We start from the raw sequence: 57671 nt of genomic DNA, 5'->3' as shown, positions 1-57671 counted from the left end.
ATTACTCCACAGTTTCATTTTAAATATTACGGTTTCGAGTTTGTACAGGCATTTGGCTACTATACCTATATTATTTATGCTATTACTTTGCTTGCAGCTATTGGTATAGTAATTGGCTACCGCTATCGTTTAAGTGCTACACTATTTTTTTTAAGCTTTACCTACTGCGAACTTATTGATAAAACCTACTACCTAAATCACTATTACTTTTTAAGCTTAATAGGTTTTTTGCTCATTTTTTTACCTGCAAATTGTTACTTCTCCATTGATGCGCTTAAGAACAGAAAAATAGGGTTTAGCAAAATACCACGTTTCAATATTTTTGCCATCCAACTTATACTTGCTATAGTATATTTTTATGCGGGTTTAGCAAAAATAAATTCCGACTGGCTATTAAAGGCCACACCTTTAAACATTTGGTTACCTTCAAGAGATTATATACCGTTGCTCGGAGACTTGTTTCAAACAAAATGGATGCCTTACCTAATGAGTTGGAGTGGTATGTTATATGACTTAACCATTCCATTTTTATTGTTCTACAAGCGCACTAGGGTCTTCGCGTTTATTGCAGTTGTAGTTTTCCACATTTTAACGCGCGTTTTATTCCCGATAGGTATTTTTCCGTACGTAATGATATTTTCTACTTTAATTTTTTTCGATGCTGCTGTGCACGAAAAAATAATTGGCGTAATTTCGCGGCTATTTAAAATTAGAAAAACGCAACCCGATGCAACATTAAATTGGAGACCGAACTTAAAAAATAAAGCAGTTTTGTTTTTGCTATCTGCCTTTTTTATAATTCAATTATTATTTCCTTTTAGATATGCATTGTATCCTGATGAATTATTTTGGACAGAAGAAGGTTATCGCTATTCATGGCGGGTAATGTTAATAGAAAAAGGTGGGTATTTACAATACAAGGTGGTGAATCCAAAAACGAAGCGTTGGTTTTACGTAGAACATGAAAAATTTTTAACCGACTATCAAAAAAAACAAATAAGGACACAGGCGGACTTTATTTTAGAGTTTGCCCATTTCTTAGAAGCACATTATAAAGCAGAAGGAATAGAAGATCCTGAGATTTATGTGGAGAGTTTTATAGCGCTTAATGGTAGGTTAAGTAAGCGTTTTATTGATCCTACAGTAGATCTTACAAAAGTAAAGGACTCATGGCAACACAAGGATTGGATACTTCCTTTTAACGATAATATTTATGGATTTTAAAACAATAATAACACTGTTTATTAGTTGTTTTGCCCTTGCATTGCAAGCACAATTCAATTTAAAAGGAACGGTTTTAGACGAAAAAACCAAGAGTCCTGTTAGTTATATTCAAGTTTTTAATACGACCACTGGAGATGAAGTAATCACCGATAGCCAAGGTAAATTTCAATTTTTAAATCTAAAAGCAGGGATTTATACTTTAGTGTTTTATAATGATGATTACGCATGGTTTGAAAAAACATTTGCTGTAACGGCGAACGAAGAAATTTTTATTGAAATAAAAAAATCCACAAACCTATCAGAGGTGGTCATAAATGCAAAGCGGAGAAGAGCCTTCGATTTAAAACGCGTAAAGGATGTTGAAGGTACTACCATTTATGCGGGTAAAAAAAATGAGTTTGTGTTGGTAGACCAAATTGTAGGTAACAAATCCAATAGCAATGCGCGACAAATTTTTGCTCAGGTGGTTGGTCTAAATATTTACGAGAGTACAAATTGCGGATTACAATTATCCATTGGCGGTAGAGGATTGGATCCTAATAGAACATCAAATTTTAATACGCGCCAAAATGGTTATGACATAAGTGCTGATGTTTTAGGGTACCCAGAAAGTTATTATACACCGCCAGCAGAAACCTTAGAGGAAATACAAATAATTCGCGGTGCGGCATCTTTGCAGTATGGCACCCAATTTGGTGGATTAATTAACTTTAAGTTAAGGTCGCCCTCTAAAAAACCTTTGGAGGTGGTTACGCGGCAAACCTATGATACTAATTGTGGTTATGGTACTTTTAATAGTTTTAGTGGCACGAATAATAAGTTTAGTCATTATACGTATGTATCATATAAAAATAATTTAAACGAGGCACCACGACCAAATATGGGATTAGAGGCTTTTAATGCCTTTACTAGCTTAAATTATCAACTGTCTCAACACACTAATTTCGGTTTAGAGTTTACACACCTTAATTACACGGCACAACAGCCTGGGGGCTTGACGGATGTGGAGTTTAACCGAAATCCAAACTCTAGTAACCGAACAAGAAATTGGTTTCAGGTAAATTGGAATTTAATTACTGCAAAATTCAATCATGAGTTTTCTAACAATGCCAAATTTAATGCTGTTTTGTGGGGTATGAATTCTTCTAGAAAAGCTATTGGCTTTAGAACGAATAGAGTCTCGCAATTGGATAACTTAGAAGAACCAAGAGACTTACAAGTAGGAGAATTTAGAAATTGGGGCGCAGAGTTACGCTATTTAAAAACTTATACGATTAACAATCAAAAATCAACGTTATTGTTAGGAGGTAAGTATTATCAAGCTTTTAATGAGGAAAGACAAGGCCCAGGAACTAACGGAGCCGATGCTAATTTCAATTTTGTAGATTACGAAATAGAGGATTTGCCAGTAGAGTTAAGACAAAGTGATTTTAATTTTCCAAACTTTAACAGTGCTGTTTTTGCTGAAAACATTTTTTATTTGAATGACAAACTTTCATTAACGCCCGGTATTCGTCTAGAATATATAAAAACTGAAAGTGAGGGTTCCTTTCGCTCCTTAAATAGAGATTTGGCGGGCAATGCATTACGCGACTCGACATTTGTTGATAACCGGACGAGGGAACGTTATATTGTGCTTTTAGGATTGGGGGCGAGCTATAAACCGACTAAAAATATAGAGTTTTATGGTAATTTTAGTCAAAACTATAGGTCGGTTACGTTTAACGATATTCGTATTATCAATCCTTCTTTTCAAGTGGATGAAAATATTGATGACGAAAGTGGTTTTACAGCAGATTTAGGCCTGCGTGGGCGCTACAAAAAAATACTTTCTTATGATACCAATGTTTTTGGGCTTTTATATAATGATAGAATTGATGAGGTTATTAGAACAGCAACGCGTATAAACGCCTTTGGTGAAACGGTTGAAAACGGACGCGTAGTTAGGTTTAGGGGAAATATAGGAACTGCGATTACTTATGGGTTTGAAGGTTTAGTAGACTGGAATTTAAGAGAAACTTTTTTTTCTAAAAACAACGAATATAAGTTTAACTATTACGTGAACTTAGCGTTAACAAATTCAGAATTCTTAAAATCTGAAGAGGCTGGTGTGGAAGGCAAGGCTTTGCCATTTGTACCTAATGTAAATTTAAGAACGGGTGTAAAGTTGGGTTACAAAAATTTACTGGTAGATCTGCAGTACTCATACCTCTCAGAGCAATTTACCGATGCTTCAAATGCGCCACAGGATCCAAACGATAATGTAAGCGGTATTATTGGTACAATTCCAGCCTATGACATTTGGGATGTATCATTATCCTATCGGTATAGAAAATGGACGCTTGAAACTGGTGTAAATAATCTGTTTAATAAGCAATATTTCACCCAACGTGCAACAGGATATCCAGGTCCTGGAATTATTCCAGCATTACCAAGGAGTTGTTATGCAACCCTTCAAATTAAGTTTTAACTACCTTGTAGAAATGACAAAAGCAGGTATTACATAGTGTCTTGGGTATAAAAGACGCTTGCGGATAGTTGCGTGAGGGATCGCAGCCCCTCGACTGTGCTCAGGATAAACTCCATCCTTTTTGCGGAGATTTTAATGGCTAGAATCTTATTGATGATATACTGAAACGCGTTAAAGGCTGCTGCGCAGAAAGATATAGCCCTTCGATTCCACTCAGGATAAACTTCAAGCGCGACCCGAGCACGGAGGTTTCACGAAACAGAGATGTTGTACACCGAGGGTAACGCCCAAAAAACACGCCTGTGACATCACGATTTAAGCTAAGATAAATTTAACGTTTCCTTGTGTTATTTTATGTATATTTGCACGCAATTATAATCGTAATTGCATCATGACTGCACATCAAAACAAGATTCTTGGAGAAGGTTTAACCTACGATGACGTTCTTCTAGTTCCAGCCTTTTCAGAAGTTTTACCTAGAGAAGTTAATATCCAAACAAAGTTTACGCGTAATATTACCATTAACGTACCTATTATTTCTGCTGCAATGGATACGGTTACAGAAAGTAAAATGGCAATTGCCATGGCGCAAGAAGGCGGTATAGGTGTACTTCATAAAAATATGACTATCGAGGCGCAAGCTATGAAAGTGCGTCGCGTTAAACGTGCAGAGAGTGGTATGATTATAGATCCTGTAACACTCCCATTAACGGCTACGGTTGCAGACGCGAAACAGAACATGGCAGAACACAGTATAGGCGGTATTCCGATTATTGCTGAAGACGGTACACTTAAGGGTATTGTTACCAATCGTGATCTACGTTTTGAGCATGAGAATAAAAAACCCATTACGGAAGTTATGACGAGTGAAAAACTTGTAACTGCCTCGGTGGGAACTTCGTTAAAAGACGCCGAAATAATTCTACAAGAAAATAAAATTGAAAAGTTGTTAATCGTTGATGACAATTATAAACTATCAGGATTAATAACATTTCGGGATATTACAAAGCTAAGTCAGAAACCAAATGCTAACAAGGATCAGTTTGGGCGCTTACGAGTTGCTGCCGCCATTGGAGTTACGGGCGATGCAGTGGATAGAGCAGAAGCGTTAGTAAATGCTGGTGTGGATGCTGTGGTTATAGATACTGCCCACGGCCATACTAAGGGCGTAGTTTCTGTGTTAAAGGATATAAAGAAAAAATTCCCAGAGCTAGATGTTATAGTAGGTAATATTGCTACAGGTACCGCAGCTAAATATTTAGTTGAAGCTGGTGCTGATGCTGTTAAAGTAGGTATTGGTCCAGGTTCTATTTGTACTACTAGAGTTGTAGCAGGAGTTGGATTTCCTCAATTCTCAGCAGTTTTAGAAGTTGCCGCGGCTATAAAAGGCACTGGAGTTCCCGTAATTGCTGATGGTGGGATACGTTACACAGGAGACATACCAAAAGCCATTGCTGCTGGTGCAGATACGGTAATGTTAGGGTCGCTTCTAGCGGGAACTAAAGAATCACCTGGAGAAACTATTATTTATGAAGGCAGAAAGTTTAAGTCTTACCGAGGCATGGGTTCTGTAGAAGCTATGAAAGAAGGGAGTAAAGATAGGTACTTTCAAGATGTTGAAGATGATATTAAGAAATTAGTACCTGAGGGCATTGTAGGTCGTGTGCCCTATAAAGGCGACTTATATGAAAGTATTCATCAATTTATTGGAGGGCTTCGAGCTGGCATGGGCTATTGCGGTGCAAAGGATATTGAGACTTTAAAAGAAACTGGTCAATTTGTAAAAATTACGGCTAGTGGCATTAATGAGAGTCATCCGCATGATGTCACCATTACTAAAGAATCTCCTAATTATTCTAGGTAGTTATTCTGTAAATTACTTCATGGTTGTATAGGTTTTAGTAATGGCACTATTGATAAATATGTGTTAAAACTTTACAAAAACCATCGGCTTGAAAGGATATTACTTAATAACTTCGCTCATTATAATTATGCGTTTGTCTATCGCATAAGTATTAATTCATATATTTTACAGTATAATGAGACTAAAACAAGTATTCCTTCTAATTATTATTGTATCAGTTTTTTGTAGTAGGTATAAGCTTTCAGCTCAAAATATTGAAATTAAAGGGAAAGTTATAGAAGCATCTACAAGCCAACCGTTGGCCTACGCTACCATAGCCCTTCTCGAAAATACAACTAACGAAACAATTGCTGGGGTAATTACCAAAGACGATGGTACATTCAATATAGAAACTAAAGCACAACAATTTTATATCCAAGTTAGTTTTATCGGCTTTGTTTCAAAAACCATAACCGATTTTGATGTATCCCGTCGAAAAATCAATTTAGGAGTTATTACTTTAAAAGAAGATGCCGAACAACTAGGCGAGGTTATAGTTGAGGCAGAAGTGTCCTCATCTCAGTTTAAATTAGACAAGCGTGTATTTAATATTGGAAAGGATTTGAGCAGCACTGGGGCAAGCGCTTTAGAAGTATTAAACAATGTGCCCTCGGTAAATGTAGATATTGAAGGTGCAATAAGCTTGAGAGGTAGCTCTGGTGTACAAGTGTTAATCAATGGAAAGCCTTCGATATTAACGGATGATGGCGGTGCTTTGGGTAGCATTACGGCTGATATGATTGATAGAATAGAGGTGATTACCAACCCATCTGCCAAATATGATGCCGAGGGTACGTCTGGCATAATAAATATCGTAATTAAAAAGGATGAACGTAAGGGGCTTAATGGAGCCTTTAGCTTAAACACCGGTATACCTGACAACAATAGTTTTGGGCTAAGTTTGAATCGACGTTCGGAGAAGTTTAATTTGTTTACACAGCTTGGTTTAGGAAGAAGAGTATATCCTCGAGATTCTGAAAACAGAAATGAAAATTTTGAAAGTGGAAATTCTGTTTTTAGTGAAGGTAGAGACCTAAGGGTTGAAAAGTTTTATAACATCACCCTAGGTACGGATTATTACATAGATGCAAATAATGTAATTACCCTATCAGGAAATTTTGCTTATGAAATAGAAGACCAACCATCAACTATAAATTTTAGTGCTTTCGATGGTGCTGACAATTTAACATCGGAGTGGATTCGTACCGAAAATACAGAAGCCACCAACCCTAAATGGCAGTATGAGTTGGTATATAAACGCGATTTTGAAGATCATGAAGATCATGATTTACTAATAAGTGCAACAGGTAATTCTTTTGGAAAAGACTTGACGTCACTGTTTCAAGATGCTACAGTTTCTGGTGAAGACAGAGATAACACCCAAAATACCAGAACCGATTATTCTGATAATACCTATACGTTTAAACTCGATTACACCAAGCCATTTTCAGAAGTTTGGACCATGGAAACGGGTGCGCAGTACGTTATCAATGATATTGGTAACGATTTTGAAGTACAGGATTTGGTTAACGGTGAATTTGAAACAGATTTAGGCTTAACCAATAATTTTCAGTTCGATCAAAAAGTATTAGGTGCTTATTTAATTGGAGGCTATGAATTTGAGAACTGGGGAGTTAAAGCGGGGCTAAGGTTGGAACAAACAGATTTAACCACGGTGCTTGTTACCACAAATGTATCCAATAATCAAAACTATACTAATGTATTTCCAAGTATCCATACGTCTTACAAAATATCAGATGCGGTGTCCTTACAAGCTGGTTATTCGGCAAGAATTAATAGACCCGGAATGCGAGAACTTAACCCGTTTTTCAACATTCGAAACAATTTTAACATCCGCCAAGGTAATCCCGAACTTATGCCAGAGTTCACAGATTCTTATGAGTTAACTAGTATTTTTGATATAGGTAAAACCTCTTTGAATTTTGGAGTTTTCCATCGTTTTACTACCGATGTGGTAGAGCGTATTTCGTTGTTAGAAGATAATGTTAATATTAGTATGCCGGAAAATATTGGGACGAACAGTACGTTTGGAGCAGAGTTTAATACAAAGTACAATCCTGCCAAATGGTTAACCTTTAATTTTGATTTTAATTACAATCAATTTAATAGAAAAGGAACTTTTGAGAGTACCGTTTTTGATTTTAATGGCAACCAATGGAGCTCAAAACTTATGGCAAAATTTAAGTTACCTGCAGATGTGGATTTAGAGGCAGTGGGCAATTATAGATCTAAAGTTAAAACCGTTCAAGGTGTAAGAAGTGCAAATACCTTTTTAGATATTGGCGTTCGTAAAAAAATATTAAAGAATAAAGGTGTCATTAATTTGAGTATCCGTGATGTGTTTAAATCTCGATTCTTCGAAAACTTTATTACACAAGGTAACTCTGAAGCCTATAGTTGGAGCAGACGAGGAAGATTTATAGCCATAGGTTTTAGCTACGGATTTGGTAAAGGTGAAGCTATGGAGTATTCAGGAGGCAAAAGGCGTTAACATCTTTTTATTTGCGGTTGAATACGACAGAATCTGCCACTTCAAGATGCCATTCATCAACCAAGCCAGCATTAACTTCAAGGACATATTTTGCAGGCCCTCCTGATGGAAGTGAAGTTTCATCAAAAGGTTTGGCATTTTTTTGAAAACTTAGGATGGCTTTATTCGCATTGATGTAAATTATATCTAGCGGAATTCTGGTATTCTTCATATAGAAAAAGCGCTCGCGTTCATCTTCAAAAACAAACAACATGCCTTGTGTGTTTTTCATACTATCGCGGTACATTAATCCCGTTTGGATATCAAAATCAGTATCAGCAATTTCAATATCTAATGTTGCTTTTAAAGAATCATTTTCAGTCTTAAATATAGAAAGTTCACCTTCTTTTGTAAAAGTTACTTCAGTTTGTTTTACAGCCTTAGTTTCTTTCTTGCATGACGTAAAGCTGATGCTTAAGAAAGCGAAAATTAGAAAGTAAATTAAACCACTCTGTTTCATTTTATGAAACGGGTTTTTTAGGTTTATAAAGAAACATAAAATAAAACCCAATTAGTATAAATGGTATGCTTAACCATTGGCCTGTGTTTAAATTGAACCAGTTGATGTATTCGTCCCCTTGAGGTTCTTTGAAGCGTTCCACAAAAAAGCGGATAGACCAAAGGCACACTAAAAATAACCCAAAAAGAAATCCTGTTTGGTCTTTTTTAGAAGTCTTGGAATAAAAATACCATAATGCAAGAAATACGAAAATATATAAAAACGATTCGTAGAGTTGTGCTGGATGTCTGTAAGGAACGGCTGCTAACCATTCTTCATTATTGGCAATGGCATTGTATGCTTCTTGTACATCTTTAACGCCTGTTTTTCTGGTAACTTCGTATTTATTGTAATGATCTTGAACAAAACGAACACCTAATGGAAAATCTCCTGATACTTTTCCAATAATTTCAGAATTTATAAAATTACCTATTCTAACGAAAACAGCACCCGATGCTACTGGTATCACCAATCTATCTAAAATCCAAAGTAAAGATTTGTACTTGTATTTTCTTCTATACAGGTACATCCCAATTATTACACCAATTGCAGCACCATGGCTTGCCAATCCTTGAAACCCAGTAAATTCTATCCCATCTTTAAAACTAAAAGGAAGGAATATGCTAAAAAAATCCTGTTGAATTAAGTCACGTTGATAAAACAATACATGTCCTAATCGTGCACCAAGCATTGTAGACAATACCACATAAATAAACATGGGGTCTAGGTATTCCAGTTTCACTTTTTCTTTGGTATAAATACGTTTCATGATATACCAACCTAAAATAAAAGCGATAACCCACATTAGGCTATAAAAATGTAGCTTGAAATTACCAACTATATCAATTCCTGTAACAGGGTTCCAGTCGAACTTTAATGCGTGCATGAAAATTGTTTTACTGCGTAAATATAAAGGTTTAACAACACTTATCTGTTAAAATTTTGTTTAGCTATTTTGCCAAACTTAAAATTTCAACTTCAAAAATAAGATTTGTTTTTGGAGGGATGCCACGGTTACCAGCTTCTCCGTAAGCTAAATGGTATGGTATGAATAAAGTAGCCTTATCTCCAATATTAAGTTTTTGTAAGCCTTCCTTAAATCCAGCAATCATAGGAGAGTCTGGACTCAAATCTGCAGTAATGGGTATATATCTATTCGCTGCTTTTTTTCTTTGACTAACTGCTCCAAGTGTTTCGGCCAAGGTTAAATTACTTGTGTCAAGCAACCTGCCATCTTCAAAAAAAAGTGCATAATGTGTTTTCGCTTTGGAAAACACCTTTAAAGGTTCACCATTCCCTTTTTCAGTGATAAAATATTTTAAACCAGACTCTAACGTTATAGCTTCTTCTTTTTGCTTTGAATGTTTTCTAACAGTCTCTTTTAAAATCTTTTCTCTTCGCACTTTTTCAGCTTTTTCTCTTTTTTCTCTCTCAGCGAAATGATTTTTAAATACCTCTGGAGCATCAAACTGTTTTGCTGCTGTGCCTTTTCGTATAATATTTAGTTGATTGATAACCACGCTATCTAGAGGTTTGTCTTTTGCGTCAGTAGCAACATTTGAGATGGAATCTTGTATATCCAAGCCAATAACCAATTCACCAAAAATACTGTAACGGTTATCTAAATCTGGTCTTGGTACTTCGGTAATGTAAAACTGACTACCATTAGAGTTAGGTCCAGGGTTTGCCATTGCAAGAATTCCAGGTTTATTATGTTTTAAATCTGGATGAAATTCGTCCATGAATCGGTAACCTGGTCCTCCCAGGCCCGTACCCAACGGGTCTCCTCCTTGAATCATGAATTTATCTTTCACTCTGTGGAAAATGAGTCCGTTATAGAATTGTTTTTCTTTGAGAGAATCTGTTACCAATGTGTTCGTACCCTCGGCAAGTGAAATGAAATTCGCGGAAGTTACGGGTGCCTTCTTGTAATGCAATTTCGCAACCATTTTTCCTTTTGTAGTATTGAATTCAGCATAAATACCATCTTCTAATTCTGGATATTGCGATTTACAACTTGATAGACTTACAATGAAAACTACAATACATAAAGTGCAGGCAATATTAAACTTAAACATACTAGTTATCTTGTACTTTGGTAATAGAGTTTAAAGTAACTTCAGCAATTAGAGGCACATTTGTGCCAATTTTGTTTTCGTCCCCATAGTAACCATATGCCTTTTGTGAAGGAAAAAGAAATGTTACAGTTTCTCCAGGTTTCATCAATTTTAAACCTTCGCGAAGCCCTGTGAACAATTCTTGTTTATCCATGGTATAATTCAGGTTTTTGAAATAATCAACGGGATAAATCAAATCGCCTTTCAAGTTTTTAAGATGATATGAATAGTTAACGATATCACCAAAACCGGGTGTTAGTGCAGTCTCCTCGATGGTTTTTGTGTTGTAGTAATACCAAAACCCGTTTTCTGAAGCAATGTATTCATTACTATCGTTAGCCTCCATTATATCTTTAATCAAGGCCTGTTCCTTGGCATTCAGTTTTTTATTGCGTTCTACAGATTCGTCAATAAAAGAACCTGATTTTACGGAGACAGGTTTACGAGCTTCAGGAGTTTTGCAACCGAAGCCAAAAATCACTAAAAGTACTAAGGCATAAAATTTATTCATGATTTAGGGCATCTTTATATTGAGGCAATATACTAAGAAATTTTTCAACCGTTGATTTTAGTGGTGCTTCACTACGTCCACCTGCTGCATTGTTATGTCCACCACCGTTAAAATGTGCTCTGGAGAATTCATTCACTGAAAAACTACCTTTTGAGCGCAGTGAGATTTTAATAATGCCTTCTTGTTTATCTTCAATGAAGATGGCCGCAAAAATGATGTTGTTTAAGGAAAGTGCATAATTTACTACACCTTCTGTATCTCCTTTTTTGTAGTCAAATTTGCGTAATTCATCTTGAGACAATGTGATATATGCAGTTTTTAGTTTAGGCAGCACTTTCAAATTGGTTAAAGCACAGCCAAGTAATTGCAAGCGGTTGTAGCTGTTGGTGTCGTAAACATTGTTGTGTATGTCGGCGTTTTTTGCCCCTTTATCAATAAGTTCTGCAACAATACGATGTGTTGTACTTGTTGTAGATGGAAACCTAAATGATCCCGTATCTGTCATAATGCCTAAATACAAGCACGTAGCAATATCTACATCAATTTTATCCGTGCTGCCCAGCATATCAACAAAATGATAAATCATTTCGCAAGTAGAGCTCATAGATACATCACTATACATGTAAGTTGCATAGTCATCAGGTGCTTGGTGATGGTCTATTAAAATTTTAATGGCCTCTGAAGCCTCAAGCGCGGGTGCCATTACTCCAGTTCTGTGGAATGCATTAAAATCCAAAGTAAAAATAATATCAGCTTTTTCGATAACTTTATTACACTCTTCAGATTGAGAATCATACTTCATAATAGAGTTTTCCCCAGGAGCCCATTTTAAAAATCCGGGATAATCATTTGGTGTTATAACCTGAGTATTATGATTGTATTTATTTAGAAAATGATATAACCCCAGAGTAGAGCCAATAGCATCTCCATCTGGGTTTTTATGTGGTACTATTACTATGTGTTTCGGCGTGCTTAACAGCTGTTTTATCGCCGTAATATCGTTTATATCCATAAGGGACGAAGATACAATTTTTTAAACTTGCTTTTTATTGAAAATACGTTACTTTTGCGCCAAATAAAAAATGAAATGGCAACAAACAGAACATTTACAATGCTTAAACCAGATGCAGTTGAAAAAGGGCATATTGGTGCAATATTAGAAAAAATTACAGCCTCAGGGTTTAGAATTGTGGCGATGAAATTAACACAAATGACAAAATCAGACGCCCAAGAGTTTTATGCGATACATAAAGAGCGTCCATTTTTTCCTGAGTTAGTAGAATATATGACACGTGGTCCTATTGTGGCGGCAATTTTGGAGAAAGATAACGCAGTTGAAGATTTTAGAACGTTAATTGGAGCTACAAATCCAGCTGATGCTGCTGAAGGTACTATTAGAAAAATGTACGCAGATTCAATTAGCGAAAATGCAGTACACGGAAGTGATAGTGACGATAACTCTGCCATTGAAGGTGCTTTCCATTTTTCTGGGAGAGAGCAATTTTAAGATACAAAGCATTTTAAAAAATGAAAAAGCCCGAGACTTGGTCTCGGGCTTTCTTGTAAGAAAAAAAGTGAAATAATATATATTAGATTACTTTTACGTTTACTGCGTTTAAACCTTTTCTTCCTTCCTGTAAATCGAATTCTACATTGTCACCCTCGCGAATTTCATCGATTAAACCAGAAATGTGAACAAAATGTTCCTTTTCTGAACCTTCTTCTGTTATAAATCCGAATCCTTTTGAATCGTTGAAGAATTTTACTGTTCCTGTACTCATTGTGTTAAATATTAAATTAATGTAATTGTGTATTCAAATTTAGTGCCACAAAAAAAGTCTATTACAAAAAGCAATAGACTTTTCATTGTAATTGTTAAAGTATATACGTTAAATAACTTTTACGTTTACTGCGTTTAAACCTTTTTTACCTTCCTGTAAATCAAATTCAACGTTATCGCCTTCACGAACTTCGTCAATTAATCCAGAAATGTGAACAAAGTGTTCTTTGTTTGAACCTTCTTCAGTAATGAATCCATATCCTTTTGAATCATTAAAGAATTTTACTGTTCCTGTACTCATGTTAAAAAAATTAAATTATTAAAGCACAAAGGTAATATTTAAAATAATTGTAAATCAATTATTTACGTTTTTTTTTTTCTTTTAAAGAAGGCTTAAATGTCTTGTAAACAGTGCTCTAAGTTTTAAAAACCCTTCTTAAAAATAATAAATAGATTATCGCAGTACAATTTTTTTGACAATTTCTTTGCCCAATTCTTCATTTAGCATAATAATTATCTTTTGTTTGCCATAGTTTAACTCTTCTCTAAGAACGCTAGAGCTCAACTGGATATAAAGGGTATGGCGTTCTAGTTTTACAGAAGTTGTATAATTGTTAACGCCATTGCCCATAAGTTTCGCCCATGCCTCGGCAGCATTTACTTTGTCTAAACCTTTTTCCAGTTTATTGGTTTCAACAAATTCTTTTAATGCATCTTTTATACTGATATGTTCGTTATGGCGTTTTGGCATATTTTAGTATTAAGTATTAAGTATTAAGTATTCAGTATTCAGTGTTTGGTCAACTGTCTTCCGTCAAATTACAACTTAAAAATCTCACAGCTCTGATGCACCTGTTTTACGGCTATTTCGGTTCTTTCGGCATGGGTATCACTTATAAATAGCTGTCCGAAATTCTCATCATCCACTAATTTAATAATTTGTGTAACACGTTGTTCGTCTAATTTATCAAAAATATCATCCAGTAATAAAATAGGATTAACACCACTTTGCGTTTTAATAAAGTCAAACTGCGCTAATTTCAGTGCAATTAGAAATGATTTTTGTTGTCCCTGACTTCCAAATTTTTTAACAGGATGTCCTCCAATATGAAATACTAAGTCATCTTTATGAATCCCAACATTTGTGTACTGTAACGCCTTATCTTTTGCGAGGCTATCGCTTAACAGGATGTTTAAATTATCTTTAGATAAATGACTTTCATATACCAAATTGACTACTTCATTTCCATTGCTAATCGCTTCATAACGCATTTTAAAAATAGGAATAAATTCTTTTAAAAAAGCATCTCTTTTTTCAAAAATAAAGGTGCCATATTCAGTTAACTGCTCGTTATAAACTTCTAGAGTATCCGCATGAAACGTATGATTTAGAGCAAAATATTTCAAAAGCGCATTGCGTTGCGCCAAAACCTTGTTGTAATTAATAAGTTGTAATAAATAGGTCTTATCACTTTGCGAGATAACACTATCCACAAATTTTCGGCGCGTACTACTCCCTTCAATAATCAAATCTCTGTCGGCAGGCGAAATAATTACAAGAGGCAAAAAACCAATATGATCGCTAAACTTTTCATAAGCTTTACCATTTCGCTTTATCACTTTTTTTTGTCCACGTTTTAAGCTAACACTTACCTTTTCATGCTTTTCTTCCTTTTCATAATCGCCGTTAATTACAAAAAAATCTTCAGTGTGCTTTATATTTTGAAGTGCGATGGGGTTGAAATAACTTTTTCCGAAGGACAGATGGTAAATGGCATCCAAAATATTTGTTTTTCCAACACCATTATTCCCAACGAAACAGTTTATTTTTTCATTGAAATTAAAGGATTGACTTTCAAAATTTTTATAGTTTACTAATGAAAGTGATTTTAAAATCATTAAATAATTTAGCGTATTACGTGTTAAACTTTTCAACCTTATTTTTGGGCGTTACCCCACCCTTCGACAAGCTCAGGGCAATCGGGGTCGGGCTTTCCGTTAAAAGTTTTGGTTCGATGCACGCCTCACCAAAAGCTACCACTGCAATCCCTAACGCGGGCATATCTGCCAGCATAGTATTGTATACCTGTAGTTGTTTTTTTTATCAAGGTCTTTCAGCAATAATTAAACTCAACTCACAGATATAACAAAAAGAAGTGCAAATTATCGAAAAATAACAAATAAATAGCCTTTTAGTTATGAAGAAAAATTATATTTTTGCGCGACGATAATTTTCAAGATATGGCAACTTATAAGAAACGAGGATATAAACCAAAAACCCAAGCGGAGAAGGAGCAAAATATAGAGGAAGGATCAACAACTGCTGAGGTTTTTAATACGCTAGATGAGACAGCTTCGAAAACGGAGGCATTTGTAGCCAAAAATCAAAAATATATTTTCATTATTGTTGGTGTTGTGGCAGCAGCTGTTTTAGGCTCGCTAGCTTATAAAGAATACGTTGCTAAACCCAAGCAACTTAATGCCATGAACGATATGTTTCAGGCACAAAAGTTTTTTAACGACGCGGTAAATGGGGTTGCAAAAGATTCTTTATTTAATATGGCACTAAATGGTGGTGAAGGAAAATATGGGATGTTGGACATAATTAATGAATACAGTGGCACACCGGCTGCAAATCTTGCTAATTATTATGCTGGTACGGCATATTTAAGACTAAAAGATTATAAAAATGCGGTGGCATATTTAAGTGAGTTTGAAAGTGATGATGAGGTTTTAGCACCTTTGGCTAAAGGGAATATTGGAGATGCCTTTGTGCAGTTAAACCAACCTGAGGATGCCTTAGGATATTATGAAAAAGCCATCGCGCTTAGAGATAACAGTTACACAACGCCAATGTATTTATACAAAGCAGGAGCGTTGGCCTTAAAGTTAGGGCAAGCAGATAAAGCCCTAGGATACTTTAAACGTATAAAAGAAGATTATCCGGATTCTAGCGAGGCGTCTACCATAGACGTTTTTGTAGGAAAAGCGGAGGTTTTAGCGAGTAAGTAATTCCATAAACATATATGGCAACTACAAACTTATCAGATTACGATAAAAATACGGTCCCAGACGCGAATAAATTTCGGTTTGGTATTGTTGTTTCAGAATGGAACAGTAGTATAACTGAGGGTTTGTACAAGGGAGCTTACAATACCTTAATCGAGCATGGTGTGTTACCAGCTAATATTGTACGTTGGAATGTTCCAGGAAGTTTCGAGTTGATTTATGGTTGCAAAAAAATGCAGGAACAAATGGTAAATGCCGTTATCGCCATTGGTAGTGTAATTCAAGGAGAAACCAAGCACTTCGATTTTGTTTGCGAAGGTGTCGCACAGGGTATAAAAGACCTTAACGTAATGCGTGAAACTCCAGTCATTTTTTGTGTTCTTACAGATAATACTATGCAACAGGCCGTTGAGCGTTCTGGAGGAAAGTATGGTAATAAGGGCACCGAGGCTGCTATTGCTGCTATAAAAATGGCAGAACTTCGTAGAAATAGCTAGCCGTCTCTATGTGAATTCTTAAAACTAAAATGAAACGTCTACTCTAATAAAGGGGTGTAAATAATTGGAATTTAGCTTTTGTTTTTTGGAATTTGGTTATGCGTTTTGTTAACAATTTTTAGCAGTAAACACCGTTTTTTCTGTGGTTTTTTAAGTATTTTTGAGAGATAACAGCAGACCGTGTTTAAGCAGCGCAAACATAAAACCTTTAATTACAAACCCCGTTTTTCAAAAGATAATGCTGAGCATGAGATAGAAGAAGAAAAAAGGGAATTCGCATCAAAATGGCGAAAAGAAAGCGGTAAGAAAGTTAGGGGAGGTATGTCGATACGCTTTTTAATCTTGGCTTTGGTATTATTATTGATTTGCATGTATTTATTAGAAAAAAAATACATGTAATCATAAAAAACTAGAACCCATGGGAATATTAAAAGTTAGAAAAAATAAGAAGTTTAGTTACACACCCCGTTACTATAAGGGTGAAGGAAATCCCTATGAAATTAGACATAAGTTTGATGAGCATCGCACAACTGTAGGTAATAATAATGGTTTAAAATCTAAATTTGTAAATGCTATAAACGACTACAAAACCAATGAGAACAGAGAAGCGAATCGTCGCGTATTGATAATTGTTGCAGTATTAGTGTTGCTTTTCTTATTTATTATTGGTTTCGATTTATCTATTTTCTTTTCATCGTAATGAAACCTTTCTAAGTTGGTATATTCAAAATGTTATTACTTTAAATTAAAACAGTATTAGTTTGTTAAATGCCCATTAAGGGCTTTCATAATTTTATATGTCAGATATCATTCAACTTTTACCAGACCATGTTGCTAATCAAATAGCCGCTGGAGAAGTTGTGCAACGGCCTTCTTCAGTAGTTAAGGAATTGTTGGAAAATGCTATTGATGCTGGGGCAGATGTTATTAAGCTCATTGTTAAAGACGCAGGAAAAACGCTTATTCAAGTTTTAGACAATGGCAAAGGCATGAGTGTTACCGATGCCCGTTTAAGTTTTGAGCGTCATGCTACTTCAAAGATTAGAAATGCTGATGATTTATTTCAATTAGATACCAAAGGATTTAGAGGAGAAGCTTTGGCGAGTATAGCTGCCATTGCCCATGTGGAATTGAAAACAAAACAGGAAGGTGATGATGTTGGTACTAGTATTGTAATTGAAGGAAGCGAAGTAACGTCTCAAGACGTTGTAGTGACGCCAAAAGGCACTTCAATTTCAGTAAAAAATCTGTTTTTTAATATTCCAGCGCGTCGTAATTTCTTAAAATCCAATACGGTAGAATTACGTCATATTATTGATGAATTTTATCGGGTAGCGCTTGCACATCCTAATATCAGTTTCTCATTATTCAATAATGGAAGCGAAACCTTTAATTTACCAGTTAGTAATTATCGACAGCGCATTGTAAACATTTTTGGCAATAAAACCAATGAGAAATTAGTGCCTGTTGAAGAGGATACGGAGGTTTTGAAGGTTTCAGGCTTTGTGGGAAAGCCAGAATTTGCTAAGAAAACAAGGGGAGAGCAATACTTTTTCGTCAACAATCGATTTATCAAAAGTGCCTATCTCAATCATGCCATTTTATCTGCTTTTGATGGGCTTTTGAAAACGGGTACGCACCCAAGTTACTTTTTAAATCTAAAAGTAAATCCACAAACTATTGATATTAACATTCATCCAACTAAAACAGAAATTAAGTTTGATGATGAGCATACGCTATACGCCATTTTACGTGCGGCGGTAAAACATAGTTTGGGCCAGTTTAATATTGCGCCGGTTCTAGATTTTGAACGTGATGCTACTTTAGATACACCTTACAATAAAAACGATGTCGGGACCAGTCCCCCAAAAATAGAAGTGGATAGTAATTTTAATCCGTTTCAGGAAGCTAAACCTAAACAAGGCAGGCAAACTACCACATTTAAGCAAACTCCAAATAATTGGGATAGTCTATATGTAGGATTAGAGTCTAAAAGTAACGGTGCGCCTTCCGAGTTTAGTGAACTTACTTTTGAACGTGAAGAAAAAACAAGTGCATTATTTGAAGAAAAAGAAACTTCTGATACCGCAAGTTCTACCTTTCAATTGCATAATAAATACATTATTAGCGCCATTAAATCGGGAATGCTGGTTATAGATCAGTATAGGGCACATCAGCGTATTTTGTATGAAGATTTTCTAAAGGACATAACGGTTAAGGAAGGTGTAAGCCAGCAATTATTGTTTCCGTTGGAATTACATTTTTCATCACAGGAAATGGAAATAGTAAGGCAATTACAACAAGATTTAGAGCACACAGGTTTTGTGTTTTCCAATGTAACTGAAGAGTCCATAGAGATAAAAGGCGTACCCGTAACGGTGCCAGAAAGCGAAATTTCCATCATTTTAGAGCAGTTGATAAGCGATGTTCAAAATGAAGTACCTGATGCTAATTTTAGCGCTACCGATTTGCTAGCAAAGTCTATGGCAAAAAGTTTAGCCATTAAGACTGGGCAATCACTGCAAAAAGATGAGCAAGAACATATTGTAAACAAGTTGTTTGCTTGTAAAGAACCTAATGTCTCGCCTACTAATAGGGTTACCTTTATTACAGTGGGTACGGATGAATTAGATAAAAAGTTTATTTAGATTATGATGAGGATTACAGATACCGTAAAGCACTTAATTATCATTAATGTGATAATGTTTGTGGGGACAATGGCAATAGGGAATGACCTATTTTCTAATTGGTTTACAATGTATTTTCCAAAAAACCCAGCATTTCAGCCGTGGCAAATTGTGACACACATGTTTATGCATGGTGGGTTAATGCACTTAGCGCTTAATATGTTTGGATTGTGGATGTTTGGCTCTCCTGTGGAGCAAGCTTTAGGTTCCAAACGTTTTTTATTCATTTACTTTTCAGCTGGATTAGGGGCTTTAGCTTTACAGTTAGGGGAATATTATTTTAGGTTTTTACCAACGTTTAATGATCTAGTGGCGTCCGGTTATACTGAAGGAGAGCTTATCAAATCACTGTCATCAGGGGTTCCTCCATCAGGTGTTTCTAGAGTTCAATTTGAGCAGTTGGAAGATATTTTTCAAATTTTTAATACTGGTATGGTAGGGGCATCTGGATGTTTAATGGGAATCATAGCAGCCTTCGGTATTATGAATCCCAATGCGGAATTAATGTTGATTTTTTTACCAATACCTGTAAAAGCAAAATATTTTATTCCAGGGATACTTATTCTTGAAACGTTTCTGGGTCTTTCAGGACAATCTATTTTTGGAGGTGTAAACATCGCACACTTCGCTCACGTTGGAGGAGCTATAACGGGGGCAATCATCATGTGGTACTGGAAAAAAACACAGTTTAACCAAAATCGCTGGTATTAATGACAACTTTAAATCAGGACATAAAAGATAAACTGTCACGATTAAATGTACTAGAGAAAATAATCGTGATTAACGTTGCTGTTTTCCTTTTGAGTTTAGTGTTTTCTCGCGTAATATCTTGGTTGCAATTACCTGTTGAATTTAGTAGGCTAATCCTAAAACCATGGAGTATTATTACTTATGCTTTTGTGCATAGTGGTTGGTCGCACATAATTTTCAATATGTTGCTATTGTACTTTGTAGGACGAATGTTTTTAAACCTTTTTTCGTCTAAAATTGCATTGAATATTTACTTTTTAGGAGGTATTTGTGGAGCAATTATATATTTACTGTTTTACGACTTTTTACCAAAGAGTAATCCAAGAGATGCTTTGGTTGGTGCATCGGCTTCGGTAATAGCAGTATTAATTTTCTTATGCGCTTATATGCCGCAACAAGAAGTGCGCATTTTCACCTTCAATATTAAATTATGGTATATAGGTGCTTTTTTTGTTACTATCGATGCACTAAGGCTTTTTGGAGATAATGGTGGTGGTTATTTAGCTCATTTGGGAGGTGCCTTATTGGGGTTCATTTATGCAAAACAGCTTACCAAAGGACATGATATTGGAAAAGGATTTGAAAAATTCATGGATACTACTATCGGTTTTTTTAAGTTTAAAAAGAAAAGTCCTCTTAAAACCGTACACAAAAATAAAAGTAAGGTTGGTGGATATACTAAAGCCGATTTTAAAGAGTTTAACAACCAGAAGAAAGTAGATGTTATCTTAGACAAAATCAGTAAAAGTGGTTATGATAGTCTAACCGCTGAGGAAAAAGATTTTCTCTTTAGGGCAGGAAAATAATTACTATGAAAAAAGCAAGTTTTATTGATAAAGTACTCTGGTTCATCAATAGAATATTAGCTATTGTTTTACTGCTATCATTTATTTTACCCTTCTTGCCTCCAAAAACATTTTCTGTACTTTCAGTTTTAAGTTTAGGTGTAGCATTTTTAATTTTAATAAATGTCCTGTTCTTTTTGTATTGGCTGGTAAAGCTGAAAAAAAAGTTCATGTTATCCCTTGTGGTTTTGGCTATTGGTTACTTTTCATTTGGGTCGCTTTACAAATTTTCATCCTCAAAACAGGTGGATTCGCAGGACAATTTTAAAGTGATGAATTTTAACGTGCGCTTGTTTAATTTGTACAAATGGATTCCTAAAGATAGTATTGAAACTAAAATTGTTGATCTGATAAAAACAGAAGCTCCAGACATTTTAAGCTTACAGGAATATCATCCCCATAAAAATGTAGATTTGTCTTTTTACAAGTATAAATATGAAAAACTATCAGGAAAAAAGACAAAATACGGACAAGCCATTTTCTCAAATTTCCCAATAGTGAATTCTGGTTCGGTAGAGTTTCCTGAAACATCCAATAATGCTATATATGCCGATATTCAAATACAATCAGATACGGTTCGAGTGTATAACGTGCACTTGGAGTCTATGCGAATAGATACAAAAGCAGAAAGTTTAAAAAAAGAAAATTCAGAGCGATTGTTTAAGCGTGTGGGAAACGCATTTAAGATGCAGCAATTTCAAACGGAACTATTCTTATTGCACAAAGAGCAATGCCCTTACAGAATGATTATTTGCGGCGATTTTAATAATACTGCTTTTTCATATGTATACAGGAAAATTAAAGGCAATCTAAATGATACCTTCAAGGAGGCTGGCAATGGATTTGGACGAACCTACGATTTTAAATTTTTTCCTATTAGAATTGATTTTATTCTGGCAGATGACGACTTTGATGTAAACGGATTTAAGGCGTATAATACACATTATTCAGACCATTATCCTATTATGACGACTTTAGATTTGAAGAATTAGACCTTATTGGATAAAAGTGCAATCTACCACATCAGCAATAATGTGAATTACCAATGCTAAGCCTACTATTCGAGATTTCTTGGGGAAGCATAAAAAAATATAAAACAAAATAGCGAAAGAGGAGTGCAACGGATGGAAACCTATACTGCATCTGTTGGGATCGAAAATTGGGTTAGCCAGTAAATGATCTATATCAATCAAAAATCCAGTAAGCATAATGAGATATGCTTTTTTCCAATTTGCTTTAAAAAAGAGTACCGCTACCAAAAGAGGTAGCAGAATATGACAACCGTAGTGTGCTATGGGCTGAATCATATTACACAGCTATGGTTTGAGACTCCAAATAATTTATGGCATTAGGGCCTTCATTAAACAACAAATCTAGAATACTAAGATTTGGTATAAAACCATGCTTATTGTGAAATACTTGAGTGTAATTTTCATACTCAAAATCAGGTTCATTTTTTGCATCAACCAAAAACCTAAAATCGGTTTGGTCGATCAATGTTTTTTCAAAAGATTTGGTTCTTGTAGTTTCTATTTCCAATTGTAGACAATCACAGATGGTTTGAAAACATTTCAAATTAAAGTTTATTAAAAGTGTTTCCTCTTCAAAAAATAAAGGCCTTAATTCATCTTCATAAAATTCAAAAAAAGGAGAAGTGCGATATGCAGACTCTAAAGATTTCCAATGTTGCAATTGCCATTTTTCGGTATTAAAAATTTTTACGTCCTTGTAAAGTTGTCTGTTTTTTTGGGTATAAATTACGGGTATAGTCAAAGATAATTTACCATTGGCACCATAAACATTGCATCTGTTACGATAGGTTTGCTTTACAAAACTGTCTGCAAATTCAAAATAGACTTGTTTAGATTGCACGATAGCCGAAAAGTGAGCAATATTTGGAAAATATGTGGGATGGATTAGTATGTCCATTAAACTACAATTATCCAGTTATGCCTTTTATGACTTTCCTTTTTTACGCTTACGCCACTTGTTAAACCCAATCCAACCAAATAACAACACTAAAAATGGAACGAAGTAAGAAGTTGGTTTCCCTTTTCCATGAACTGTAGTAAAGAAACGTTCCCATCTTGCATTTGGGAAGCCGTCCCAACTCATCCAAACGAACACAGCTTTTCCAAACACATGGTCAAATGGCACAAAACCCCAACGTCTAGCGTCTATGGAATTATGACGGTTATCACCCATCATCCAGTAGTAATCTTGTTTGAATGTATAGGTGTCAGCCACTTCGTTATTAATTAGAATTTGATTTCCTTGAACTTTTAAGGTGTTGCCTTCATATTCAGTAATAACACGTTTGTATAATGGTAAAACCTCTAAATTAATATCAATTGTAGCTCCTTTTTTAGGGATATATAATGGGCCGAAAAAATCTATATTCCAATTGTAGTCAGGGTGGTTAGGAAAAATATCTGTTCCTTTAACATCTTTTTCTTTTTTGTTTATAGTAATGTTTCCAACGTTTGGATGATTTTTGAATTGCGCCGCGGCTTCATCAGAAATTGCAGAGAAGTAATAGGTATTTTGCTGATTTATGATCCCAAAACCATCTGTAATATCGTAGCGTTCTTTTAAGTATTTTGGGTTAAATTGATTTGTTTTTGGCTGAACCAGATAACTAAATTGAAGTCTAGCTCTGTCCGGTAGTTCGTTCTGTTTACCATTGATGAAGACAAAACCATTTCTTACTTCTAAAGAATCTCCAGGCAGGCCAACACAGCGTTTTACTAAGTTTGTTTTTTTATCAATGGGTTTATAATAGTTTCTATCTGGTGTGAAATCATTCATATCCAGTAACGTATCTGCTGGTTGATTAAATACCACTATATCGTTGCGCTTTATCTTTTGAAACCCGGGTAAACGCATGCAAGGCAATTGCAGTTTGTTTATCCATGAGGTTTTACGTTTTTCATAATTGTCATTAAACGCATAAGATTTTACTTTGGCTAATGGTATAGTATCATGTACCATAGGTGCAGCAATGGTAGTCATTGGTACTCGGGCGCCATAATGAAATTTACTTACAAACAGAAAATCCCCAACCAATAATGATTTTTCTAAAGATGATGATGGAATAGTGAATGGTTGCATAAAATAGGTATGTACTATAGTTGCGGCCACTATTGCGAATAATATAGAGCTTGTCCACTCTCCAGAGCTGGATTTTGGCATTAAGCTTCTGTCTTCAACGTACGTTACATCAGCTATGTAATTCAAATAGTAATTGTAAAATCCTAAAGTAACAACGGCTAAAAAGGTATCTAGATATGTGCTCTTACCAAAGCTTCTGGCGGTTTCTACCCAAACTACCATGAGCATAATGAGATTTACAATAGGTAAGAAGAGCAAAATAATCCACCACCAAGGGCGATTGATAATTTTCATTAATACTACGCCGTTGTATACGGGAACAAATGCTTCCCAAGCTTGTCGTCCAGCTTTAATATAAAGTTTCCATGTACCTAATCCATGGATGATTTGAACGATTAATAAAAATACAAGCCATTGAGTAAGAGTCATCTTTTAATTTTTTTTAAAACGCTTAGTAGAGCGAAAAACGTAATTCTTGTTACAATAATCAATGCTGTTAACCAATATTTAACACATCGTTCATAGTGAAAACCCCTGTTTTTCCAATCAGCCATTCGGCTGCTACAACCGCACCAAGCGCGAAGCCTTGACGGTTATGGGCAATGTGTTCTATGGATATAGTGTCAACTTCACTTTCATAATTAACGGTGTGTGTTCCAGGAACATCAGCAATGCGTTTCGCAGTAACTGGAATAGTTTTTTCAGCACCATCATCCAGTTTCCAAGCCTCATAATTTTCATTATTTTGAATAACGCCTTCTGCTAAAGTAATAGCAGTTCCGCTTGGAGCATCCAATTTTTTGGTGTGATGGATTTCCTCCATGGTTACATTATACTGAGACAGATTGCTCATCATTTTAGCTAGATTTTTGTTCAACTCAAAAAAGATATTGACACCTAAACTAAAATTTGAAGCATAGATAAATGCGCCGTTTTTCTCTTTGCATAACGCCACTGCGTTATCGTAATCTGCTAGCCAGCCCGTAGTTCCAGAAACTACAGGAACACCGTGTTCTAAACAATTTGAAATATTACCGAAAGCTACTGATGGTATACTAAAATCAATAGCTACATCGGCTTTTTTGATGTCGTAATCGGTATCGTCCTTATCTATTTTTAAAACAATATTATGACCTCTGCTAATCGCAATTTTTTCAATGGTTTGGCCCATTCTACCATATCCTAGTAAAGCTATATTCATATGTTTTACTTAATGTTCATTATGGATTAAAATTTCCAGTTTAAGCTTAGCCCTACGGTACTGCTCATATCAATGTCGTTCAGCTCGTAATGCGGCGCTAAGGTAAGATTTTCATCAACATTATATTGTAATAAATGTGCATCTACGTTGGCGTCAATAATATTTAAGGCGTATAGCCCAATAGTTACCAATAGCGAAACCTCTTTATTGCGCCTAAATAGTTCTTGTGCTCTAATCAGGCCATCATCGGTAACTCTTGGAGATGATAGCTGAGTACCGTCTGAACTGAAATAAAATTCGTCATCTTGGAAACCCGCCAATCGCCTTCTAAAGGCATCGCGGTAACGTCTGTATTCTTTGTCATTAGTCAAATAGAAATACATTCCGGTTCCTAATGCACCATAAACAATGGGGATTTTCCAATATTTTTTATTGTAGGCTTGCCCTAAACCGGGTAAAACTGCAGATAAAAATGCCGCTTTTGCAGGTCTTAAAGGGTCAATTGGTTTGGTTTTTACTATGGTATCTTTAATTACTACAGCTTCTGGAATGCTATCTTGTATTGGTTTATCTTTTTCTTGGGAAAAGGAAATAAAGCAACAAAATAGAGTTATAAAACCTGCTAAGAAGAGTTTATTTGGCACGCTGCACTAATTTTTTAATTCGGTTGAAATCTTCTTCGGAATGAAAAGGAATAATGATTTTACCTTTTCCATTTTTAGAGACTTTAACGTCAATTTTATGTCCAAAGTATTCCGAAAATTCTTTTATACCTTTTTTAACATGTTTTGGAATATCTTCTGAATCGCTTAGTTTTGAATTAGATTGAATACTTTCGGCGTCTGGATTATTATGCTGTCTTATCAGTTCCTCAGTCTCTCTAACCGAAAGTTTTTCTGATAAGATATTTTCGTAAATATCAAGCTGTTCACTTTGGTCTTCAACAGAAATTAATGCACGACCATGCCCCATTGAAATGAACCCATCTCGCATACCCGTTTGGATAATAGGATCTAGCTTTAGTAGTCGCAAATAATTGGCAATAGTAGAACGCTTTTTCCCTACACGCTCACTCATTTGTTCTTGTGTAAGGTTTATTTCATCTATTAACCGTTGGTAGGATAGCGCGATTTCAATCGGGTCTAAATCTTGGCGTTGAATATTTTCAACTAGAGCCATTTCCAATGATTCTTGATCGTTAGCGATTCTGATATAAGCAGGAATAGTTTGTAAGCCTACTAGTTTAGACGCCCGATAGCGACGCTCACCAGACACCAATTGATATTTGTTAAACTCTATCTTTCTAACGGTGATAGGTTGGATGATTCCCAGTTCGCGTATAGATGATGCTAATTCCTGTAAAGATTCTTCACTAAAATTTGTACGAGGCTGAAACGGATTTACTTCAATGTAGGCGATATCTAATTCAACAATATTACCAATAACCTTATCAGCACCTTTATCTTGAACAGACTGGATATCATTACTTGGGTCTTTTAGAAGTGCAGATAAGCCTCTACCTAAAGCCTGTTTCTTTGTTGCCTTCGCCATAATTTAGGAGTTTTTAGTAATAATTTCTTCGGCTAAACTTAAGTAATTACTTGCACCTTTACTACCAGCATCATAATTAATGATACTTTCACCGTAACTAGGTGCTTCACTTAAACGCACATTTCGTTGAATTATGGTGTTAAATACCATATCATTAAAATGTTTTTGTACTTCTTCCACCACTTGGTTTGATAATCTTAATCGGGAATCATACATTGTAAGCAACAGCCCTTCATAATTTAACGTAGGGTTATGCACTTTTTGTACACTTTTGATGGTATTCAATAATTTACCTAAGCCTTCCAAAGCAAAATATTCACATTGAATAGGAATTAAAACTGAATCTGCAGCCGTTAGTGCATTCAAAGTTAATAAACCCAGAGAGGGCGCACAATCAATCAAAATATAATCGTAATCATCTTTTATATCACTTAGTGCTTTTTTAAGCATATACTCGCGCTCATCTTTATCAACCAATTCTATTTCAATAGCCACCAAATCAATATGTGCAGGTATAATATCCAAATTGGGTGTTTCAGTGGGAATTATAGATTCTTTAGCAGAATTTGTATGCTCTAAAAGCTGGTATGTACCTACTTCAACACTTTCAACATCTATACCCAATCCAGAAGTAGCATTAGCTTGAGGATCGGCATCTATCAATAGTACTTTTTTCTCTAAAACACCTAATGAAGCCGCTAGATTCACAGAAGTTGTGGTTTTACCTACACCTCCTTTTTGATTAGCAATTGCAATAATTTTGCCCATGGATTGATTTGGTTTTTTAATGCGTAAAAATACAATTATTTGCGAGTAATAAAAACGGAACTTGTTAACAGTTATTCAAATGAACAAAGGCACTTATATAAGTGCCTTTGTTCATTTATAGTATGCACATATTCCTTACATTTCAGGATTATGTATTCCGATAATTGCGCCTTTTGTTAAATACTTTTTGGCTACGTTTTGCAAGTCTGCCTTTGTCAGCGCATTTACGTTTGCTTCATATTTAAACACCTCTTTTGCATTTTTATCTTGATAATCGGCATTTTTAAGTAAGCCCAACCAATATTTGTTCTTCTTCATATTCTCTTTGTATTCTAATATTTGAGCTTCTTTAATTTTCGCCAAGTCTTCATCAGTTGGACCATAGTTTATAAGTTTTTCAACTTCAGCTAAAGCCGCAGATTTTAATTTTTCAACGTTTTCCGGTCCGCAAGGAAAACTGATACTAAAACTATACCACCCGTAAGGTATTTTACTAATATTTCCTCTCGCTCCGGCACCATAAACACCACCTTCCTCTTCTCTTAATTTTTCAATTAGTTTTATGCTTAAAACTTCACCAAGGCTTTTTAAAGCATGTGCCTCTTTTGCATCATAATCTGTTTCGCCTTGATATCTTATTTGTACCGAGCTTTTAGGGTCTTTTCCTTTTTCAATAATCTTTTCGTATGAACCGCTCAAGGGTCTAAAATCATGAACCTTATACATCTCTTTAGATCCAGTAGAAGGAAGGCTTGCTAGGTACATTTCACTGTACTCCACAAGTTTTTTCTCATCAATATTTCCTACGAAGTAAAAATTAAAGTCTCCGGCATTGGCAAATCGTTCTTTATATTTAGCGTAAGCAAGATTGTAGTCTGCTTCATCTAATTTTTCAGGTGTGGGGAAACCGCTATATCTCGGATTCTCACCATTCATAAATTTACCCATTTCAATTTGGAAATAAAACTGCGGATTCGACAATATGTTACCCAGAAATGCCTTTTGTTTATTTATATAGGAGCTAAATGCTTTTTCGTCTTTGTTTAATGACGTAAAGTATAGGTGTGTCATTTGAAAAAGGGTTTCTAAGTCTTTAGGAGTTACTGACCCTTCAAATCCTTCGCTTAAACCTCCAATTCTTGGGTTAACGTTTACAATTTTACCAGACATCATTTTACCCATGTCAACTTTACTAAAACCGTTAATACCAGTCTCTGTTAGTCCCCCATTAGCAAAGGTTGTAGCTTTAAATTCTTCATCTGAATAAAGGGAAGTGCCACCGAAACTAAATGCATCAAAAAGGATTTCATCATTTTTAAAATCGGTAACCTTATAGGTAACGGTTGCTCCATTGCTTAGAGTTAATGTTGTAGTGCCTAATTCTTCGTCTTTTTCATAATTACTAATACTACCTTTTGTGGGTAAATTAGTGATCAAAGAACTTTCTACAGCCTCATCTTCGTAAGGTTTTAGTTCTGCTGTTTTAACGCTATCCAATAAATTCTTTACTTCTGCTTCGGTCACCTTTTTTAGCTCTTCTTTTTCAGTGCCAGTCAGTACTATAACTCTATTATCATCTCTGATATAGTCTTTAATTAAGGCATTTACCTCTTCAAGAGTAATGTTTGGTAATTCATTTTTATGATAATTATATTCCCAAGCAATACCGGGCATTGGTTCATCACTTAAAAAATTTCTTACATATTCACCAATAATTCTTTTAGACTCTGTTTTGTCCTTATCTTTAAATGACTTCTCTAAGCGAGATAGCATTTTTTTCTTTGCTCTATCAAACTCCCCAGTGTTAAAGCCAAAACGCTTTACTCTCTCATTTTCCTCTAGAAGTGTTTTTAGTGCTTGAAGCTGACCTGTTTCGCTAGACATGGCAAAGGATTGATAAGCATCTTTAGTATTTGCCCAAGTACCACCATGGAATGAGTAGCCGTAGACAAATGGCGGATTTTCAGAGTTTCTTAGTTCATCTAAACGCGCATTAATCATTTCGGAGAAAAGGTTCTCTACCATAGAATGTCTGTATTCATCTATAGTTTTATCGGCAGTACTGTTATCTTTATCCTTAAATAATACCTGCACCTGAGAGAAGGTAGCCTCTTTATCAGTTTCAATGGCTATAAACGTTTCTTCATGGTTTGGCAGGTTGTAAATTTCTCGCTCTCTTGGATTTTCAGCTTTAGGAATAGTGCCAAAATGTGATTTTATTTTTTCTTCTAACGCAGCAACATCAATATCGCCTACTGCCATAACTGCCATTAAATCTGGTCTGTACCAGTCTTTATAAAAACGTCTTAGGCTTTCATGATCAAAGTTTTCCAGGTTTTCTTTTGTTCCAATAGGAAGTCGCTCTGCATATTTTGAGCCGTAGAGCACTTTTGGTAAATAGTTTTGCATCATACGCTCACTGGCGCCTTTACCAAGTCGGTATTCTTCCAAAACAACACCTCTTTCTTTATCAATTTCCTCGCTAGTAAGTAATGCGTTGTGTGCCCAGTCTTCAAGTATCTGAAAGCCTTTTTCCAGTTTTTCAGGATCTTCACTAGGTATAGGTAAAATATATACAGTTTCATCAAAGCTTGTGTAAGCGTTTAAATGGGCACCAAACTTAACACCTATACTTTGGAGATAATCTACTAAATCATTTTTCTTAAAATTTTTAGTACCATTAAAATTCATGTGCTCCATAAAATGTGCAAGACCTAGCTGATCTTCATCCTCTAGTATGGAGCCTGCTTTTACTACTAGCCTTAATTCTACTTTATTCTCAGGCTTTCCGTTGTTCCTTATATAGTATTTCAAACCATTATTTAATGTGCCAATTTTAACATCGCTAGCAACTGGGATGTCTTTAGAAATTGATTGTTTTAAATCAGATACAGCCGGTTGGTTTTCTTCCTTTATAACCTTGCTCTGAGGGTTACAAGCTGTGAATAGAATAGATAATCCTAAATAGAAGAGGAGTTTTTTCATGAATAGTAGTTTATTAATTATAAGTAGTAAATATACTACTAAAACATATATCCTTATCGCGTTTTGTTGAAATTTAACAAGTTTTTATATAGTTGTTCTGCGTAGTGTTGTAATGTAAATTGAATATATTTTATGATTTATATACCACTATATACTTGCCCTCGATGCGGTTTTAAAGCATCTCTTACAGGTTTCATTTCATCTTCAGCTACAACCATAAAAGCTATGGCGTGTAATGCATTAATTGCTTCAAAACCAGTAATATTTAATGAAATGCGTTGAGCCTTAATGTATTCCTTTAAATGTATTTCATGATGTTCAGCAATTTTCAAGGCATCTGGCCCACGAAAATCCCAAATTAGTTTTAGTTGTCGCATAGGGTATCTATTGGTGTTCAAAGGTCTGAAATTTAGAGTGAAATGACATCAAAAACTTAAAATAAAATCCCTTTATTTACGTTTGTTAACACAACTTGTTTTAAAGCTATATATTAGTATTTTTGTATCCGTTGAATAATAATATCCTACTATGAAATTTAAGTCTCTTGTCTTAATCTTTACATTGCTTTATATAAGCTTTGGGTTTGCCCAAAAACAGAATAAAGAAGTATTGTTTACTGTAGCAGAAGAACCTACTTATGTTTCAGAGTTTTTAAGGGTTTATAATAAAAACCTAAGTTTGGTTCAAGACGAATCTCAAAAAGATATTGACGAATACCTTAAGCTCTTTGTAAGCTATAAATTGAAGCTAAAAGAAGCTAAGGCACAAGGTTTACACGAAAAGTCTGCATACCAAAGAGAGCTAGGAAACTACAAGAAGGAATTGGCAAAAAACTACATGACAGATGCTGAGGTAAATGATGCATTGATTAAAGAAGCCTATGAGCATCTAACTGCCGACATAAAAGCAAATCATATCTTGGTTAGGTTAGGGGAAGACGCAAATCCTGAAGATACTTTAGTAGCTTACAACAAAATTAAAGCATTAAGGGAGCGTGCGCTAAATGAAGATTTTGAAACGGTTAGAAAACAGGTGCATAATGGAAAAACTGTTTTTGGTGAAGAATTGGGGTGGTTTTCTGCCTTTAAAATGGTGTACAAATTTGAAAAGGTAGCATACGAAACACCAGTAGGAGAGATTTCTCAACCATTTAGAACCCGTTTTGGCTACCACATTGTAAAGGTTTTGGATAAGAGAAAAGCAAGAGGGGAGCGCACGGTTAAGCATATTATGATAAGGCCAAAAGAGGATTATACTATTGCTGATGCTGAAAAGCGTATTCGTGAAATTTATAAAAAGATTCAACAAGGAGAAGAGTTTGAAGGTTTAGCAAAACAGTTTTCAGATGATAAGAACTCCGCACCTCTAGGTGGCTTGCTTAAGGCTTTTTCGAGCGGACAATTAAGCGTGCCAGAATTTGAAGAAACCGCATTTGCTTTGCAGAATGAAGGAGACATATCTGAACCCATTAAAACCGAATTTGGTTGGCATATTATTAAATTAGTAAATGCAAAACCTATTGGGACTTTTGAAGAAATAAGGCAAGAGTTGGAGCAAAAGGTAAAAAGAGATTCACGTTCAAAATTAATTGAAGAAGCATTAATTTCGAAGTTAAAACAGAAGTATCGTATTACTGACGATTCTCCAGATTTAAGTTATTTCACTTCAATACTAAATGATGATTTTTATCAACGTACATGGAAATTGCCTGAAGATTTTAAAGGAGACCTAGCTTTTTTAAAGATTGGTGATAAGCAATTAACTAATTTAGATTTTGCAGATATGTTGTTGTCTCAACAAAAGCGTATTAGAGGAAAATTAAGCTTCGATAAAATTGTTAATGATGCTTATACGTCGTTTTTAAACTCAAATCTAAAACAGTATCAAGAAGAAAATCTTGAAAATGAAAATGAGGATTTTGCACATATTTTGGGTGAGTATAGAGACGGATTATTATTGTTTGATTTGATGGAGAGCACTATTTGGGAAGCAGCTAAAAAAGACTCTGTAGAGGTTAAAAAGTTCTATGAAAAGAATAAAGAGAACTATTTTTTACCTGTTAGAGCTCATACCGAGGTTGCATTTTCTACCAATAAAAAAGTAATAAAGAAAGTAGCTAAACTCATGGAAAAAAATATGGCTGTTGAAGACATTAAGGCATTGGTAAACACTAATGGAGCAATTAATGTGATTTTCACTATCGACACCATGGATGTAAGTCATCAGGCATTACCAAAAACGTTTGCATTGAAGAAAGGTGTTTCAAAAGTATATAAACACAACAACGGTTTTATAGTGGCAAATGTTTCAAAGGTATTACCTAAGAAGCAAAAACCCTACGAAGACGTCAAGGGGCTGGTGATGAGTGATTACCAAACGTACAAAGAAAATATTTGGTTGGAAGAGCTTAAAAACAAGTACAAAGTGGTCATTAATAATGACGCTTTAAAGAGAGTTAAAGCTGATGTTAAATAAGAACTGTGAGCAAAAAATCCCTCAACATAATCCTTATTGTAGTTCTAATAGTATCTTGCGATATTTTTAGAACCACCGATGATAGAAAACCTGTTGCCAGAGTAAATGATAGTTATCTTTATGAAGATGATCTACAGGGTTTAGTATCCGAAAACACTAATGAACAAGATAGCGTATTAATTATCCAGAATTTTATAAAAGAATGGGCAACCGAACAACTTTTGGTCGGTGGGGCTCAAATAAATCTTAGTGAGGAAAAGCAGAATAATTTCAACAAGTTAGTTGCGCAATACAAAAACGATTTATTTAGTAAAGCCTATTTAGAAGCGCTAGTTAAAAAGAATTTAGATACCGCGGTTAGTGATGAAGCAGCTAAAACTTATTATGAAGCAAATAAAGATGTGTTTAAGCTCAACGAAGAACTCATAAAGTTTAGATACATCCATGTGGATGAAAATATTATAGATTTCGGCAACATTAAAGACCGATTTAAGCGCTTTGATGAAGAAGATAAAACAGCACTAGATTCTATTGCCATCCAATTTAAATCTTACTCACTCAATGATTCTATTTGGGTTAAAATGAGTCAGGTTATCTCAAAGATTCCAGGGGTGAATTCGGAAAACAAAATTCAACTGTTAAAAAAATCTAATTTTGTGCAACTCAAAGACTCATTAGGAGTATATTTGATGCAAGTAAATGATGTATTGCTGCGTAATGACACTGCACCTTTAGAGTATGTAAAACCAACAATTAATCAAATTGTTATCAACAAACGTAAGCTGGAACTTATAAAAAAATTAGAAAAAGATATTACAAAAGATGCCATTAAAAACAATGAATTTGAAATATATAATTAACCTTTTATCACTTTTGATGTTTGTTGGAATAATGCAGGCTCAAGAGATTATTGAAGACAAGCCAATTGAAGCAGAAAAGGAAATACAAGAGAAAACTAACGATTCTACTTCGGCGTTTAAACCGGTAAAAGTTGATGGTGTTGCTGGAGTAGTGGGAGATTATATTGTACTAAATTCTGATATTGATAAAGAATTTTTACAATTGCAGGCTTCTGGCGTTGATACTAAAAATATTACCAGATGTCAACTTTTTGGTAAGCTTTTAGAGAACAAATTGTATGCACATCATGCCATTCAAGACAGTATTTTAGTTTCTGATGCAGAAGTTAGAAATAATGTGGAGTATCAAATTCAGCAATTTTTATCTCAGGTAAATGGAGATATGGATAGGTTATTATCAATTTATAATAAAGAAAGTGAAGAAAATCTTAGGGATGAAATGTTTAAAACCAACAAGGACATGATGTTATCCCAACGCATGCAAGCCAAGGTAATTGAGGAAGTTGAAATAACACCTGAAGAAGTAAGACAGTTTTTTAATAAAATACCTAAGGAAGAGCGTCCAAGTTTTGGTACAGAATTAAAAGTAGCGCAAATCGTCGTAGAACCAAAAGTGTCTGACAAAGAAAAACAACGAATTATAAATCAGCTAAAACAATTTAAGGCCGATGTTGAAGAGAATGGTGCTAGCTTTAGATCAAAAGTTATCCTCTACGGTCAAGACCCTGGTATCAAGCAATCGGGCTATAAATATACGCTGAATAGAAAAAAACCAAGAATGGTAAAGGAGTTTAGGGAAGCTGCGTTTTCCTTACAAGAGGGCGAGGTGTCAGAACCTTTTGAGACTGATTTCGGATTCCATATTGTGTATTGTGAAAAAATTAGAGGTCAAGAATATGATGTGAGTCATGTACTTTTAATTCCCGAAGTATCAACTGAAGCTAAAATTGAAGCTAAAGAAAAACTCGAAAAAATAAGACAGCAAATCGTTGATGGTGAAATTACCTTTGCCGAAGCCGCCAAGGAAATAAGCGACGATTCTGTAACCAAATTAGATGGAGGGCAATTGATAAATCCTGAAACCCAAGATTATAATTTTGAATTAACAAGAATGGATCCTGAATTATATTCTCAAATTCAAGATTTAAAAGACGGAGAAGTGAGTCAAGTAGTGGGTGAGACAGATAGATCAAATAAACTTAAATTTAAGATTCTTACGGTCTCTGATAGAGTGGAAGATCACGAGGCTGATTATGCAAGAGACTTTTTAAAGATTAAAGAGTTAGCCTTAAACGAAAAGAAAATTAAAGCAATAGAAGATTGGCAAGCAGAAAAAATTGATGATACCTACATTAAAATAACAGGGAATATGAGGGCTTGTGAGTTTTCGAGTAACTGGTTAAAAAAATAGAAGTTTATGTCCGACGTAGCTGCAGTAGAACAGTTTGTAAAAAAATATAAAGACTTAAAACAAGAAATAGCTAAGGTTATTGTTGGACAGGATGATGTTGTAAACCAAATTTTAATATCTGTTTTTTCTGGTGGGCACTCTTTGCTTATTGGTGTTCCTGGATTAGCCAAAACACTGATGGTAAATACAATAGCCCAAGCGTTGGGATTGGATTTTAAGCGCATTCAATTTACACCAGATTTAATGCCAAGTGATATTTTGGGCAGTGAGATTCTTGACGAAGACCGTCACTTTAAATTTGTAAAGGGCCCTATTTTCGCAAACATTATTTTAGCAGATGAAATAAACAGAACCCCTCCAAAAACGCAAGCAGCATTGTTAGAGGCGATGCAAGAACGCGCCGTTACGGTTGCAGGTCATCATTATAAATTGGACTTACCATACTTCGTTTTAGCTACACAAAACCCGATTGAGCAAGAAGGAACGTATCCTTTACCTGAGGCACAACTAGACCGTTTTATGTTTGCTATTAATTTAGAATATCCTTCGTTTCAAGAAGAGGTACAAGTGGTGAAAGCAACAACAAATGATGTAAAGGTTACGGTAAATGCATTGTTTACAGCGGAGGAAATTTTAGAGTTTCAACATGTTATTAGAAGAATTCCTGTAGCTGATAATGTGATAGAATATGCCGTTACCATGGTAGGAAAAACAAGACCTAATGGTACAACAGCTCCAGACTTGGTGAAACAATATATCGATTGGGGTGCGGGACCAAGAGCATCTCAAAACTTAATTTTAGCGGCAAAAACACATGCAGCTATCAATGGAAAGTTTTCTCCAGATAATGAAGACGTGCAAGCGGTTGCCTCAAGTGTATTAAGGCATAGAATCATCAAAAATTACAAGGCTGAGGCTGAAGGTATTTCAGAATATCAGGTGATAAAGAGCTTGTTTTAGTGAAGTTAAAACCATTTATATTTCCAATAATTTGCTATTTATTGGGAATTGCATTTGCTACTACTGGTGCACTATTTAAGATTACCCATTTTGAAATTGGACTAATTACTGGGAATGTTTTGATATCAATAAGCGTAGGCTTTAAATTATTAGCCATTATCTGGGCTATTGCAAAATTATTAGTGATATATAAAAAGACATAGCATAAGTTTTTAATTGTTAACCTTTCTTGACACAAATCCATCTTTCAAATTTTCACTTCTTAATTGAGGGAGATACTTGTAGTAAGTTTTTATATACTCCACCTGTTGTTGGTTAACACAGGGTAAATCGCCATCTCCAGTACCCCAAAAGAAAACTTCTTCACCAGGAGAGTTAAAATGGAAACCGTCAATATTTACTTCAGAAAATGTAGTTGCTGTTTTTGTGTTTTTTTCTGGTATTATAATGTTTTTAGATTTGAAATTACTAAAAGACATTGCAAACTGATTGGAGGTAAAGACGTTGAGATTCAAAGGAATGAATATAGGAATAAGGCTTAAACCTATAGAGATATAAGCTAAACATAATCCTAGTTTTCGTGATTTAAAAAGACCAATGAATATCTGAAGTGAGAAAATCAATATAAATACAAAAAAGAAACGGTATTGTGGTGAGTTTAACCAAACTATTATAAATTGAAGAATACCAAGAGCATAAATAATGAAAAGAGCTTTTTTGTTATTACGTTTCAAAATAAAAACTGGGAAGATTGCCAATAGTATTAAAAATAATTTGTTAAAAAATCCGTGCAGCTTTGGAATTTGTAGCCAATATTTCAGTTTTTCAAAAAAGCTAAAAGAGGATGTATTAATGTTATTAAAACCAGATTGGTAAGTGCCGGTTTTATAAAGTTGCAATAACTCTTTAGGTAGTTTCCAATCCGCTTCAAAAATATCAAATACCGATGTTGGGTATAGCAAATATCCAGAAATTGTATAGTTCTTAAATAGAAACAATCCAAGTACCACAGCACATAAAGCCACAAACTTTGAACTCTGTGCTTTCAAGGTTTTAAAGTGTTTCAAGTATAGTATCAATATCAAAAGGGCTATAATAAGCATAGTCACTTTTATAAAACACAAAAAGAGTACTACGCATAGTAATATTTTAAACTTGCTAGCTGTTATGTTATTATAGCTTGCAATAAACTCATAAACTACATAGGGTGTCAATAAAAAGATAGCCAAATCAGGAGAAGGCGCATTTACAAATTGCATAAAAAACAAACTGAAAACCAGTGTAAGCCCTACGAAATAATCCTGAACATTAGAACCTCTATTCAGTTTTTCAATAAAAAGAAACCCCAATACGATAAAAAGAAACCCATTAATATCATTGAAACAATTCGAAATAAAAGGAAAGCTAAACCCAGCTTGTAACGTATGCCAAGAGGAGTTTTGCCCTAGGAAGAGGTGCAAATTGGCAAGACCTTCAACGTAGCCAAATTCATTTATCCACTTAATGGTTTGTATGTAATAAGATTCATTGTCAATTAAATAGGGCCTAGTAGCACTTTGTGCAAGCACTACGAAAAACAATAATAGATATAAGGCTTTATAAGATATTTTTAAACTACTTAAAGTTTGTAAAACAAGCTTTAAGTAGTGCTTTATGTCATTTCTAAACCAAAATAGCAATACACAATTCAGCAAAAAAACACCCATGTAATATTCAATATTGATTCTAAAAAAAAATGCAACAAAGCTGGTTAAAATAGTATAAAGAAATAATCCTAAAACCTGATGCATCGTAAAATGGCAGTCAGTAATTTTAAAAATTCTTCGAAAAATAAACCCAAAATTAAGGCAGGTTACCGCAATATAAATCCAAGTTAAGAGAATAAGAAGCATTCTAAAGTTAGGTTTTTACCAAAGGTATTGATTAAACACAAATCATAAATTATTAATTCATTAGAAATACTATAATACTGGTAAAGAAAATACAATCATACCTTCAAATAATAGTGAGATAGTAAATAAGTATCAATACTGGTTGTTACTCGCTGTTTCTTTTTAAAACTTTGTAATAATTTCGTAATTTGCGAGACTGAATAAAATAACAAACCTTAAAAAATTTTATATGGCATTTGACATTGAAATGATACGAGGAGTTTACTCCACAATGGCTGAGCGAGTTGATAAAGCACGTGAAGTTGTTGGAAAGCCACTAACGCTTTCTGAAAAAATATTATATAATCATTTATGGGATGGTACGCCAACCAAGGCATTTGTAAGAGGAAAGGATTATGTTGATTTTGCTCCTGATAGAATTGCATGTCAAGATGCTACTGCGCAAATGGCGTTATTGCAGTTTATGCAAGCTGGTAAAGATAAGGTCGCTGTGCCTACAACAGTTCATTGTGATCACTTAATTCAAGCTAAAGAAGGCGCTGCTAAAGATTTAAAACATGCCAATACTGTTAGTAGTGAGGTGTTTGATTTCTTAGAGTCTGTATCCAACAAGTATGGTATCGGATTTTGGAAACCAGGTGCCGGTATTATTCACCAAGTAGTTTTAGAAAACTATGCGTTTCCTGGTGGAATGATGATTGGTACTGATTCTCACACCGTTAATGCTGGTGGATTAGGTATGGTAGCCATTGGTGTAGGAGGAGCAGATGCTGTAGATGTAATGGCAGGTATGGCTTGGGAGTTGAAGTTTCCAAAATTAATAGGTGTTAGGTTAACAGGTAAACTATCAGGTTGGACAGCTCCTAAAGATGTTATACTAAAAGTTGCGGAAATTCTTACGGTAAAAGGTGGAACTGGCGCCATTGTAGAATATTTTGGCCCTGGTGCTTTGTCCATGTCTTGTACAGGAAAAGGAACCATTTGTAACATGGGGGCCGAAATAGGGGCAACCACATCTACATTTGGTTATGATGATTCTATGGAACGTTATCTTAGAGCTACCGACAGGGAAGATGTAGCCGATGCTGCTAATCAAGTTAAACCTCATTTAACAGCAGACCCAGAGGTATATGAAAACCCAGAACTATATTTCGACCAAGTTATTGATATAAATCTATCAGAACTAGGGCCATTATTAAACGGACCTTTTACACCAGATTTATCTACAACAGTAGGTTCTGAAATGACTAAAAAGGCTACCGATAATGAATGGCCAATAAAAGTAGAGTGGGGATTAATTGGGTCTTGTACCAATTCTTCTTATGAAGATTTATCAAGAGCGTCATCCATAGCACAACAAGCTTTAGATAAAGGCTTAAAAACAAAAGCAGAATTTGGTATTAACCCAGGTTCTGAACAAGTACGTTACACTGCAGAGCGTGACGGTATTCTTCAAGTTTTTGAAAAATTAGATGCTAAGATATTTACCAATGCATGTGGTCCATGTATTGGGCAATGGGCGAGATATTCAGATCCTAAAAACGCGCCAAAAAATAGTATTGTACATTCTTTTAACCGAAACTTTGCAAAACGTGCCGATGGCAACCCAAACACACACGCTTTTGTAGCATCACCAGAAATTACCGCAGCTATTGCAATAGCTGGTCGTTTAGATTTTAATCCGATGACGGATAAATTAATCAACGAAAATGGAGAAGAAGTAATGCTTGATGAACCAACAGGATGGGAATTACCACCAAAAGGTTTTGATGTAAAGGAAAATGGGTATTTAGCACCTGAGGAAGATGGAAGTCACGTAAATGTTGTGGTAAAAGATGATTCAGAACGTTTACAGCTTTTAACACCTTTTGAGCCGCTTGGAGACTCCATTACAGGAGCTAAACTATTGATAAAAGCCTTTGGAAAATGTACCACAGACCATATTTCTATGGCAGGTCCATGGTTACGTTTTAGAGGGCATCTAGATAATATTGCCAATAATACCTTAATTGGTGCGGTAAATGCCTTCAATAAAAAGACAAACTTTGTTAAAAATCAATTGACAGGAGATTATGGTGGTGTGCCAGATGTTCAGCGTGTTTACAAAGCCAAAGGCATCAAAACTGTGGTTGTAGGAGATCATAATTATGGTGAAGGATCATCAAGAGAGCATGCTGCAATGCAACCGCGTCATTTAGGTGTTGCAGCGGTAATCGTAAAGTCGTTTGCGCGTATTCACGAGACAAATTTAAAGAAGCAAGGTATGCTTGGTTTAACCTTTGCTAACGAGAATGATTACGATTTAATTCAAGAAGATGATACGTTCAACTTTTTAGACTTAAACGAATTTGCTCCAGATAAGCAATTAACTCTTGAAATAGTTCATGCTGATGGCAGTAAAGATACTATTAAGTTGAACCATACGTACAACGATGCACAAATTGCTTGGTATAACGAGGGTTCTGCGCTTAACTTGATTAAGAAACAAAACGCTTAATACTTAAGTATATATATTTTAAACAAAGCCTGTCAAGTTTTTATAAACCTGACAGGTTTTTTTATTTGGGCGCCTGCCTGCCGACTGGCAGGTTACCACGCCACGGGCGTGGTCGGACTTTACTCATTGATTTATATTTCAAATTAATGAATTCGTGAATATAAATATTTCACTACTCAATCCCTCAACCGATAACTATCGGGATCGGGGATTTCAAGCACCTGTGCTGAGCGCAGTCGAAGCATGCCGTTCATCCCGATAGCTATCGGGACTAACGCGGGGCACATTTGCCCGCTCGTTTTTAAACCTAAAAGTAGTCTAGCTTTTAGAAAGATTCGTTTATCGCTATATCATAAGATTAATCTCTAGAGGTTAGAAATCGGGTTATGGTTGATTGATTTATGATAAAAGTGACAATTAAAGTTTTTATCAGTAAAATATTCTAAAGGCGTCTTTTCGGTTAAAGATTTAAATTCTTTTATAAAATGGCTTTGGTCAAAATATCCATTCTTTAAAATTGTATTTAGGTAATTAGAGTTTTTATTTAGAAGTAAGTTTCTAATAACCTCTTGAAACCGTGTTGTTTTTTGAAAATCTTTGGCTGTAATTCCAAACTGATGTTTAAACGCTCTTTCAAACTGTCTAAGACTTAAATTAGCCTTTTGAGAAAGCTCTAATGTACACACCAAACTGAAAATCCGCGAGGGTTTTCGTAAGTAGGCTAGATCTAGCAATAAATTATACATGTCTTAAGTTATGTGTTGTTATTTTAGAATAGAGAATATCCAAAGATTATTGATAATGTTTTAGAATTGACATTTATACCATTACCTAATTGTCTAGGTGATTGATACCTTAACTCTACGCTGTATTTATCATTATACTTATAACCTAAACCATAAGCCATATATATTGTTGTAAGGTTCGTTGATTCATTTATTCTTAAATCATAAATAAAAGAAGTATTTATAAAAATTTTAGAATTATTATTTAAAAAGAAGTAATATCTTACGCCAGCATTGCATTCAATAGTACTATAATTAATTACATCTTCTAAACCTCCGTTAGTTGATTTTTCTACTGTAAAACTTGTATAAATTGGCTCAACGATAAATGACCATTTATTTTTATTAAAAGGAAGAATAAATTCTGCTTCTAGCCCAAAACCAAAATCTATTGAGTTTTGAATAGTAGAATTGCTAAAATTAGATTCAAATGAAGAGCTATTTAATCGAGGCCTGATGTTCAAATTAAATAAATCTTTTTTTTGCTTTTCTTCAAAGTTGATATATTCTTGATTACTACAGTTGTTATAGTCTACAAAAAAATTGACCAAATCTGATTTTCTGTATTTTATTTTTTCTACTCTGCTCTTTTTGATATGAGAGCATTTCAAGTTATTCCATAGCTGATTTCTAAATCTATTATTTGTACCAACTTTATATTCATCAGTAAGATAACTCTTAAATACTAATTGCTCAATATTAGATTTTCCGATGCTGTAAAAATACCTAACTAAACCAATGTCAACGTAAGTATACAAAGTCGATTTTCCTTCAACTAATACTTTTAAAAAGAGTTCTTCTTCTTTAAATATAGCCCTTTTATTATTATCTAATTCATCAACTTTGTTACTAGACCTATCAATTTTTACGGAGCTTCTCACATATTTTAAAACGTTATGAATACCAAATTCTTTAACCGATTTTATTGAATTTTCCTTCAATTCACCATTTTCTGATAGTTTATATTTGAATTCAGTTGGATTTTTTTCCCAATCAAGATTTTTAATTAAACAACTAGTTTTTTGATTATTGTTATCAATGAAATATCCATTTTCAAAAGAAATTTGAGAATAGCAATTAAAACTAAAAATTGTTGTTAAAAGAAATAGTAGTTTTATTTTCATCATTATTTTCATTTATTCATATTTAAATTCTTGAGTGTTAATAATAAATAATGGGCTATCGGATATCCGCCGTTAAACGAAGTTATCGTTTTTTTCTGATAATTTCGTTGGTTAAATTAGTTTATAAAGCGTAATGTCTTCTTCTAGACCATTAGAATTGTATTTTTCCAAAATATTAAGAATGAATTCCAGACAACACCAGCTCAAAGCCTTCGATAGATTATTAATCATTATGAACGAACTGCGGGAGCAATGTCCGTGGGATAAAAAACAAACCATGGAAACCCGTACGTCATTTAACCATTCAGGAAACTTATAAGTTGGGAGATGCCATTTTGGATAATGATTTGGAAGAGGTGAAAAAAGAGCTGGGGACTCTAACTTATACGTCTACGCAAGCTAGGTTTTAAAACATAGAATATCCTAAAACCATGGATACGGATGAAAATTTTGCACCCCAAGCCCCTTGACCATTTAAAATATTTCTATTGGGTATGTACCTTAGTTCTAAATTATATCTTTCTTTATATTTACAACCTATACCAAGGGCTACGCTAATCCCCGACATACCTTCAGATGAAAAAATGGGTAGACCACGTTCACTTCTAACATCAACTGATGAATTATTGTTATCAATAACCATCGAAACATTGGTGAAAAGTTTTAAGTCTTTATTCAGAAACATATAATATCGTATACCTAAATTAAACTGTATAGATTCATTATTTATTTTTGCTATTGATTTTTCTCCAGTGGTTCTATTTGAAATTACTACAGCTTCTGATTCAAACTGTTGGTAGGTAGGCTCCAATATTATAGCCCATTTATTGTTATTAAATCCCAAAATAAATTCTGTTTCAAGCCCAAACCTAAAAGAAGTTAAACCTTCGTCAAAATCAAAAGGCTCCCTAATAACTGGTCCATCTAAAACCAATGAAGAAATTGTTACACCTGGACGAATAGTTAAATTAAATAAATCCTTCTTTTGTTTGGTTTTGTAATTGACAAATTCTGAATTTGTACATTCATTGTATTTTACAAAAAACTTAATCAATTCTGATTGCCTATAATTTATTTTTGCGACCTGGTCCATGGAAATACTTTCGCATTTTAAGGCATTCCATAGTTGTTGTCTGAATTGTTCGTTTTTAGCTACTTGTCCATTGTCAGTTAGATAATTTTTGAAAACCAGTTGTTTCACTTTTGAAAGGTCTTGATTAAAAAAATACCTTATTAAACCACCGTTTTCATATAAATATAAACTCCCTTTCCCTTCTATTAGTACCTTTAAAAACAGTTGTTCTTTATTAAAAACAGGATTTTTGTTATAGTCCATCTCTTCGATTACTGTGCTAGATCTATCGATATCTATATCCTGTCTTACATATTTTGTTATACCAGTAATTTCAAATTCCTTCACAGAAGTAATGGTTTGGATTTTTTGCTCCGAATTTTCAGAAAGTTTATATTCAAACTGAGTGGGATTATTTAGCCAGTCATCATTTTTAATAAGGCAGTCCACTCTTTCATTAGCGTTATTGATATAATATCCTTTTAAGAATGAGTTTTGGGCAAAACCGTTTAGTCCAAAAATTAAAAAGAAAAGTAAAGTTATTTGTTTAGCCATTTAAAATTTAGTTTAGATAAGGTTTGTTCAGTTATAAAAACACAAATACCTACTGCATTTGAGTTGATTTAGATTCTAATAAGTTTTGATATATTGCTACATTAAATATAGCGTTTTTTCTTTCTTCAAATAAACTAAACAACTTACTTTTTTAATAGAATTTTATGATGTATTTCTCTCTGTTTTTGATTAAAGAGATTTTCGAGAATTATATACTTTTAAAAACTAATTTATGCCTTGGCCATTCCTTCAAGCAAATCAAAATTGTATTTTTACCAAAATATTTAGAATGAATTCCAGACAAGACCAACTCAAAGCCTTCGATAGATTGTTAACCATTATGGACGAGTTACGAGAGCAATGTCCGTGGGATAAAAAACAAACTATGGAAACACTACGACACCTTACCATTGAAGAAACCTACGAGTTGGGAGATGCCATTTTGGATAATGACTTAGAAGAGGTAAAAAAAGAGTTAGGCGATGTGTTGCTGCACATTGTATTTTATTCTAAAATTGGAAGTGAAACCAACCATTTTGATATTGCTGACGTATGCAATTCCATTTGCGAAAAACTAATAAACAGACACCCACATATTTATAGTGACGTAAAGGTAGAAAATGAAGACGATGTAAAACGCAACTGGGAAAATTTAAAACTTAAAGAGGGCAAAAAAAGCGTGTTGGAAGGGGTTCCTAAAAGCTTACCGGCCTTGGTAAAAGCCAACCGGATTCAAGAAAAAGTTGCAGGAGTAGGTTTTGATTGGGAAGAACCGAATCAAGTTTGGGAAAAAGTAGAGGAGGAGTTAAATGAATTTAAAGCTGAAGTGGATTCTGGTAATGAAGCTAAAATGGAAAGTGAATTTGGTGATGTGATGTTCTCTATGGTTAATTATGCTAGGTTTTTAAACATTAATCCAGAAAATGCGCTAGAGCGTACGAATAAAAAATTCTCAAAACGTTTTCAATATCTTGAAGAAAAGGCAAAAGCTCTTAACAAACCATTAAAAGATATGACGCTAGCTGAAATGGATGTGTTTTGGGAAGAGGCGAAGCAGCTTCCAAAATAAGAATTGGAAAATCTCTGATTTTCAAACCAGTAACGGGAACAAGTATAGACACTATAGTTCATGAAAATTACCAAGCAACATATTAAAAATTTGATTTTCCTCGGTGTAGCCGCTTTGTTTATTATACCACAGACAAGGAAGCCAATTCAGGTGCTTGTAAATAAAGGACTGGCATTATTTAGCCCCTCAACGATTGATGCTTCAAAGCAACAACATATAGGTGAGTTTGATTGGATTTTAATTGATATTAATGGAGAACGGCTAAATTTTAGAGATATTAAAGGCAGAGTGGTACTCATCAATTTTTGGGCAACATGGTGTCCGCCGTGTATTGCAGAAATGCCCAGTATGGATAAGCTTTATGCAGATTACAGTAATAAAATAGAGTTCCTTTTTGTTTCTGATGAAGAGCAAGAGGTGATTAAAAAGTTTTTAAACAAAAACGAGTACAAGTTTAACGTATATAAACCTGTTACAAAATATCCACAGGTATTTGATGTAGGAGGTATTCCGCGAACCTTTTTGATCGATACTAATGGAAATATAATCATTGACAAAACAGGTGCTGCAAATTGGAACAGCGAAACCGTACGCAAAACTATTGATAAACTATTGGTAGCAGAAACAAACTAAAGGGTCTTAAAAAACGCTTTGATAAAACTCCATGAGAAAAGGGAACTCATAATTTTCAGTTCTTCTAAAAAGGTAGATTCTTCATCTAAGAACCGGAACATGGTTGTAATACTGTTCTTATCATAAAACTGTTGAAAAACCCATTCACCTTTATGGTTTTCGTCTTTTAAAACTTTCAAAAACACTTTATCGTAAAATTTATATTTGTTTTTAAACAAGTTTGCCGAAGGTGTTTTATTCGCTTTTAAGTTTTCTATAATTTTAGCTACTTTTTTTTCGGTGTGCTTAAACGAATACCCTGTGGAGGGCTTAACCCAACCACCGCCTGTGCCAATTTTTGTAATATTTTTAGTGTTGTGATCGTCAAAAGGAAATGTGGTCATTGGGATGTTGCCTTTTTCAGATGCTATAATTTTATAGTCGTCAATTTTTAGATAATCATTAATATACTGTCTGATGTAGGTATCATATACGGCTTCGCTAACGGTGTTTTCGGTAAAATAAGTAAACTCTATTAGGGCTTCATGTTTTGAGAATGGCAACACATAAGTAAATGTGGTTTGTGAGCCATCCTTTAATCGGTAATCCATCATAGTGATGTGGTCTTCATCAAAAATGGCACTGCCAGTTTTAATAACGATACCTTTAAAATGCTGATTGATTTTAATGTTTTTAGCATCTTGATAAAATGCATCAGGAACTCTACTATCAAATACATGGTTTGCGGTAAAATGAGATGTTGCAGTAGTCACAAGGACTTTTTTATCTACAGCCAGAGAAACTACTTCATCTATGACAAAGTAGATATTATTACACTTTTGCAATGTTGATTTAGCGTAGTTATAAAAATCAATGGCCTTTATAGATTTGTAGGCGTAAGGGGCAAGCTTTAAATCAATTGTTTTTTCAGAAGTAAAAATTTTAGCTTTTCTCCATGATTTATAGGGTAAATCACCCCATTGTGAGGGTTCGGTTTCCCAAAAGCTCCATGTTTTATCATCAACTTCTTTGGTTGAAGGATCAATTAGTGCTATTTGCTTGTCATCAAAAAAAGCATCCGAGGCCATTTTTAAAGCCAATTGCAAACCAGCCAAACCATTTCCAATAATGATGTAGTCGAAATGGGAATCATTCACCATTTCTATTTATTTTCTTTTGAAGTATTTAAAAGGAACAAAAAGCATCCCAAAGCATTCACCGTCTGTTTTTCCTAGATGTTTGTGATGAATTTTATGTGCTCTACGCACACCGTGAGCGTACCAATTATTAGCATTTCTAAACATTTTAAAACGCTGATGGATAAAAATATCATGCACTAAGAAGTATGATAAACCGTAAGCGAATATTCCTAGGCCAATGGGTAGCCCAGGCCAAAAGCCGTAATATCTCCAAAGTAGAAAGAAGCCGATACTTACTACGGCATAAAAAATAAAAAACAAGTCGTTACGTTCAAACCAACTATCGTGGTCTTTATGATGATGGTCTCTATGTAAACTCCATAAAAACCCATGCATAATATATTTATGGGTAAACCACGCCATAAATTCCATAAAGCAATAAGTGCCTAAAAACACTAATATCCAATACACGATTTGCATAGTATAAAATTACATTAAATTTAATTGATATTTTACATAACTACGAGCCAAGAGTTCAATTTTTTTGGGATTGGAAACTCTAATGCGAGTATCTTTAATTCTTAAAGCGGGTGTCTTTTTTAATTTTTTCAAAAGCTGACTGTAATAGCGGTAAGCCATAAAAACTCCAAATTTGGCTTCCATTGGTAATTTTTTAATACCGCTTAAACCTTTTTCAAAATCGCTTTCTATATCATCAATAATTTGCTGTTTTGAATTTTCATCTAAGTTGTCCAAATCTACATTTGGAAAATAGCTTCTGTTTAACTCCGCAAAATCAGACTTCAAATCTCTTAAAAAATTCACTTTTTGGAATGCAGACCCCAAGGACATTGCGGTATCTTTCAATTCATTATATTTTTCGTTATCGCCATTTACAAATACTTTCAAGCACATTAAGCCAACCACATCTGCAGAACCATAAATGTATGCTTTGTATTCCTCATCAGAAAGGTAGTCTTTCTTATGTAAATCCAATCGCATACTTTTCATAAAAGCATCAACCATACTTTTATCAATGTTAAATTCATGATATGTATGCTGAAATGAATTTAAAATGGGGTTGAGACTTATTTTGTCCCTAAGTGCATTTTCTAAATCTACTGAGAAGCGTTCAAATAAATCTTCTTTATCAAAGTTGTGAAACGAGTCGACGATTTCATCGGCAAATCTTACAAACCCGTAGATATTATATATATGCATTCTAATGGAGTTCGATAGCATTTTGGTGGCTAACGAAAATGAAGTACTGTAATTTTTTGTTACTACTTTACTGCAATTGTATGAAACGGTATCAAATAATGCTTTCATATTATTGATTATGGTATTTATTGATAAGTTGCGCTACTAACTTTCCAGAAATTAGCGATGGCGGTACTCCAGGTCCAGGGACAGTGAGTTGACCAGTGAAATAAAGATTTTTTACCTTTTTACTTTTTAATTTTGGCCTTAGAAAGGCAGTTTGGGAAAGCGTATTTGCCATCCCATATGCGTTTCCTTTATAAGAATTATATTCTTTAATAAAATCCTTAACACAAAAGGATTCTTTAAATATAATACTATTTGAAATATCTTGTTGCGTTAATTTTTTAAATCTCGACATAATGATGTCAAAATATTGTGCTCTAATTTCATCGGTATCTTCAATACCTGGGGCAATAGGAATTAAGAAAAAACCAGTTTCACAATCTTTTGGTGCCATGGACGCATCTGTAACAGATGGGAAATTTGCATAAAATAATGGGTCTTTGGGCCATTGTGGATTATCATAAATTTCTTCGGCATGGGTTTCAAAACTTGTATCAAAAAACAAATTATGGTGCTCGATATTTTTTAACTTTTTATTGAACCCTACATAAAATAATAAGGAAGAAGGGGCAAATGTTTTTTTGGACCAATATGTTTCAGAGTATTGTCTGGAAGCTTCGTCAAGTAAAGTTTCAGAATGGTGGTAATCCGCTCCGCTTAGAACGATGTCAAATGTTTTGATTTCCCCGTTTACTTTAATTGAAGTGGCAGTTTTTTGCTCTACATTTATTTTTTCTACTGCACTATTGGTGTATATTTTAACGCCTAAACTTTCGGCCAGGGATTTCATTGCCTTAATAACCTCATACATGCCGCCTCTAGGGTGCCAAGTGCCTAAACCAAAATCGGCATAATTCATAAAGCTGTAAAATGCTGGCGTATTGCTGGGTTTTGCACCTAAGAAAAGCACTGGAAATTCCAGGGTTGAAATTAATTTAGGATTTTTAAATTTTTTCCGAACATCGCCACTAATGGTTTTAAAAAATTGATCTATACGAGTTGCAGTTTCAGGTGTTACTAATTCAAAAGGTGAAATACCAGGTTTTAAAACAACTTTGTTGATGGCAATATCATAATTGGTTGCGGCTTTATCAATGAATTGCCTTAATGGTTTGGAACTACCAGGTTCAATACGCTCAAACTCTCTACATATTTTGTCCATGGTATCTCCAATTGTGATTACCTCATCCTTGAAGAAAATTTTGTAAGCAGGACTAAGCTTGTCGAGCTGATAATAGTCCGAAGTTGATTTTCCAAAATCATTAAAAAACTTTTCGAAGATGTCTGGCATCCAATACCAACTTGGGCCTATATCAAAAGTAAAGCCTTCTTTTTTTAATTGTCTTGCGCGTCCACCAACGGTACTGTTTTTTTCAAATACCGATACGTCAAAACCGTACTGCTTTAAGTAACTACTGGCTGAAAGTGCAGAGAATCCAGAACCAATTATAGCTATTGTTTTCCTCATTGTTTAACAAATATATAGAAAAGTTAAACAGAAATATAATGATTTATAAATCTTTAACAAGATTTTCAATGGAATCAAATGTTTTAACGCGTTCTGGAAGTTGAACATTTTCGTCTAAACCAATTAATTTAGGACCTAACAGTATCAAATCCGTTTTATCATTATTTAATAGAAGGTCATCAAATGCTTTAATGTAGTTAGGAATTTCACTCAATTCTGGGTTTACTGTAAAGTAAGATATAAACGTAATTTCATCAAAAAACTCTAAAACACTTGCCAAACTAGACATTGGCACGCTTTCTCCAAGAAATATTGTGTGATAACCTTTGCTTCTTAATTGATAATTGATGAACAACAAACCTATGTCGTGCACTTCATTATCCGGCAAATACAATATAAATGTTTTGGAAACTGGTTTTGGCTCTAAAATTTGTAAGCGTTCTATATTCAACAGAATTTTTTGCTTTATATGGCTAGTTAAGAAATGCTCATGAGCTGGTGTAATGGTGTCTGTTTGCCACAGTAAACCTATTTCATTAAGAAGTGGCAAAAATATATCATAGAATATATCGCTAAACGTTTTGTTTTCGATAAGATTGTTATATGTATTATAAAACAATACTTGATCAAAATTTAACATGGATAACTTAAATGCATTGATAGCATGGTCTTCAACTTTTGCTCTAGATGCTATTTCTCTAACCTTTATGGGGATTTCTTCTTCCGTGAGATCTGCTATCTTTGAGATTTTGTAACCATTGTTGTTTAAAAACGATATATTCAATAGTTTTTGTAAACTAGCTAAACTGTAACTTCTTATATTGGTATCACTTCTATTTGGAGTCAATAAATTATAGCGCTTTTCCCAAATTCTAATGGTATGTGCCTTGATACCAGTTAGGTTTTCCAAATCCTTAATACTAAAATTTACCTGTATATTGTTCATTAAAAAGCAATTTTTGTTAAACAAAATTACGAATACCTAATGGATAATCCTTACAAAAGTGGCAAAAGTTTTAAAAATTTAACAAACGACATTCGATTGATTCCGTTTTTATGTTCACATAGAACGTATTTTTAAAATTTTACTTAATTCCTTTTCCCTTGAAAAACCTTTGCTGCTGTGAGATTATTAATTATTTTTGATTGATAACTAGGTAATGTTGTCTCCATAATTTCACTGTAGCCATTTATGCGTTCAATCTTTTTGATTTTAACACTTTTATTGTGTTTTTCCTGTAGAAATAATAAAGCAGAATATATTGATGTACAGGATATTAGTGATAAAAAATTCACCTCCTCATATCTAATTCCAGATAATCACTTCGTAGGTGATCAGGCTTGTGCGTCTTGCCATAATGAAGAATTTAAGGATTGGAAAGGGTCTCATCATGATAAGGCAATGCAGATTGCAAGTGCTTCTACTATTCTTGGCGATTTCGACAATAGGCTTTTTAAAAGTCAAGGAGTAACCTCTCGTTTTTTCAAAAGGGGTGATTCATTTTATGTTAATACAGAAGGACGTGATGGCAAATATCACGATTATAAAATTGAATATACTTTTGGAATAGAACCGCTGCAACAGTACATCGTTAAGTTTCCAGACGGGCACTATCAATGTTTAAGAACCGCTTGGGATACCCAGGAACATAAATGGTTTGATTTGTATCCAGATTTTAAGGTGGTGCACTCCGAATGGCTACACTGGTCTAGAGGTGGGCTAAACTGGAATAATATGTGTGCCGATTGCCATTCTACCAATGTTCGTAAAAATTATGATATCGAAACGCATAGCTATGATACTAAATATGCTTTGATTAACGTGAACTGTGAGGCCTGCCATGGCCCTGGAAAGACTCATGTTGAACGCGCAAACACACAAGGCATTAACTATACGTCTGATGGTACGCTTAAAATGACATTAGAGACCCCTCCCAAAGAGTTGGTAGACCAATGCGCAAGATGCCACGTAAGACGTGAGCAGATTTCCGAATACTATAACTTCGAAGGTACATTCTTGGATCACTATTATCCACAATTACTGGCTAATAACTTATATCATCCTGATGGGCAAATCTTAGATGAAGTTTATGTATACGGGTCGTTTTTACAGAGTAAAATGTACCAAAACAATGTAACATGTACCAATTGCCACAATCCACATTCACTAGAGCTCAAATTTCAAGGAAATCAACTTTGTGCGCAATGCCACGACACTAAGGTTTATGATGCGCCATCACATCATTTTCATACAACAAATTCAGAAGGTTCAAAATGTATCAACTGCCATATGGCGGGGAAAATTTACATGGGTAATGATTACCGAAGAGACCACAGTTTTAGAATTCCGCGTCCAGATTTAAGTTTAAAATATGGTACGCCAAATGCATGCACGCAATGCCATACTGATAAAGATGATACTTGGGCTTGGGAGAAATACAAGGTAAACCATGGTGAACCAAAATCTAAACATTTTTCAGATTTATTAGCACCAGCTTTAACTGGAAATTCGGATGGTTTTGAAAAATTATTAGAATTATCAAAAGATACCGTTTATCCCGAATTTGCCCGAGCTTCAGCAGTAAGGGCAATGAGCGATTATGTTACGCCAGAATCTATTGATGAATTATTGAGCTTTATAAATAATGAGTCGCCTTTAATTAGAGGGGCTGTTATAGATGCGTTTAATGATTTAAATACTAGTGACTATGTAAAGTCTTTTTTACCATTGCTTAAGGATGAGAAACGTGCTGTAAGGGTAAAGGCATTTTTTGTATTAGCCGCTCTAGATGAGATGCCAATTCCCGAGGAGTATAAGTTGGTATACAAAAAAGTGGAAAAAGAGTTTAACACACACCTTAGTGTTACAGCCGATTTTAGTGGAGGGCGCGCTAAGAAAGCGGCCTTTTATCTTAAAAAAGGCGATGTGGCCAATGCTATAAAATGGTATGAAAAGGCTTTAGATATTGACGCCCAAAATACCATGATAAGAACAAATCTTGCCAATTTATACTATCAAAGTGGAGACGTTAAAAACGCAGAAGCGGCATTTAAGACCATTATAAAGCAAGAACCAGAATTTGCACAAACCTATTACTCTTATGCTTTATTATTAGCAGAATTGAATAGAACAGATGAGGCGATAAAACAGATGCTTTTGGCAATTAAGTATATGCCAGAAAATGTGAGGTTTTATTATAATTTAAGTTTACTTTATGATAAGGTGAAAAATCTAAAAAAAGCCGAACAAACCGTTGTAAAAGGTTTAAAAATAGCACCTCAAAACGAAAGTTTATTATATGTTTTGGCCTATATCTATCAAAAGGATGGAAAATTAATGAAGGCCAAAAATATTGCGCAACAATTAGTGCAATTATATCCCAACAACCAGCAATATCTATCTTTCTACAAGCAATTAAATACTGCACAATAGTTGTTAATGATATTTTAAGATTTAAATATGAATTCGATACCGTTATATTGGTGTAAAAAGCTAACTTGAAAAAGAAATATCTTAATGAAAACATTGATTCTTGTCCTCATTTATAATTTTACTATTACCCATTAATGCTCAAGAAATTGATACTGAAAACTCTAATATTTTATTTTCCGTCAGCAACATGAAGGTTAGAGCAGTTGAGGGGGATATAAGTGGCATGAAAGGTGAAATTACTTTCGATGAATTTAGCCCTTGTAAAAGTTACATCAATGTTTGTCTTGATGCAAGAACTATCAATTCTGATAATACCAAAAGGGATAACCATTTAAGGGGAGAGGATTTTGTTGATGTTGAACAGTTTCCTAATATTTGTTTTATTTAAAGTATTATTTAGAATAAAGGGGATTCACTGTATGTAACAGGTAAATTATCGTTGCATGGCATAAGTAAAACGGTAAGTATACCATTAGAATATCGAAATAAAGAGTTAAAAAGGACTTTAAAAATTCAGCGAAAAGACTTTAAATTATGGACTAATGGAGGATTTATGGTTGGAAAAGAAATATCAGTTACTATTCGATGCAGGTTTAAGTAATAAAAAAAGTGCACACGAGAGGATTCGAACCTCCACGTCCTTACAGACACTGCCCCCTCAAGGCAGCGCGTCTACCAATTCCGCCACGTGTGCTTATTTTTGAGAGATGCTAAAATAAAAAAAGTTAAGCGATAAAGCTTAACTTTTTTTGTGACCGGGCTGGGGCTCGAACCCAGGACCCTCTCCTTAAAAGGGAGATGCTCTACCAACTGAGCTACCCGGTCTTGTATTTGACAACAAAAATTCCCATTAGCGGGTGCAAATATAGAACGTTTAATTAATAAAACAATGCTTTTTTAATATAATTTTTTGTTTTTTTGCAGCAAGGATATGTATGTTTTTAATAATCAATTACAAGTAATATAATGGTTATAGTTTTATTAGGTTATATGGGGTCGGGTAAGTCATCCGTAGGTAAGATTTTAGCGGAAAAATTAAACTATAATTTAATCGATTTAGACGACTATATTATAGAAAAAGAAAATGCATCGGTTGCTGACATTTTTAAAAATAAAGGTGAAATCTACTTTAGGAAGAAAGAAACAGAATATCTTAAAACATTACTGCAAACAAAAGAGCATACCGTTTTAGCATTAGGAGGCGGTACTCCTTGTTTCGCGGGCAATATGGAGCTTATATCATGTGCTAAAAATGCAGTTTCTATTTACCTAAAGGGTTCTGTTTCATTTTTGTCTAAAAAGTTATTCAAGAAAAAGGCAAAACGCCCATTAATAGCTCATATTGCAACCGAGGCATTAATGCAGGAATTTGTTGGCAAACACCTTTTTGAGCGCGCACAGTTTTACAATAAGGCAAAGTACCATATTGTTACGGACGATAAAGAAAAAATAGACATTGTAGAAGCTATTATTTTAGAATTATTCTAATACAACTTGATGTGTTTTGCCTTTTAAATCTACCTGTACATGTTCATGTAAGGATGTAGATAATGAGATCCCTTTAAAATCCGCTTTTACTGGATATTTTTTATGATTTCTATTTACTAAAACAGCCGTTTTAAATTGCTTTAGAGGAACATCTAAAAAATGTTTTACACTATATATCAATGTAGTGCCTGAATTAAGAACATCATCCACCAAAATTACCGATTTATTGGCGTAATCTTTAGGTTTAAGAGACGTTGATATTGGCTCTAATGGATTTTTTTTATCAATAGTAACCTTACAAAGTACGGATTTGATCTCAGAAATATCTTCAAGAATAGTTTTTAATTTTTTAGCTAAAACATGCCCATTATGTCCAATCCCAGCAATTATTACCTCATTTTCGTCCACATTGGATTCATAAATTTGAAATGCAATACGCTTTATCTTATGCTGTATTTCCTTATGATTTAAAATAACGTTATCCTTTAAGTTCATGAAACTTTGGTAAAAATTAAAGTTTAAAATTAATCATTTTCAGTATTAAAATCGTCAATATCCCTTCTATCTTTTTTAGTAGGTCTGCCAGTTCCTTTTTTTCTGTAATAGTCTTTAGAATATTTTAATAATTCTTGCGCTTCAAATTCGGTTTTAGGAGTGGTATCTGTACGATAAATATCAACGAGTTTTGCAGAAATTCTGTTTGGCGGAATATCATTTACAGTCAGTTGATAATTAATTTGATTTTTACGTAATTCAATTTTATCAGTAGGGTAAACTTCACGACTAGGTTTTACGGTATCGCCGTTTACCTTAATATGACCTTTTTTACAAGCTGTAGTTGCTAAGGTTCTTGTTTTGTAGTACCTCACACACCATAAATACTTATCTATTCGCATACAATTTTTATAAAAACAACGTTAATGTTTTTGTACAAGATTGCATTAAAATTGTATCTTGCACGCCAAAAATAAGCAATAATGAGTTTAAGAAAAATAGGTGCTATAATATTTGTTGTTGTACTTACATTTTGGTCTTGCAATAATGACGACGATAATATCGATATTCCAGAAGTTGTTGTTAGAGATCGTGTGGAGCAGCAAATGGCAGATAACGATTCTATAGTTAAATATTTAACCTCTCATTACTACAATGCCGGAGATTTTGAAGGTAATACTAATATAAATGTTTCAGATTTAATTATTGGAGAAGTGCCAGAAAATGGGGTTTTGCCTAATGCAACCGACAGGGTACTATACACTGACGATGGAGACGATACCAATGATGCTGTGCAGGTGAAAACTACTTTATTTGCTGACACTGAATACAAATACTATATTTTACAATTAAATAAGGGCGAAGGCAAAACTCCAAATTTTTCAGATAGAGTTAGGGTAGTATATGAAGGGTTTTTACTTAATGAAACTGTTTTTGATGCAGTAGTTACGCCAATTGATCTTGATTTGGTAGGAAATGGTGCTGATGTTTCAGGTACTATTGTCGGTTGGAAAAAAGTGTTTCCACAGTTTAACGCTGCACAATCATTCGATGAAAATGGAGATGGTACAATAACTTTTGACAATCATGGTTCTGGGGTTATGTTTCTGCCGTCAGGTTTAGCATATTACGCAAATACGAGACCTGGTATACCAGCATACTCTCCATTAGTTTTTAAATTTGATTTATTGCAGACTTTTGAGACTGATTATGATTTAGATGGAGTCCCTTCACATTTAGAAAAGTTTGTAACAACTGGAGAGTTTGGTGATCAGTTTTTTGCTTCAAATGATGAAGATGAACCAGATGATGATACAGATGGTAACGGCATACCAGATTTTGTAGATCCTGATGATGATGGTGATGGGGTTTTAACCATTAATGAAGATATTGATGGCGATGGCGACCCAACAAACGACATGAGTCCTATTAATCCTGGTTTGCCAAGATATTTAGACCCTGAAGCTAACGATTCAAAATAAAAAAAGCCCACTTTTTAGAAAGTGGGCTTTTCTATGTTGTTGAATTGCGCTTATAGGATAATCGCTAAACTTAAAATTAATTGATCTGGTCGTGTATCTAATCTACTTTGAGGATTTCCTCCTATATTATTATTTATGAAGCTGGCTTCATTATCACTAAAACCTCTTTCGTATCTTAGGTCAATACCTACTTTCTTTAAATTAAAACTTATTCCAAAATTAAGTCCTACCGAGAAATCGTTTTCAATATTATTTATTGAGATATTATCGAATTCTGAATCTAGTATGTATTGAAAAGAAGGGCCACCAAATACGCTTAAGGGACCTAAAACTTTTATACCAACTAATACTGGAGCATCTAGTTTGCTCATTTCGAAACTATCATTTCTGTAGTCACTTTTAGTTTTTGTGTAAACTAATTCTGGTCTTAAATATACTTTTTGTCCAATTTTGCCAAAAATACCCACGTGATACCCAATATTTCTATCGGGATTTTCGGCATTATCTCCTATAGACTCGATGTAATCACCATTTCCATTATAGTTTAACCCGCCTTTTAAACCAAAACCAGTTTGTGTTTGCGCAAAACTGGAAAGTGATAAAAGTACAACGGCTGCTAGTAACAGAATGAGTTTAACCGTAGAAAATTGGCTTTTTAGTTCCTTTTGTAATTCATTCGATTTTTTCATAATTATTCGTTTTAAGATTTGATGTCAAGTATAATATCAAAAACGTTGCCAAACGTTAAATATTTTAACAAATAAGATTAATAACTCAAAAAGGTTCTCTCAAATTAAATGATTTGAGAGAACCTTTTATATCAAGATAGGTGGTTCTTTTTTTATATGAAGTCTACCTTACCGGTATCCATGTCATAAACAGCACCTACTATTTTTATCTCATTACTATCTTCCATTTCTTTAAGTATAGGGCTCTTTTCTCTAATGTCATTTATAGTTTTCTTTACATTTTGCTCACAAACCATATGTACAAATTCTGGATTCTTAGAGGTTTTGTCGCCATCATAAGAACTACTTAACTTTTCTACTACAGGCCGAATTTTAGAAAGC

General features: G+C 34.3%; 54 protein-coding genes, 2 tRNA genes and 2 pseudogenes (2 of these 58 only partly in view). 24 read left to right on the top strand and 34 right to left on the bottom strand.

Annotation, left to right across the window (positions count from 1 at the left end):
• The 4 genes from AC1B0Z_RS06075 to AC1B0Z_RS06060 all read left to right on the top strand — a co-directional run.
• Nucleotides 1-1224: the 3' portion of an HTTM domain-containing protein gene (locus tag AC1B0Z_RS06075; protein ID WP_483794734.1), read on the top strand. Its footprint begins 138 nt before the window's first position; the window shows 1224 of its 1362 coding nt (coding positions 139-1362); its start codon lies beyond the left edge, outside the window; the stop codon is at nucleotides 1222-1224.
• Nucleotides 1214-3694 (top strand): TonB-dependent receptor domain-containing protein, encoded by a 2481-nt coding sequence (locus AC1B0Z_RS06070; protein WP_483794733.1) that lies wholly within the window; start codon nucleotides 1214-1216, stop codon nucleotides 3692-3694. Before AC1B0Z_RS06075 ends, AC1B0Z_RS06070 begins: the two co-directional genes overlap by 11 nt.
• Nucleotides 3695-4085: 391 nt before the next feature.
• Nucleotides 4086-5558, top strand: a complete 1473-nt coding sequence (gene guaB, locus AC1B0Z_RS06065) for an IMP dehydrogenase (RefSeq protein ID WP_483794732.1) — start codon at nucleotides 4086-4088, stop codon at nucleotides 5556-5558.
• Nucleotides 5559-5733: 175 nt separating this feature from the next.
• Nucleotides 5734-8109, top strand: a complete 2376-nt coding sequence (locus AC1B0Z_RS06060) for a TonB-dependent receptor domain-containing protein (RefSeq protein WP_483794731.1) — start codon at nucleotides 5734-5736, stop codon at nucleotides 8107-8109.
• A gap of 7 nt (nucleotides 8110-8116) precedes the next feature.
• Here AC1B0Z_RS06060 and AC1B0Z_RS06055 read toward each other — a convergent pair whose 3' ends face one another.
• The 5 genes from AC1B0Z_RS06055 to AC1B0Z_RS06035 all read right to left on the bottom strand — a co-directional run bounded on the left by AC1B0Z_RS06055 (nucleotide 8117) and on the right by AC1B0Z_RS06035 (nucleotide 12287).
• Nucleotides 8117-8608 (bottom strand): DUF192 domain-containing protein, encoded by a 492-nt coding sequence (locus AC1B0Z_RS06055; protein WP_483794730.1) that lies wholly within the window; start codon nucleotides 8606-8608, stop codon nucleotides 8117-8119.
• Nucleotide 8609: 1 nt separating this feature from the next.
• Nucleotides 8610-9533: a prolipoprotein diacylglyceryl transferase gene (lgt, locus tag AC1B0Z_RS06050; RefSeq protein WP_483794728.1), complete on the bottom strand. Its 924-nt coding sequence runs from the start codon at nucleotides 9531-9533 to the stop codon at nucleotides 8610-8612.
• 64 nt (nucleotides 9534-9597) lie between these two features.
• Nucleotides 9598-10725: a peptidylprolyl isomerase gene (locus AC1B0Z_RS06045; RefSeq protein WP_483794727.1), complete on the bottom strand. Its 1128-nt coding sequence runs from the start codon at nucleotides 10723-10725 to the stop codon at nucleotides 9598-9600.
• A gap of 1 nt (nucleotide 10726) precedes the next feature.
• The gene (gene gldI / locus AC1B0Z_RS06040; protein ID WP_483794726.1) at nucleotides 10727-11275 is read right to left on the bottom strand and encodes a gliding motility-associated peptidyl-prolyl isomerase GldI; all 549 of its coding nucleotides are present in this window, start codon (nucleotides 11273-11275) and stop codon (nucleotides 10727-10729) included.
• Nucleotides 11268-12287, bottom strand: coding sequence for a DHH family phosphoesterase (locus AC1B0Z_RS06035; RefSeq protein ID WP_483794724.1), 1020 nt, complete (start codon nucleotides 12285-12287; stop codon nucleotides 11268-11270). The genes gldI and AC1B0Z_RS06035 overlap by 8 nt, the downstream gene beginning before the upstream one ends.
• A gap of 75 nt (nucleotides 12288-12362) precedes the next feature.
• Here AC1B0Z_RS06035 and AC1B0Z_RS06030 point away from each other — a divergent pair, with 75 nt between their 5' ends.
• On the top strand, nucleotides 12363-12782 hold the full coding sequence (locus AC1B0Z_RS06030; protein ID WP_483794723.1) for a nucleoside-diphosphate kinase: 420 nt from the start codon (nucleotides 12363-12365) through the stop codon (nucleotides 12780-12782).
• Nucleotides 12783-12864: 82 nt separating this feature from the next.
• Here AC1B0Z_RS06030 and AC1B0Z_RS06025 read toward each other — a convergent pair whose 3' ends face one another.
• The 4 genes from AC1B0Z_RS06025 to recF form a co-directional block, all read right to left on the bottom strand.
• On the bottom strand, nucleotides 12865-13056 hold the full coding sequence (locus AC1B0Z_RS06025; RefSeq protein ID WP_130963395.1) for a cold-shock protein: 192 nt from the start codon (nucleotides 13054-13056) through the stop codon (nucleotides 12865-12867).
• Between the two features lie 108 nt (nucleotides 13057-13164).
• Complete coding sequence (locus tag AC1B0Z_RS06020; RefSeq protein ID WP_130935100.1) at nucleotides 13165-13356, bottom strand: cold-shock protein; 192 nt, start codon at nucleotides 13354-13356, stop codon at nucleotides 13165-13167.
• A gap of 153 nt (nucleotides 13357-13509) precedes the next feature.
• The gene (locus AC1B0Z_RS06015) at nucleotides 13510-13806 is read right to left on the bottom strand and encodes a DciA family protein (protein WP_483794722.1); all 297 of its coding nucleotides are present in this window, start codon (nucleotides 13804-13806) and stop codon (nucleotides 13510-13512) included.
• Nucleotides 13807-13874: 68 nt separating this feature from the next.
• Nucleotides 13875-14954 (bottom strand): DNA replication/repair protein RecF, encoded by a 1080-nt coding sequence (recF, locus tag AC1B0Z_RS06010; protein WP_483794721.1) that lies wholly within the window; start codon nucleotides 14952-14954, stop codon nucleotides 13875-13877.
• A 342-nt stretch (nucleotides 14955-15296) separates the two neighbouring features.
• Between recF and AC1B0Z_RS06005 the strand changes: the two genes are divergently transcribed.
• From AC1B0Z_RS06005 to AC1B0Z_RS05975, 7 genes are all read left to right on the top strand, one after another.
• Nucleotides 15297-16067 carry a tetratricopeptide repeat protein gene (locus AC1B0Z_RS06005; RefSeq protein WP_483795260.1) on the top strand — a complete coding sequence of 257 codons (771 nt, stop codon included), beginning with the start codon at nucleotides 15297-15299 and terminating at the stop codon, nucleotides 16065-16067.
• A 14-nt stretch (nucleotides 16068-16081) separates the two neighbouring features.
• Nucleotides 16082-16561, top strand: coding sequence for a 6,7-dimethyl-8-ribityllumazine synthase (gene ribH / locus AC1B0Z_RS06000; RefSeq protein WP_483794720.1), 480 nt, complete (start codon nucleotides 16082-16084; stop codon nucleotides 16559-16561).
• 418 nt (nucleotides 16562-16979) lie between these two features.
• The gene (locus AC1B0Z_RS05995) at nucleotides 16980-17261 is read left to right on the top strand and encodes a riboflavin synthase subunit beta (RefSeq protein ID WP_483794719.1); all 282 of its coding nucleotides are present in this window, start codon (nucleotides 16980-16982) and stop codon (nucleotides 17259-17261) included.
• 97 nt (nucleotides 17262-17358) lie between these two features.
• Complete coding sequence (mutL, locus tag AC1B0Z_RS05990; protein WP_483794718.1) at nucleotides 17359-19209, top strand: DNA mismatch repair endonuclease MutL; 1851 nt, start codon at nucleotides 17359-17361, stop codon at nucleotides 19207-19209.
• Nucleotides 19210-19212: 3 nt separating this feature from the next.
• Nucleotides 19213-19959, top strand: coding sequence for a rhomboid family intramembrane serine protease (locus tag AC1B0Z_RS05985; protein WP_483794716.1), 747 nt, complete (start codon nucleotides 19213-19215; stop codon nucleotides 19957-19959).
• Nucleotides 19959-20804 (top strand): rhomboid family intramembrane serine protease, encoded by an 846-nt coding sequence (locus AC1B0Z_RS05980; RefSeq protein WP_483794715.1) that lies wholly within the window; start codon nucleotides 19959-19961, stop codon nucleotides 20802-20804. Before AC1B0Z_RS05985 ends, AC1B0Z_RS05980 begins: the two co-directional genes overlap by 1 nt.
• Nucleotides 20805-20809: 5 nt before the next feature.
• Nucleotides 20810-21835, top strand: a complete 1026-nt coding sequence (locus AC1B0Z_RS05975) for an endonuclease/exonuclease/phosphatase family protein (protein ID WP_483794714.1) — start codon at nucleotides 20810-20812, stop codon at nucleotides 21833-21835.
• 3 nt (nucleotides 21836-21838) lie between these two features.
• Here the strand turns inward: AC1B0Z_RS05975 and AC1B0Z_RS05970 are convergent, their stop codons facing one another.
• The 9 genes from AC1B0Z_RS05970 to AC1B0Z_RS05930 all read right to left on the bottom strand — a co-directional run bounded on the left by AC1B0Z_RS05970 (nucleotide 21839) and on the right by AC1B0Z_RS05930 (nucleotide 30836).
• Entirely contained in the window at nucleotides 21839-22150 is a 312-nt protein-coding gene (locus tag AC1B0Z_RS05970; protein WP_483794713.1) for a DUF6122 family protein, read from the bottom strand.
• A gap of 1 nt (nucleotide 22151) precedes the next feature.
• Nucleotides 22152-22772, bottom strand: a complete 621-nt coding sequence (locus tag AC1B0Z_RS05965; RefSeq protein WP_483794711.1) for a WbqC family protein — start codon at nucleotides 22770-22772, stop codon at nucleotides 22152-22154.
• A 27-nt stretch (nucleotides 22773-22799) separates the two neighbouring features.
• Nucleotides 22800-24383 (bottom strand): signal peptidase I, encoded by a 1584-nt coding sequence (gene lepB / locus AC1B0Z_RS05960; protein ID WP_483794710.1) that lies wholly within the window; start codon nucleotides 24381-24383, stop codon nucleotides 22800-22802.
• A gap of 67 nt (nucleotides 24384-24450) precedes the next feature.
• Nucleotides 24451-25155, bottom strand: a complete 705-nt coding sequence (dapB, locus tag AC1B0Z_RS05955; protein ID WP_483794709.1) for a 4-hydroxy-tetrahydrodipicolinate reductase — start codon at nucleotides 25153-25155, stop codon at nucleotides 24451-24453.
• A gap of 26 nt (nucleotides 25156-25181) precedes the next feature.
• Nucleotides 25182-25799, bottom strand: coding sequence for a DUF5683 domain-containing protein (locus tag AC1B0Z_RS05950; protein ID WP_483794708.1), 618 nt, complete (start codon nucleotides 25797-25799; stop codon nucleotides 25182-25184).
• The gene (locus tag AC1B0Z_RS05945) at nucleotides 25789-26706 is read right to left on the bottom strand and encodes a ParB/RepB/Spo0J family partition protein (RefSeq protein ID WP_483794707.1); all 918 of its coding nucleotides are present in this window, start codon (nucleotides 26704-26706) and stop codon (nucleotides 25789-25791) included. Before AC1B0Z_RS05945 ends, AC1B0Z_RS05950 begins: the two co-directional genes overlap by 11 nt.
• A 3-nt stretch (nucleotides 26707-26709) precedes the next feature.
• On the bottom strand, nucleotides 26710-27474 hold the full coding sequence (locus AC1B0Z_RS05940; protein WP_483794706.1) for a ParA family protein: 765 nt from the start codon (nucleotides 27472-27474) through the stop codon (nucleotides 26710-26712).
• A 135-nt stretch (nucleotides 27475-27609) separates the two neighbouring features.
• Entirely contained in the window at nucleotides 27610-30459 is a 2850-nt protein-coding gene (locus AC1B0Z_RS05935) for a M16 family metallopeptidase (protein ID WP_483794704.1), read from the bottom strand.
• Nucleotides 30460-30596: 137 nt separating this feature from the next.
• Nucleotides 30597-30836: a hypothetical protein gene (locus AC1B0Z_RS05930; protein ID WP_483794703.1), complete on the bottom strand. Its 240-nt coding sequence runs from the start codon at nucleotides 30834-30836 to the stop codon at nucleotides 30597-30599.
• Nucleotides 30837-30987: 151 nt separating this feature from the next.
• On the opposite strand from AC1B0Z_RS05930, the gene AC1B0Z_RS05925 reads away from it, so the two are divergent.
• Genes AC1B0Z_RS05925 through AC1B0Z_RS05910 form a run of 4 tightly spaced genes read left to right on the top strand, consistent with a single transcriptional unit; the run spans nucleotide 30988 to nucleotide 36165 of the window.
• The gene (locus AC1B0Z_RS05925) at nucleotides 30988-32934 is read left to right on the top strand and encodes a peptidylprolyl isomerase (protein WP_483794702.1); all 1947 of its coding nucleotides are present in this window, start codon (nucleotides 30988-30990) and stop codon (nucleotides 32932-32934) included.
• Nucleotides 32935-32939: 5 nt separating this feature from the next.
• Nucleotides 32940-33794 carry a peptidylprolyl isomerase gene (locus AC1B0Z_RS05920; protein ID WP_483794700.1) on the top strand — a complete coding sequence of 285 codons (855 nt, stop codon included), beginning with the start codon at nucleotides 32940-32942 and terminating at the stop codon, nucleotides 33792-33794.
• Nucleotides 33772-35205: a peptidylprolyl isomerase gene (locus tag AC1B0Z_RS05915; RefSeq protein ID WP_483794699.1), complete on the top strand. Its 1434-nt coding sequence runs from the start codon at nucleotides 33772-33774 to the stop codon at nucleotides 35203-35205. Before AC1B0Z_RS05920 ends, AC1B0Z_RS05915 begins: the two co-directional genes overlap by 23 nt.
• Nucleotides 35206-35211: 6 nt before the next feature.
• Nucleotides 35212-36165 carry an AAA family ATPase gene (locus AC1B0Z_RS05910; protein WP_483794698.1) on the top strand — a complete coding sequence of 318 codons (954 nt, stop codon included), beginning with the start codon at nucleotides 35212-35214 and terminating at the stop codon, nucleotides 36163-36165.
• A gap of 34 nt (nucleotides 36166-36199) precedes the next feature.
• Here the strand turns inward: AC1B0Z_RS05910 and AC1B0Z_RS05905 are convergent, their stop codons facing one another.
• Both AC1B0Z_RS05905 and AC1B0Z_RS05900 read right to left on the bottom strand, forming a co-directional pair.
• Nucleotides 36200-36322, bottom strand: coding sequence for a hypothetical protein (locus AC1B0Z_RS05905; protein WP_483794696.1), 123 nt, complete (start codon nucleotides 36320-36322; stop codon nucleotides 36200-36202).
• A 55-nt stretch (nucleotides 36323-36377) separates the two neighbouring features.
• Nucleotides 36378-38057, bottom strand: coding sequence for a DUF8201 family protein (locus tag AC1B0Z_RS05900; RefSeq protein ID WP_483794695.1), 1680 nt, complete (start codon nucleotides 38055-38057; stop codon nucleotides 36378-36380).
• A 229-nt stretch (nucleotides 38058-38286) separates the two neighbouring features.
• Here AC1B0Z_RS05900 and AC1B0Z_RS05895 point away from each other — a divergent pair, with 229 nt between their 5' ends.
• A complete protein-coding gene (locus tag AC1B0Z_RS05895) occupies nucleotides 38287-40554 on the top strand; it encodes an aconitate hydratase (RefSeq protein WP_483794694.1) in 2268 nt (755 codons plus the stop codon).
• Between the two features lie 365 nt (nucleotides 40555-40919).
• Here the strand turns inward: AC1B0Z_RS05895 and AC1B0Z_RS05890 are convergent, their stop codons facing one another.
• Both AC1B0Z_RS05890 and AC1B0Z_RS05885 read right to left on the bottom strand, forming a co-directional pair.
• A complete protein-coding gene (locus tag AC1B0Z_RS05890) occupies nucleotides 40920-41300 on the bottom strand; it encodes a helix-turn-helix domain-containing protein (RefSeq protein ID WP_483794693.1) in 381 nt (126 codons plus the stop codon).
• A 23-nt stretch (nucleotides 41301-41323) separates the two neighbouring features.
• Nucleotides 41324-42475: a tRNA modification GTPase gene (locus AC1B0Z_RS05885; RefSeq protein ID WP_483794692.1), complete on the bottom strand. Its 1152-nt coding sequence runs from the start codon at nucleotides 42473-42475 to the stop codon at nucleotides 41324-41326.
• 169 nt (nucleotides 42476-42644) lie between these two features.
• On the opposite strand from AC1B0Z_RS05885, the pseudogene AC1B0Z_RS05880 reads away from it, so the two are divergent.
• Nucleotides 42645-42843 (top strand): annotated as a pseudogene (locus AC1B0Z_RS05880) (nucleoside triphosphate pyrophosphohydrolase); the annotation flags it as partial.
• 26 nt (nucleotides 42844-42869) lie between these two features.
• Here AC1B0Z_RS05880 and AC1B0Z_RS05875 read toward each other — a convergent pair.
• A complete protein-coding gene (locus tag AC1B0Z_RS05875; RefSeq protein ID WP_483794691.1) occupies nucleotides 42870-44090 on the bottom strand; it encodes a porin family protein in 1221 nt (406 codons plus the stop codon).
• A 289-nt stretch (nucleotides 44091-44379) separates the two neighbouring features.
• Here AC1B0Z_RS05875 and mazG point away from each other — a divergent pair, with 289 nt between their 5' ends.
• Both mazG and AC1B0Z_RS05865 read left to right on the top strand, forming a co-directional pair.
• Complete coding sequence (mazG, locus tag AC1B0Z_RS05870; RefSeq protein WP_483794690.1) at nucleotides 44380-45159, top strand: nucleoside triphosphate pyrophosphohydrolase; 780 nt, start codon at nucleotides 44380-44382, stop codon at nucleotides 45157-45159.
• A gap of 60 nt (nucleotides 45160-45219) precedes the next feature.
• Nucleotides 45220-45792: a TlpA family protein disulfide reductase gene (locus AC1B0Z_RS05865; RefSeq protein ID WP_483794689.1), complete on the top strand. Its 573-nt coding sequence runs from the start codon at nucleotides 45220-45222 to the stop codon at nucleotides 45790-45792.
• Here the strand turns inward: AC1B0Z_RS05865 and AC1B0Z_RS05860 are convergent.
• Genes AC1B0Z_RS05860 through AC1B0Z_RS05840 form a run of 5 tightly spaced genes read right to left on the bottom strand, consistent with a single transcriptional unit; the run spans nucleotide 45789 to nucleotide 50650 of the window.
• A complete protein-coding gene (locus AC1B0Z_RS05860; RefSeq protein ID WP_483794688.1) occupies nucleotides 45789-46931 on the bottom strand; it encodes a lycopene cyclase family protein in 1143 nt (380 codons plus the stop codon). The two genes, AC1B0Z_RS05865 and AC1B0Z_RS05860, sit on opposite strands and share 4 nt — an antisense overlap.
• Before the next feature lie 6 nt (nucleotides 46932-46937).
• Nucleotides 46938-47390: a sterol desaturase family protein gene (locus tag AC1B0Z_RS05855; RefSeq protein ID WP_483794687.1), complete on the bottom strand. Its 453-nt coding sequence runs from the start codon at nucleotides 47388-47390 to the stop codon at nucleotides 46938-46940.
• A 9-nt stretch (nucleotides 47391-47399) separates the two neighbouring features.
• A complete protein-coding gene (locus tag AC1B0Z_RS05850) occupies nucleotides 47400-48239 on the bottom strand; it encodes a phytoene/squalene synthase family protein (protein WP_483794686.1) in 840 nt (279 codons plus the stop codon).
• A gap of 1 nt (nucleotide 48240) precedes the next feature.
• Nucleotides 48241-49704: a phytoene desaturase family protein gene (locus AC1B0Z_RS05845; protein WP_483794684.1), complete on the bottom strand. Its 1464-nt coding sequence runs from the start codon at nucleotides 49702-49704 to the stop codon at nucleotides 48241-48243.
• 43 nt (nucleotides 49705-49747) lie between these two features.
• Complete coding sequence (locus AC1B0Z_RS05840; protein WP_483794681.1) at nucleotides 49748-50650, bottom strand: MerR family transcriptional regulator; 903 nt, start codon at nucleotides 50648-50650, stop codon at nucleotides 49748-49750.
• A 246-nt stretch (nucleotides 50651-50896) separates the two neighbouring features.
• Here AC1B0Z_RS05840 and AC1B0Z_RS05835 point away from each other — a divergent pair, with 246 nt between their 5' ends.
• On the top strand, nucleotides 50897-53137 hold the full coding sequence (locus AC1B0Z_RS05835; RefSeq protein WP_483794679.1) for a tetratricopeptide repeat protein: 2241 nt from the start codon (nucleotides 50897-50899) through the stop codon (nucleotides 53135-53137).
• A gap of 100 nt (nucleotides 53138-53237) precedes the next feature.
• A pseudogene (locus AC1B0Z_RS05830) lies at nucleotides 53238-53738 on the top strand (YceI family protein).
• 9 nt (nucleotides 53739-53747) lie between these two features.
• Here the strand turns inward: AC1B0Z_RS05830 and AC1B0Z_RS05825 are convergent.
• Both AC1B0Z_RS05825 and AC1B0Z_RS05820 read right to left on the bottom strand, forming a co-directional pair.
• A tRNA-Leu gene (locus AC1B0Z_RS05825) sits at nucleotides 53748-53831 on the bottom strand.
• A gap of 58 nt (nucleotides 53832-53889) precedes the next feature.
• Nucleotides 53890-53962, bottom strand: a tRNA-Lys gene (locus AC1B0Z_RS05820).
• Nucleotides 53963-54103: 141 nt separating this feature from the next.
• Between AC1B0Z_RS05820 and AC1B0Z_RS05815 the strand changes: the two genes are divergently transcribed.
• Nucleotides 54104-54625 (top strand): shikimate kinase, encoded by a 522-nt coding sequence (locus AC1B0Z_RS05815; protein WP_483794678.1) that lies wholly within the window; start codon nucleotides 54104-54106, stop codon nucleotides 54623-54625.
• Here the strand turns inward: AC1B0Z_RS05815 and AC1B0Z_RS05810 are convergent.
• Both AC1B0Z_RS05810 and AC1B0Z_RS05805 read right to left on the bottom strand, forming a co-directional pair.
• Nucleotides 54617-55120: a phosphoribosyltransferase family protein gene (locus tag AC1B0Z_RS05810; RefSeq protein WP_483794676.1), complete on the bottom strand. Its 504-nt coding sequence runs from the start codon at nucleotides 55118-55120 to the stop codon at nucleotides 54617-54619. The two genes, AC1B0Z_RS05815 and AC1B0Z_RS05810, sit on opposite strands and share 9 nt — an antisense overlap.
• Nucleotides 55121-55149: 29 nt before the next feature.
• The gene (locus AC1B0Z_RS05805) at nucleotides 55150-55521 is read right to left on the bottom strand and encodes an RNA-binding S4 domain-containing protein (RefSeq protein ID WP_130963326.1); all 372 of its coding nucleotides are present in this window, start codon (nucleotides 55519-55521) and stop codon (nucleotides 55150-55152) included.
• Nucleotides 55522-55602: 81 nt separating this feature from the next.
• On the opposite strand from AC1B0Z_RS05805, the gene AC1B0Z_RS05800 reads away from it, so the two are divergent.
• A complete protein-coding gene (locus AC1B0Z_RS05800) occupies nucleotides 55603-56601 on the top strand; it encodes an FKBP-type peptidyl-prolyl cis-trans isomerase (RefSeq protein WP_483794675.1) in 999 nt (332 codons plus the stop codon).
• Nucleotides 56602-56651: 50 nt separating this feature from the next.
• Here AC1B0Z_RS05800 and AC1B0Z_RS05795 read toward each other — a convergent pair whose 3' ends face one another.
• Both AC1B0Z_RS05795 and AC1B0Z_RS05790 read right to left on the bottom strand, forming a co-directional pair.
• Entirely contained in the window at nucleotides 56652-57290 is a 639-nt protein-coding gene (locus AC1B0Z_RS05795; RefSeq protein ID WP_483794673.1) for an outer membrane beta-barrel protein, read from the bottom strand.
• Between the two features lie 152 nt (nucleotides 57291-57442).
• Nucleotides 57443-57671, bottom strand: the final stretch of a protein-coding gene (locus AC1B0Z_RS05790) for a carbonic anhydrase family protein (protein WP_483794672.1). 461 nt of this gene lie beyond the right edge of the window; 229 of the gene's 690 nt are visible here — the last part of the coding sequence; the start codon falls outside the window, past its right edge; the stop codon is at nucleotides 57443-57445.

The organism is Hyunsoonleella sp. J2K-J805 (assembly GCF_057167125.1).
The sequence above is the reverse complement of the archived record's forward strand: the minus strand, read 5'-3'. Positions and strand labels throughout refer to the sequence as shown.

Bases quoted from the DNA above. Each gene is read 5' to 3' on its own strand.
- AC1B0Z_RS05915 (WP_483794699.1), top strand. From the start codon at position 33,772: ATGAATTTGAAATATATAATTAACCTTTTATCACTTTTGATGTTTGTT.
- lepB (WP_483794710.1), bottom strand. From the start codon at position 24,383: ATGACTCTTACTCAATGGCTTGTATTTTTATTAATCGTTCAAATCATC.
- AC1B0Z_RS05810 (WP_483794676.1), bottom strand. From the start codon at position 55,120: ATGAACTTAAAGGATAACGTTATTTTAAATCATAAGGAAATACAGCAT.
- AC1B0Z_RS05890 (WP_483794693.1), bottom strand. From the start codon at position 41,300: ATGTATAATTTATTGCTAGATCTAGCCTACTTACGAAAACCCTCGCGG.
- AC1B0Z_RS05900 (WP_483794695.1), bottom strand. From the start codon at position 38,057: ATGCTTCTTATTCTCTTAACTTGGATTTATATTGCGGTAACCTGCCTT.
- AC1B0Z_RS05995 (WP_483794719.1), top strand. From the start codon at position 16,980: ATGGGAATATTAAAAGTTAGAAAAAATAAGAAGTTTAGTTACACACCC.
- AC1B0Z_RS05815 (WP_483794678.1), top strand. From the start codon at position 54,104: ATGGTTATAGTTTTATTAGGTTATATGGGGTCGGGTAAGTCATCCGTA.
- AC1B0Z_RS05850 (WP_483794686.1), bottom strand. From the start codon at position 48,239: ATGAAAGCATTATTTGATACCGTTTCATACAATTGCAGTAAAGTAGTA.
- AC1B0Z_RS06035 (WP_483794724.1), bottom strand. From the start codon at position 12,287: ATGGATATAAACGATATTACGGCGATAAAACAGCTGTTAAGCACGCCG.
- AC1B0Z_RS06025 (WP_130963395.1), bottom strand. From the start codon at position 13,056: ATGAGTACAGGAACAGTAAAATTCTTCAACGATTCAAAAGGATTCGGA.
- AC1B0Z_RS05975 (WP_483794714.1), top strand. From the start codon at position 20,810: ATGAAAAAAGCAAGTTTTATTGATAAAGTACTCTGGTTCATCAATAGA.
- AC1B0Z_RS06005 (WP_483795260.1), top strand. From the start codon at position 15,297: ATGGCAACTTATAAGAAACGAGGATATAAACCAAAAACCCAAGCGGAG.
- AC1B0Z_RS05910 (WP_483794698.1), top strand. From the start codon at position 35,212: ATGTCCGACGTAGCTGCAGTAGAACAGTTTGTAAAAAAATATAAAGAC.
- AC1B0Z_RS05840 (WP_483794681.1), bottom strand. From the start codon at position 50,650: ATGAACAATATACAGGTAAATTTTAGTATTAAGGATTTGGAAAACCTA.
- AC1B0Z_RS05835 (WP_483794679.1), top strand. From the start codon at position 50,897: ATGCGTTCAATCTTTTTGATTTTAACACTTTTATTGTGTTTTTCCTGT.
- AC1B0Z_RS05980 (WP_483794715.1), top strand. From the start codon at position 19,959: ATGACAACTTTAAATCAGGACATAAAAGATAAACTGTCACGATTAAAT.
- AC1B0Z_RS05905 (WP_483794696.1), bottom strand. From the start codon at position 36,322: ATGGCTAATAATTTAAAGCCTACGCTTATTGATATCAAAACATTCCCA.
- AC1B0Z_RS06070 (WP_483794733.1), top strand. From the start codon at position 1,214: ATGGATTTTAAAACAATAATAACACTGTTTATTAGTTGTTTTGCCCTT.
- AC1B0Z_RS05865 (WP_483794689.1), top strand. From the start codon at position 45,220: ATGAAAATTACCAAGCAACATATTAAAAATTTGATTTTCCTCGGTGTA.
- AC1B0Z_RS05985 (WP_483794716.1), top strand. From the start codon at position 19,213: ATGATGAGGATTACAGATACCGTAAAGCACTTAATTATCATTAATGTG.
- AC1B0Z_RS05925 (WP_483794702.1), top strand. From the start codon at position 30,988: ATGAAATTTAAGTCTCTTGTCTTAATCTTTACATTGCTTTATATAAGC.
- recF (WP_483794721.1), bottom strand. From the start codon at position 14,954: ATGATTTTAAAATCACTTTCATTAGTAAACTATAAAAATTTTGAAAGT.
- lgt (WP_483794728.1), bottom strand. From the start codon at position 9,533: ATGCACGCATTAAAGTTCGACTGGAACCCTGTTACAGGAATTGATATA.
- AC1B0Z_RS05885 (WP_483794692.1), bottom strand. From the start codon at position 42,475: ATGAAAATAATGATGAAAATAAAACTACTATTTCTTTTAACAACAATT.
- AC1B0Z_RS06060 (WP_483794731.1), top strand. From the start codon at position 5,734: ATGAGACTAAAACAAGTATTCCTTCTAATTATTATTGTATCAGTTTTT.
- dapB (WP_483794709.1), bottom strand. From the start codon at position 25,155: ATGAATATAGCTTTACTAGGATATGGTAGAATGGGCCAAACCATTGAA.
- AC1B0Z_RS05935 (WP_483794704.1), bottom strand. From the start codon at position 30,459: ATGAAAAAACTCCTCTTCTATTTAGGATTATCTATTCTATTCACAGCT.
- AC1B0Z_RS06030 (WP_483794723.1), top strand. From the start codon at position 12,363: ATGGCAACAAACAGAACATTTACAATGCTTAAACCAGATGCAGTTGAA.
- AC1B0Z_RS05895 (WP_483794694.1), top strand. From the start codon at position 38,287: ATGGCATTTGACATTGAAATGATACGAGGAGTTTACTCCACAATGGCT.
- AC1B0Z_RS05970 (WP_483794713.1), bottom strand. From the start codon at position 22,150: ATGATTCAGCCCATAGCACACTACGGTTGTCATATTCTGCTACCTCTT.
- AC1B0Z_RS05800 (WP_483794675.1), top strand. From the start codon at position 55,603: ATGAGTTTAAGAAAAATAGGTGCTATAATATTTGTTGTTGTACTTACA.
- ribH (WP_483794720.1), top strand. From the start codon at position 16,082: ATGGCAACTACAAACTTATCAGATTACGATAAAAATACGGTCCCAGAC.
- AC1B0Z_RS06015 (WP_483794722.1), bottom strand. From the start codon at position 13,806: ATGCCAAAACGCCATAACGAACATATCAGTATAAAAGATGCATTAAAA.
- AC1B0Z_RS06020 (WP_130935100.1), bottom strand. From the start codon at position 13,356: ATGAGTACAGGAACAGTAAAATTCTTTAATGATTCAAAAGGATATGGA.
- AC1B0Z_RS05845 (WP_483794684.1), bottom strand. From the start codon at position 49,704: ATGAGGAAAACAATAGCTATAATTGGTTCTGGATTCTCTGCACTTTCA.
- AC1B0Z_RS05940 (WP_483794706.1), bottom strand. From the start codon at position 27,474: ATGGGCAAAATTATTGCAATTGCTAATCAAAAAGGAGGTGTAGGTAAA.
- AC1B0Z_RS05795 (WP_483794673.1), bottom strand. From the start codon at position 57,290: ATGAAAAAATCGAATGAATTACAAAAGGAACTAAAAAGCCAATTTTCT.
- guaB (WP_483794732.1), top strand. From the start codon at position 4,086: ATGACTGCACATCAAAACAAGATTCTTGGAGAAGGTTTAACCTACGAT.
- AC1B0Z_RS05945 (WP_483794707.1), bottom strand. From the start codon at position 26,706: ATGGCGAAGGCAACAAAGAAACAGGCTTTAGGTAGAGGCTTATCTGCA.
- mazG (WP_483794690.1), top strand. From the start codon at position 44,380: ATGAATTCCAGACAAGACCAACTCAAAGCCTTCGATAGATTGTTAACC.
- AC1B0Z_RS05805 (WP_130963326.1), bottom strand. From the start codon at position 55,521: ATGCGAATAGATAAGTATTTATGGTGTGTGAGGTACTACAAAACAAGA.
- mutL (WP_483794718.1), top strand. From the start codon at position 17,359: ATGTCAGATATCATTCAACTTTTACCAGACCATGTTGCTAATCAAATA.
- AC1B0Z_RS05855 (WP_483794687.1), bottom strand. From the start codon at position 47,390: ATGCAAATCGTGTATTGGATATTAGTGTTTTTAGGCACTTATTGCTTT.
- AC1B0Z_RS05860 (WP_483794688.1), bottom strand. From the start codon at position 46,931: ATGGTGAATGATTCCCATTTCGACTACATCATTATTGGAAATGGTTTG.
- AC1B0Z_RS06045 (WP_483794727.1), bottom strand. From the start codon at position 10,725: ATGTTTAAGTTTAATATTGCCTGCACTTTATGTATTGTAGTTTTCATT.
- AC1B0Z_RS05965 (WP_483794711.1), bottom strand. From the start codon at position 22,772: ATGGACATACTAATCCATCCCACATATTTTCCAAATATTGCTCACTTT.
- AC1B0Z_RS05875 (WP_483794691.1), bottom strand. From the start codon at position 44,090: ATGGCTAAACAAATAACTTTACTTTTCTTTTTAATTTTTGGACTAAAC.
- AC1B0Z_RS05930 (WP_483794703.1), bottom strand. From the start codon at position 30,836: ATGCGACAACTAAAACTAATTTGGGATTTTCGTGGGCCAGATGCCTTG.
- AC1B0Z_RS06055 (WP_483794730.1), bottom strand. From the start codon at position 8,608: ATGAAACAGAGTGGTTTAATTTACTTTCTAATTTTCGCTTTCTTAAGC.
- gldI (WP_483794726.1), bottom strand. From the start codon at position 11,275: ATGAATAAATTTTATGCCTTAGTACTTTTAGTGATTTTTGGCTTCGGT.